Annotated in this window: 48 protein-coding genes and 3 pseudogenes; 31 read left to right on the forward strand and 20 right to left on the reverse strand. The window is 73.6% G+C overall.

All coding sequences use genetic code 11. The features are described from left to right. The first annotated feature begins 542 nt into the window (after positions 1-542). The 4 genes from ABZ117_RS25975 (at position 543) to ABZ117_RS25990 (ending at position 4465) form a co-directional block, all read left to right on the forward strand. Positions 543-1271, forward strand: a complete 729-nt coding sequence (locus tag ABZ117_RS25975) for a phosphatase PAP2 family protein (RefSeq protein ID WP_356824201.1) — start codon at positions 543-545, stop codon at positions 1269-1271. 9 nt (positions 1272-1280) lie between these two features. Continuing rightward, positions 1281-1970, forward strand: a complete 690-nt coding sequence (locus ABZ117_RS25980; protein WP_356824202.1) for an HAD-IA family hydrolase — start codon at positions 1281-1283, stop codon at positions 1968-1970. Positions 1971-2193: 223 nt separating this feature from the next. Next, positions 2194-2862, forward strand: a complete 669-nt coding sequence (locus ABZ117_RS25985; protein ID WP_356824203.1) for a helix-turn-helix domain-containing protein — start codon at positions 2194-2196, stop codon at positions 2860-2862. Positions 2863-3133: 271 nt separating this feature from the next. Next, complete coding sequence (locus ABZ117_RS25990; RefSeq protein ID WP_356824204.1) at positions 3134-4465, forward strand: FAD-dependent oxidoreductase; 1332 nt, start codon at positions 3134-3136, stop codon at positions 4463-4465. Between the two features lie 28 nt (positions 4466-4493). On the opposite strand, the gene ABZ117_RS25995 is transcribed toward ABZ117_RS25990, so the two are convergent. Beyond that, positions 4494-4850: a helix-turn-helix domain-containing protein gene (locus tag ABZ117_RS25995; RefSeq protein WP_356824205.1), complete on the reverse strand. Its 357-nt coding sequence runs from the start codon at positions 4848-4850 to the stop codon at positions 4494-4496. A gap of 131 nt (positions 4851-4981) precedes the next feature. On the opposite strand from ABZ117_RS25995, the gene ABZ117_RS26000 reads away from it, so the two are divergent. Continuing rightward, positions 4982-6061, forward strand: coding sequence for an NADH:flavin oxidoreductase/NADH oxidase (locus ABZ117_RS26000; protein ID WP_356824206.1), 1080 nt, complete (start codon positions 4982-4984; stop codon positions 6059-6061). Between the two features lie 307 nt (positions 6062-6368). Here ABZ117_RS26000 and ABZ117_RS26005 read toward each other — a convergent pair whose 3' ends face one another. The 4 genes from ABZ117_RS26005 to ABZ117_RS26020 all read right to left on the reverse strand — a co-directional run bounded on the left by ABZ117_RS26005 (position 6369) and on the right by ABZ117_RS26020 (position 12548). After that, entirely contained in the window at positions 6369-10661 is a 4293-nt protein-coding gene (locus tag ABZ117_RS26005) for a cation-translocating P-type ATPase (protein WP_356824207.1), read from the reverse strand. A gap of 8 nt (positions 10662-10669) precedes the next feature. Continuing rightward, the gene (locus ABZ117_RS26010; protein ID WP_356824208.1) at positions 10670-11215 is read right to left on the reverse strand and encodes a hypothetical protein; all 546 of its coding nucleotides are present in this window, start codon (positions 11213-11215) and stop codon (positions 10670-10672) included. Positions 11216-11833: 618 nt separating this feature from the next. After that, the gene (locus ABZ117_RS26015; RefSeq protein ID WP_356824209.1) at positions 11834-12403 is read right to left on the reverse strand and encodes a GDSL-type esterase/lipase family protein; all 570 of its coding nucleotides are present in this window, start codon (positions 12401-12403) and stop codon (positions 11834-11836) included. Continuing rightward, positions 12357-12548: a hypothetical protein gene (locus ABZ117_RS26020; protein ID WP_356824210.1), complete on the reverse strand. Its 192-nt coding sequence runs from the start codon at positions 12546-12548 to the stop codon at positions 12357-12359. The genes ABZ117_RS26015 and ABZ117_RS26020 overlap by 47 nt, the downstream gene beginning before the upstream one ends. Positions 12549-12905: 357 nt before the next feature. Here ABZ117_RS26020 and ABZ117_RS26025 point away from each other — a divergent pair, with 357 nt between their 5' ends. After that, positions 12906-13694: a pectate lyase gene (locus ABZ117_RS26025; protein ID WP_356824211.1), complete on the forward strand. Its 789-nt coding sequence runs from the start codon at positions 12906-12908 to the stop codon at positions 13692-13694. A gap of 119 nt (positions 13695-13813) precedes the next feature. On the opposite strand, the gene ABZ117_RS26030 is transcribed toward ABZ117_RS26025, so the two are convergent. Then, a complete protein-coding gene (locus ABZ117_RS26030; RefSeq protein ID WP_356824212.1) occupies positions 13814-14578 on the reverse strand; it encodes a PaaX family transcriptional regulator C-terminal domain-containing protein in 765 nt (254 codons plus the stop codon). Positions 14579-14649: 71 nt separating this feature from the next. Between ABZ117_RS26030 and ABZ117_RS26035 the strand changes: the two genes are divergently transcribed. Next, positions 14650-16347, forward strand: a complete 1698-nt coding sequence (locus ABZ117_RS26035; protein ID WP_356824213.1) for a DNA alkylation response protein — start codon at positions 14650-14652, stop codon at positions 16345-16347. Positions 16348-16615: 268 nt separating this feature from the next. Further along, positions 16616-16840, forward strand: coding sequence for a hypothetical protein (locus ABZ117_RS26040; RefSeq protein ID WP_356824214.1), 225 nt, complete (start codon positions 16616-16618; stop codon positions 16838-16840). Positions 16841-16952: 112 nt separating this feature from the next. Here ABZ117_RS26040 and ABZ117_RS26045 read toward each other — a convergent pair whose 3' ends face one another. Beyond that, the gene (locus ABZ117_RS26045) at positions 16953-17543 is read right to left on the reverse strand and encodes a hypothetical protein (protein WP_356824215.1); all 591 of its coding nucleotides are present in this window, start codon (positions 17541-17543) and stop codon (positions 16953-16955) included. Between the two features lie 205 nt (positions 17544-17748). On the opposite strand from ABZ117_RS26045, the pseudogene ABZ117_RS26050 reads away from it, so the two are divergent. The 4 genes and pseudogenes from ABZ117_RS26050 (at position 17749) to ABZ117_RS26065 (ending at position 22196) form a co-directional block, all read left to right on the forward strand. After that, positions 17749-18904 (forward strand): annotated as a pseudogene (locus ABZ117_RS26050) (exo-alpha-sialidase). A gap of 568 nt (positions 18905-19472) precedes the next feature. Next, positions 19473-20150, forward strand: coding sequence for a uracil-DNA glycosylase (locus ABZ117_RS26055; protein WP_356824216.1), 678 nt, complete (start codon positions 19473-19475; stop codon positions 20148-20150). Further along, the gene (locus tag ABZ117_RS26060) at positions 20147-21145 is read left to right on the forward strand and encodes a BadF/BadG/BcrA/BcrD ATPase family protein (RefSeq protein WP_356824217.1); all 999 of its coding nucleotides are present in this window, start codon (positions 20147-20149) and stop codon (positions 21143-21145) included. The genes ABZ117_RS26055 and ABZ117_RS26060 overlap by 4 nt, the downstream gene beginning before the upstream one ends. Before the next feature lie 124 nt (positions 21146-21269). Further along, on the forward strand, positions 21270-22196 hold the full coding sequence (locus tag ABZ117_RS26065; RefSeq protein ID WP_356824218.1) for a hypothetical protein: 927 nt from the start codon (positions 21270-21272) through the stop codon (positions 22194-22196). Between the two features lie 120 nt (positions 22197-22316). On the opposite strand, the gene ABZ117_RS26070 is transcribed toward ABZ117_RS26065, so the two are convergent. Together ABZ117_RS26070 and ABZ117_RS26075 are read right to left on the reverse strand one after the other, a co-directional pair. After that, the gene (locus tag ABZ117_RS26070; protein ID WP_356824219.1) at positions 22317-23354 is read right to left on the reverse strand and encodes a lactonase family protein; all 1038 of its coding nucleotides are present in this window, start codon (positions 23352-23354) and stop codon (positions 22317-22319) included. A 216-nt stretch (positions 23355-23570) separates the two neighbouring features. Next, on the reverse strand, positions 23571-25091 hold the full coding sequence (locus ABZ117_RS26075) for an FUSC family protein (RefSeq protein ID WP_356824220.1): 1521 nt from the start codon (positions 25089-25091) through the stop codon (positions 23571-23573). A 231-nt stretch (positions 25092-25322) separates the two neighbouring features. Here ABZ117_RS26075 and ABZ117_RS26080 point away from each other — a divergent pair, with 231 nt between their 5' ends. From ABZ117_RS26080 to ABZ117_RS26090, 3 genes and pseudogenes are all read left to right on the forward strand, one after another. Continuing rightward, the gene (locus tag ABZ117_RS26080; RefSeq protein ID WP_356824221.1) at positions 25323-25799 is read left to right on the forward strand and encodes an Lrp/AsnC family transcriptional regulator; all 477 of its coding nucleotides are present in this window, start codon (positions 25323-25325) and stop codon (positions 25797-25799) included. A gap of 38 nt (positions 25800-25837) precedes the next feature. Next, positions 25838-26511 (forward strand): annotated as a pseudogene (locus tag ABZ117_RS26085) (HAD family phosphatase). Between the two features lie 106 nt (positions 26512-26617). Next, a complete protein-coding gene (locus tag ABZ117_RS26090; RefSeq protein ID WP_356824222.1) occupies positions 26618-28120 on the forward strand; it encodes an MFS transporter in 1503 nt (500 codons plus the stop codon). A 66-nt stretch (positions 28121-28186) separates the two neighbouring features. Here the strand turns inward: ABZ117_RS26090 and ABZ117_RS26095 are convergent, their stop codons facing one another. Next, entirely contained in the window at positions 28187-28963 is a 777-nt protein-coding gene (locus tag ABZ117_RS26095) for a LysR family substrate-binding domain-containing protein (RefSeq protein ID WP_356824223.1), read from the reverse strand. Between the two features lie 132 nt (positions 28964-29095). On the opposite strand from ABZ117_RS26095, the gene ABZ117_RS26100 reads away from it, so the two are divergent. Together ABZ117_RS26100 and ABZ117_RS26105 are read left to right on the forward strand one after the other, a co-directional pair. Further along, complete coding sequence (locus tag ABZ117_RS26100; protein WP_356824224.1) at positions 29096-29494, forward strand: DUF5997 family protein; 399 nt, start codon at positions 29096-29098, stop codon at positions 29492-29494. A 243-nt stretch (positions 29495-29737) separates the two neighbouring features. Next, positions 29738-30553, forward strand: coding sequence for a LuxR C-terminal-related transcriptional regulator (locus tag ABZ117_RS26105; protein WP_356824226.1), 816 nt, complete (start codon positions 29738-29740; stop codon positions 30551-30553). A gap of 26 nt (positions 30554-30579) precedes the next feature. Here ABZ117_RS26105 and ABZ117_RS26110 read toward each other — a convergent pair whose 3' ends face one another. Continuing rightward, positions 30580-31002, reverse strand: coding sequence for a secondary thiamine-phosphate synthase enzyme YjbQ (locus ABZ117_RS26110; RefSeq protein WP_356824227.1), 423 nt, complete (start codon positions 31000-31002; stop codon positions 30580-30582). Between the two features lie 220 nt (positions 31003-31222). Between ABZ117_RS26110 and ABZ117_RS26115 the strand changes: the two genes are divergently transcribed. Continuing rightward, entirely contained in the window at positions 31223-32299 is a 1077-nt protein-coding gene (locus ABZ117_RS26115; protein ID WP_356824228.1) for an NAD(P)-binding domain-containing protein, read from the forward strand. 12 nt (positions 32300-32311) lie between these two features. On the opposite strand, the gene mltG is transcribed toward ABZ117_RS26115, so the two are convergent. Together mltG and ABZ117_RS26125 are read right to left on the reverse strand one after the other, a co-directional pair. Next, entirely contained in the window at positions 32312-33208 is an 897-nt protein-coding gene (gene mltG, locus ABZ117_RS26120) for an endolytic transglycosylase MltG (RefSeq protein WP_356824229.1), read from the reverse strand. 43 nt (positions 33209-33251) lie between these two features. After that, positions 33252-35054: an ABC transporter ATP-binding protein gene (locus ABZ117_RS26125; RefSeq protein ID WP_356824230.1), complete on the reverse strand. Its 1803-nt coding sequence runs from the start codon at positions 35052-35054 to the stop codon at positions 33252-33254. Between the two features lie 114 nt (positions 35055-35168). Between ABZ117_RS26125 and ABZ117_RS26130 the strand changes: the two genes are divergently transcribed. Continuing rightward, a complete protein-coding gene (locus tag ABZ117_RS26130) occupies positions 35169-35618 on the forward strand; it encodes a MarR family transcriptional regulator (protein ID WP_356824231.1) in 450 nt (149 codons plus the stop codon). 81 nt (positions 35619-35699) lie between these two features. Here the strand turns inward: ABZ117_RS26130 and ABZ117_RS26135 are convergent, their stop codons facing one another. Continuing rightward, entirely contained in the window at positions 35700-37352 is a 1653-nt protein-coding gene (locus ABZ117_RS26135) for a peptide-N4-asparagine amidase (RefSeq protein ID WP_356824232.1), read from the reverse strand. 232 nt (positions 37353-37584) lie between these two features. On the opposite strand from ABZ117_RS26135, the gene ABZ117_RS26140 reads away from it, so the two are divergent. Together ABZ117_RS26140 and ABZ117_RS26145 are read left to right on the forward strand one after the other, a co-directional pair. Beyond that, the gene (locus ABZ117_RS26140) at positions 37585-39174 is read left to right on the forward strand and encodes a M1 family metallopeptidase (protein WP_356824233.1); all 1590 of its coding nucleotides are present in this window, start codon (positions 37585-37587) and stop codon (positions 39172-39174) included. Between the two features lie 261 nt (positions 39175-39435). Beyond that, on the forward strand, positions 39436-41382 hold the full coding sequence (locus ABZ117_RS26145) for an N-acetylmuramoyl-L-alanine amidase (protein WP_356824234.1): 1947 nt from the start codon (positions 39436-39438) through the stop codon (positions 41380-41382). A 28-nt stretch (positions 41383-41410) separates the two neighbouring features. On the opposite strand, the gene ABZ117_RS26150 is transcribed toward ABZ117_RS26145, so the two are convergent. Beyond that, on the reverse strand, positions 41411-42148 hold the full coding sequence (locus ABZ117_RS26150; RefSeq protein ID WP_356824301.1) for a L,D-transpeptidase family protein: 738 nt from the start codon (positions 42146-42148) through the stop codon (positions 41411-41413). 265 nt (positions 42149-42413) lie between these two features. On the opposite strand from ABZ117_RS26150, the gene ABZ117_RS26155 reads away from it, so the two are divergent. The 4 genes from ABZ117_RS26155 (at position 42414) to ABZ117_RS26170 (ending at position 47483) form a co-directional block, all read left to right on the forward strand. Beyond that, a complete protein-coding gene (locus tag ABZ117_RS26155; RefSeq protein WP_356824235.1) occupies positions 42414-44324 on the forward strand; it encodes an ABC transporter ATP-binding protein in 1911 nt (636 codons plus the stop codon). After that, entirely contained in the window at positions 44321-46102 is a 1782-nt protein-coding gene (locus tag ABZ117_RS26160; protein WP_356824236.1) for an ABC transporter ATP-binding protein, read from the forward strand. Before ABZ117_RS26155 ends, ABZ117_RS26160 begins: the two co-directional genes overlap by 4 nt. A 604-nt stretch (positions 46103-46706) precedes the next feature. Continuing rightward, positions 46707-47177, forward strand: coding sequence for a DUF5709 domain-containing protein (locus ABZ117_RS26165; protein ID WP_356824237.1), 471 nt, complete (start codon positions 46707-46709; stop codon positions 47175-47177). Positions 47178-47219: 42 nt separating this feature from the next. Beyond that, entirely contained in the window at positions 47220-47483 is a 264-nt protein-coding gene (locus ABZ117_RS26170; protein ID WP_356824238.1) for a type B 50S ribosomal protein L31, read from the forward strand. Between the two features lie 14 nt (positions 47484-47497). Here ABZ117_RS26170 and ABZ117_RS26175 read toward each other — a convergent pair whose 3' ends face one another. Further along, on the reverse strand, positions 47498-48292 hold the full coding sequence (locus ABZ117_RS26175) for a metal-dependent hydrolase (RefSeq protein ID WP_356824239.1): 795 nt from the start codon (positions 48290-48292) through the stop codon (positions 47498-47500). A gap of 145 nt (positions 48293-48437) precedes the next feature. Between ABZ117_RS26175 and ABZ117_RS26180 the strand changes: the two genes are divergently transcribed. Both ABZ117_RS26180 and ABZ117_RS26185 read left to right on the forward strand, forming a co-directional pair. After that, complete coding sequence (locus tag ABZ117_RS26180; protein ID WP_356824240.1) at positions 48438-50951, forward strand: DUF3516 domain-containing protein; 2514 nt, start codon at positions 48438-48440, stop codon at positions 50949-50951. Positions 50952-50970: 19 nt separating this feature from the next. Continuing rightward, positions 50971-51837 carry an acyl-CoA thioesterase II gene (locus ABZ117_RS26185; protein ID WP_356824241.1) on the forward strand — a complete coding sequence of 289 codons (867 nt, stop codon included), beginning with the start codon at positions 50971-50973 and terminating at the stop codon, positions 51835-51837. Positions 51838-52363: 526 nt separating this feature from the next. Here the strand turns inward: ABZ117_RS26185 and ABZ117_RS26190 are convergent. Together ABZ117_RS26190 and ABZ117_RS26195 are read right to left on the reverse strand one after the other, a co-directional pair. Next, positions 52364-53152: pseudogene (locus ABZ117_RS26190) on the reverse strand (DUF6397 family protein); the annotation flags it as partial. A 125-nt stretch (positions 53153-53277) separates the two neighbouring features. Further along, positions 53278-53691 carry a roadblock/LC7 domain-containing protein gene (locus ABZ117_RS26195; RefSeq protein ID WP_356824242.1) on the reverse strand — a complete coding sequence of 138 codons (414 nt, stop codon included), beginning with the start codon at positions 53689-53691 and terminating at the stop codon, positions 53278-53280. A 90-nt stretch (positions 53692-53781) separates the two neighbouring features. Between ABZ117_RS26195 and ABZ117_RS26200 the strand changes: the two genes are divergently transcribed. Then, entirely contained in the window at positions 53782-54210 is a 429-nt protein-coding gene (locus ABZ117_RS26200; protein WP_356824243.1) for a PPOX class F420-dependent oxidoreductase, read from the forward strand. Between the two features lie 124 nt (positions 54211-54334). Beyond that, positions 54335-54934 (forward strand): class I SAM-dependent methyltransferase, encoded by a 600-nt coding sequence (locus ABZ117_RS26205; protein WP_356824244.1) that lies wholly within the window; start codon positions 54335-54337, stop codon positions 54932-54934. A gap of 18 nt (positions 54935-54952) precedes the next feature. On the opposite strand, the gene ABZ117_RS26210 is transcribed toward ABZ117_RS26205, so the two are convergent. Further along, positions 54953-55708: an alpha/beta hydrolase gene (locus tag ABZ117_RS26210; RefSeq protein ID WP_356824302.1), complete on the reverse strand. Its 756-nt coding sequence runs from the start codon at positions 55706-55708 to the stop codon at positions 54953-54955. A 110-nt stretch (positions 55709-55818) separates the two neighbouring features. Here ABZ117_RS26210 and ABZ117_RS26215 point away from each other — a divergent pair, with 110 nt between their 5' ends. Further along, complete coding sequence (locus ABZ117_RS26215; RefSeq protein WP_356824245.1) at positions 55819-56352, forward strand: PadR family transcriptional regulator; 534 nt, start codon at positions 55819-55821, stop codon at positions 56350-56352. On the opposite strand, the gene ABZ117_RS26220 is transcribed toward ABZ117_RS26215, so the two are convergent. After that, the gene (locus tag ABZ117_RS26220) at positions 56329-57234 is read right to left on the reverse strand and encodes an oxygenase MpaB family protein (RefSeq protein ID WP_356824246.1); all 906 of its coding nucleotides are present in this window, start codon (positions 57232-57234) and stop codon (positions 56329-56331) included. The two genes, ABZ117_RS26215 and ABZ117_RS26220, sit on opposite strands and share 24 nt — an antisense overlap. A 93-nt stretch (positions 57235-57327) precedes the next feature. Here ABZ117_RS26220 and ABZ117_RS26225 point away from each other — a divergent pair, with 93 nt between their 5' ends. Beyond that, complete coding sequence (locus ABZ117_RS26225; RefSeq protein WP_356824247.1) at positions 57328-57624, forward strand: hypothetical protein; 297 nt, start codon at positions 57328-57330, stop codon at positions 57622-57624. Positions 57625-57671: the final 47 nt, after the last annotated feature.

The raw sequence follows: 57671 nt of genomic DNA on the forward strand, positions 1-57671 counted from the left end.
GACGGCCAGGGAGACGGCGCCGGGGGCGGCCGGGGAGACGGCACCGGGCCGGGCCGGGGAGACACGGTTCGCGACGGCCAGGGAGACGGCGCCGGGGCGGCCGGGGAGACGGAGACCGAGCGGCCCGCCGTCAGGCGCGACGGCCGGGAAGACGGCACCGGGCCGGCCGGGGACACGCGGTTCGCCGGGAAGACGGGCGCCGAGGCCGGCCGGGCAGACGGGATTCGCGACGGCCGGGCAGGCGGGGCGGGGGCCATCTGCGAGGCGTGGCCAGGGCGGTCAGGGAGACAGGGTTCGCGACGGCCCGCTGTCGGCGCCGTGCCGGTCCGGGCCGACCTGGCCGGCACGGCCCACCTCTCGCGGCGCACCGACTCGGCGCGCCCGCCCCACCCACCAGGGCGGCTCGGCCACGCCCCCGCCCACCAGCGGTTCCACCACGCCACGGGGGGGGCTTGGCCAGGGCCCCTCGCCGACGTGCATGAGTACCGCGGGCGCGGTCGGGGGGGCTTGGCCACGGCCCGTCCGTCGCCCAGGATCGTGCTATGCACCCACGTCCCACCGCTCCCCCACCTCCCCCGCCCACCCCTTCCCCCCGCCCGCCGGCGACGCTCCGCACGGCCGTCCGCGTGGCCGCCGTCCTCGGCGCCTGCTCCCTCGCGCTGCTGGTCCTGGTCGCCGTTCACTGGCACCCCTTGCTCACCGTGGACGGCAACATCTCCCGCACCACCCATCGCTGGGCGGTCTCCGACCCCGGCGTCACGCGGGTATTCCGGGTGCTGACGGACCGGGTGTGGGATCCGCTGACCATGCGCCTGGTGTGCGCGGCGGTCGCGGTGTGGCTGGTGTGGCGGCGCGCGGCCTGGTGGACGGCCGTGTGGCTGGCGGCCACCTGCGCCGTGGCCGCGATCGTGCAGCAGGTGGTGAAGGCCGCCGTCGGCCGGCCCCGCCCGGTCTGGCCGGATCCCGTCGACTCCGCCCACTACGCGGCCTTCCCGTCCGGTCACGCCATGACCGCCACCGTGGTCTGCGGCCTGCTGCTGTGGCTGCTGCACCGCCACGCCCCGGGCCGCGCCCTGTGGCGTACGGCCGTGGCGGTGGCGCTGGTCTCGGTGGCGGGCGTGGGCGTGACCCGGATCTGGCTGGGTGTGCACTGGCCCTCGGACGTGCTGGGCGGCTGGCTGCTGGGGGCCCTGCTGGTGGCCGTGGCCGTGGCGGTGCGCGAGCGGCCGTGGACCGGCCGGGCGGGAGTGGCGGCGGACCGGCGCGGGTAGGCCGTGGGCGTGACTGCCGTGCTGTTCGACTTCTCCGGGACGCTGTTCCGCGTCGAGTCCGCCGAGTCGTGGCTGCGGGCGGTACTGGCCGAGTCCGGCCACGTTCTGCCCGGCCCGGAGCTCGCGAGGACCGCACGGGCGCTGGAGGCGGCCGGTGCGCTGCCGGGCGGTGCGGCGCCGGTGGAGATGCCGGCGGACCTCGCGGAGGTCTGGGCGGCGCGCGACAAGAGCGCGGAGCTGCACCGGGCCGCCTACACGGGCCTGTCCCGGCGGGTGCCGCTGCCCGACCCGGGACTGCACGACGCCCTGTACGAGCGGCACATGTCCCCCGCCGCCTGGTCCCCGTACCCCGATGCGGCGAGGGTGCTGCGCACCCTGCGCGAGCGCGGGACCGGGATCGGTGTCGTCAGCAACATCGGCTGGGACCCGCGGCCGGTGTTCCGCGAGCACGGACTCGACGCGTATGTCGACGCGTACGTGCTGTCGTACGAGCACGGGGTGCAGAAGCCGGACCCGGGGCTGTTCTCGGTCGCCTGCGCGGCGCTCGGCGCCGATCCGCGGCAGGTGCTGATGGTCGGCGACAACAGGATGGCGGACGGCGGCGCAACGGCGCTCGGCTGCCGCGTGCACTTCGTGGACCACCTGCCGGTGGCCCAGCGCCCCGACGCACTGCTCAGGGTGCTTGATCTGGCAGGTTGAGCACCCTGTGGGCCGGTCCGCCGCCCGGCCCGGCAGGGCCTCGTGGCGGAGCGCGGGCGCGGGCGCCGTCGGGGCTTCGGGCCGGAGCCGCGTGCCGTCCGTCTGAGGCGATCCCCCGCGTCGCCCCAGACGGACAGCCGCCCCGGGCAGGTCCCCAACTCACAGGAATGCCCGCTGCGTTGAGTATAGTTGGCTGGCAGCCAGTCAACGCAGGAGTTACAGGATGTCCCCGCGCAGCGCCTCGGTCAATGAAGAATTGCGGCGGCGTTCCCGGGAACGGCTGCTCCAGGCCGCGGTCGAACTGGTCGGCGAGCACGGCTTCGAGGCCACGACGCTGGGCGCCATCGCGGACCGGGCCGGCTCCGCGCGCGGACTGGTGTCGTACTACTTCCCCGGCAAGCGGCAGTTGGTGCAGTCCGCCGTGCACCGGCTGATGCACCGCAGCCTGGAGGAGGCGCTGGAGCGCGAGCCGCGCACCGAGGACGGCCGGGAGCGCCTGGCCCGGGCCATCGACGCGATCCTGGGCCTGGCCCGGGACCGGCCGGTGCTGATGCGCCAGCACATGGCGGGCCTGCTCCAGGACGGGGGCTTCGTGCAGTGCCCGGAGCAGCGCCGGCTGTCGGAGCTGCTCAGCGACACGGTCGCCCGGTACGGCTCGCAGGACCTCGCCGCCGGCTACCCGGTGCTGCGGTCCCTGCTGATGGGCGCGGTGTACGCGGCGCTGGTGCCGGGAGTCCCGATGCCGGTTCCGCTGTTGCGGGGCGAGCTGTTCCGGCGTTACGGGCTCGACTGGGACCTGGGGGTGCCCCCGGAGCGTGACCCGGGCACGGCGGCGCGGCAGCGGGACCTGTCCCGGTTCTTCGCCACGGAGGAACGTCCGAGCAGCCCCTGACGGGGCCCGGTGTCCCCTCTCGGCGCCCCGCGCGGGACCGGCTCCCGTCAGCGGTCGCGCTCGCGCCCCGCATCCCGCATCCCGCACCCCGCACCCCGCACCCCGCAGCCTGCCGCGCCCCGGCAGCCCTGCGCACGCACCCGGACACCGGCATCCCCGCGCACGCGAACGGGCCCGCGTCCGTGTCACCCCGCCGGCCCCTGCCGTCCCGCGCCGCGCGGTGCCATGCTGGAACTGTCCGCACACCCTCCTTCGGGCGAGGAGTACCGCCGTGCTGCGTGTCGCCGTCGTCGGTTCCGGGCCGAGCGGGTGCTACACCGCCCAGAACCTGGTCCAGCGCGACGCCGAGGTCCGGGTGGACGTCCTGGACCGGCTGCCGTGCCCCTACGGCCTGGTCCGCTACGGCGTCGCCCCCGACCACGAGAAGATCAAGTCACTTCAGAGCAGCCTGCGGACGGTTCTGGAGCACGAGCGCGTGCGGTTCCTCGGCGGGGTCCGGGTGGGCGGCCCCGGTGGCCTGCCCGTGGAGCGGCTGAGACAGCTCTACCACGCGGTGGTGTACTGCGTGGGCGCCGCGGCCGACCGCCGGCTGGGCATTCCCGGCGAGGACCTGCCGGGCAGCTGGTCGGCGACCGAGTTCGTGTCCTGGTACAGCGCCCATCCGGACGCGGCGGACGCGGGCTTCCTGCGCGGGGTGCGGTCGGCGGTGGTCATCGGGGTCGGCAACGTCGCGGTGGACGTCACCCGGATGCTGGTCCGGGGCGCCACCGAGCTGCGGCCGACCGACATCCCGCAGGCCGCCCTGGACACGCTGACGGCCAGCGGGCTCTGTGAGGTGCACATGGTGGGCCGGCGCGGGCCCGCGCAGGCCCGTTTCACCACCAAGGAGCTGCGCGAGCTGGGCGGGCTCCCGGGCACCGAGGTGACCGTGGAGAAGGACGAGCTGGCGCTCGATCCGGCCGACCCCGGCAGCTTGCCGGCGGTTCAGCGCCGCAATGTGGAGGCGCTGCGGGACTGGGCCGCACGGCCCGCCGCGACGGCCGCCCGGCGCATCCGGCTGCGGTTCTTCCTGCGCCCGGTGGAACTGCTCGCGGAGGGCGGCGGTGTGGGCGCCGTCCGCTTCGAACGCACGGCGCCGGACGGCCGGGGCGGTGTGACGGGCACGGGACGGTACGAGGAGGTGCCCGCGCAGTTGGTGCTGCGCTCGGTGGGCTATCGCGGCGTGCCCCCGGACGGGCTGCCGTTCGACCCGGCCGGCGGCACGGTCCCGCACGAAGGGGGCCGCGTCCTGCGGAACGGGACGCCCTCTCCCGGTGAGTACGTCGCCGGGTGGATCAAGCGCGGCCCGACAGGTGTCATCGGCACCAACCGGCCCTGCGCCAAGGAGACGGTGACCTCCCTGCTCGCGGACGCCCCCGCGCTCGGCCGGGGCGACAGACCGGATCCGGTCGAGGGCCTGCGGGCGGCCGGTATCGAGCCGGTGCCCTGGACGGGGTGGCTGGCGATCGAGCGGGCCGAGGCCGAGCTGGGGGCGCGGCTGGGGCGGAGCGTGGTCAAGCTGTCCGACTGGGCGGCGCTGCTCGGAGCGGCGGGGGCCGCGTGAACCCGTCGCCCGGGGAAGCGGGCCGGGTTCAGGCGCCGACGCCGAGGCGGAGGGACTGCCGGTCGGCGGCGGACAGCAGGCTGTCGAGCAGCCCCGGGAAGAGGCCGTCCAGGTCGTCCCGGCGCAGGGCGTTCATCTTGGCGGTGCCCCGGTAGACCTGCCGGACGACCCCGCTCTCCCGCAGCACCCGGAAGTGGTGCGTGGTGGTGGACTTGGTCACCGGCAGGTCGAACTGCGAGCAGGTCAACTCCGCTTCCTTGTCGGCCAGTTCCCGCACGATCTGCAGCCGCATCGGGTCCGACAGCGCGTGCAGCACGGCCTCCAGCCGGATGTCCTCCCGCTCCGGGTGCGGCAGGTCGCGGCCGGTTGCGGCGGTGTCGGTCACGGCGGCTGCCCTTCGTCGCGGAGTGCGTTGGCTGCCACAACTGTACGAGAACCGTCGTAGTTTGACATCCATCGTAGTACGAGGACTATCGTACGAGTCGACCAGCGGTCCCGTGACGAATGGAGTCCGTCGTGAGCACGCTCTTCCAGCCCCTCACCCTGCGCGAAACGACCATCCCGAACCGGGTGTGGATGACCCCCATGTGCCAGTACTCGGCCGAGTCGGAGGGCCCCCTCACCGGCGCCCCGAACGACTGGCACCTCGCGCACTACGGGGCACGGGCCACCGGCGGTACCGGCCTGATCGTGACCGAGGCCACCGCGGTCTCGCCCGAGGGCCGGATCTCCCCGTACGACCTCGGCCTGTGGAACGACACCCAGGAGGAGGCCTTCCGGCGGATCACCCGTTTCCTCGTCGCGCAGGGCACCGTGCCGGGGGTCCAGCTCGCGCACGCCGGCCGCAAGGCCTCCACGGAGCGGACGTGGAAGGGCGGCGCGCCGATCGGTCCGGAGGCACACGGCTGGCAGCCGCTGGGCCCGAGCCCGGTGGCGTTCGACGCACGCCACCCGGTGCCGACCGAGCTGACGGTCGAGCGGATCGGCGAGATCGTCGCTCAGTTCGCCGCCGCCGCGCGCCGGGCACACACCGCGGGCTTCGAGGTCGTGGAGGTCCACGGCGCCCACGGCTATCTGATCAACCAGTTCCTGTCCCCGCACTCCAACCACCGCACCGACGCCTACGGCGGCTCCTACGAGAACCGCACCCGGTTCGCCCTGGAGGTCGTGGACGCCGTACGGGAGGTCTGGCCCGACGACAAGCCGGTGTTCTTCCGGATCTCCGCGACCGACTGGCTCACGGACGGCGGCTGGACCGTCGATGACACCGTCCGCTTCGCCCACGACCTGCACGCCCACGGCATCGACCTCCTGGACGTCTCCACCGGGGGCAACGCCGCCGGCGTCACCATCCCGACCGGGCCGGGCTACCAGGTCCCGTTCGCCGCCCGGGTGAAGGCCGAGACCCCGCTGCCGGTCAGCGCCGTGGGCCTGATCACCGAGGCCGGGCAGGCCCAGAAGATCGTGGCGAACGGTGAGGCCGACGCGGTCATGCTCGGCCGGGAGCTGCTGCGCAACCCGTCCTGGGCCCGGCAGACGGCACGCGAGCTGGGCGGCGAGGTCCGGGTGCCGGACCCGTACCACCGCTCGGTCTGACCCCGGCCGCCCCGCGTACCGGCCGACAGCCGGGACGAGCACGCCCCGGCCGGACGCGGTCCCCGGGCCGGCCCCGGTTCCGCCGGTCCGGCCGGCCGGCCGAGCCAGGGTCCCCAGGGTCCGGTCGGCTCCGTGCGGCCCCGCAGGCCGTCACGGGCGGGCCGGTTGCCGGCGGGGCCGGTGCCGTCCGGTCGGGAGGTGGTCCGCGCGGTCGGGACGTACTCCACACGGTCGGGGGCGTGGTCCGTACCGGTCGGGTATGTGGTCCGCCCGTCCGGTCGGGATGGTCCGGTCGGGATGCGATCCGTCAGGTCGGGAGCAGGCGGCCGATCGTCTCCTCCAGGCGGGGAAGAGTACGTTGGCCCGCCAGCGCCAGCGCTATCGCGGCCACGACGCCGGCCCAGGCGACCGGGCCCAGCGGGGTGCAGCCGACGAGGCGGCTGACGCCCGGGGTCTGGACCACGGCGACGAGCGCCAGCGCCGAACCCAGCGAGGTGACCTGCACCAGGCGGCTGTCGCGCCGGTCGAGGAGGGTCTGCACGAGCTGGGTGCCGACGACCCCGCACAGCGCCATGGTGCTGGAGCGGCGGGCGGTGCCCGGGGTGAAGCGGCCGATCAGCCAGGCGGTGACCGCGCCGAGGCAGGTCGTCAGGGCCCGGTGCCGGATCTGCCGCAGCAGGGGCTCGCCCAGTACACCGGCCGCCTCCTCCACGTGGCCCAGGTCCGCCTCGCCCTCCTTCTCCGTCACCGCGACCGCCATCGACGGGAACAGGTCGGTGAACAGGTTCACCATGAGCATCTGCCGGGTGGACAGCGGCGCCCGCCCGGACAGCAGCGTGCCGATGATGCCGAACCCGACCTCGCCGGCGTTGCCGCCGATCAGGATGGCGATGGCGTCGGCCACGCTGTGCCACAGGGCGCGGCCCTCGCCGACCGCGTCGATCAGCACCGTCAGGTCGTCGTCGGTCAGCACGATGTCCGCGGCGTTGCGCGCGGCGGCCGAGCCCCGCGCGTTGATGCCGACGCCGATGTCGGCGGCGCGGATGGCCGCGGCGTCGTTGGCGCCGTCGCCGACCATGCCCACCACCCGGCCCGCGTCCCGCAGCGCCTCCACGACCTGGAGTTTCTGCTCGGGCGCCACCCGGGCCACCACGCCGGCGTCGCGCAGCATCCGGGCCCGGGCCGCACGGTCAGCCGCGGCCAGTTCGTCCCCGGTGACCACCACGGTGTCCTCCGGCCATCCCAGGTCGGCGGCGATGGACCGCGCGGTCTGCGGATGGTCGCCGGTGAGCATGACGGGTCGTACACCGGCCGCGTTGAGGCCGCTCACCAGCGCCGTGGAGGTCTCGCGCGGTACGTCGGAGAGCGCCAGCAGACCGGTGAACTCCAGCCCTTCCAGCTCCCGTTCGAGGGCGTCCGACTCCTGCTCGCCCGCGCCGAGCCGCCGTTCGGCCACCGCCAGGACCCGTAGGCCGCTCCCGGCCAGCGCGTGCGCGGAGTCGGCGGCGTGCTCCGGAAGCCCGGCGCAGGCGGGCAGCACGGTCTCCGGGGCGCCCTTGACCACGAGCACGGGCGGCCCGTCACCGCTGCGGCCCACGGCGGCGGCGTAACCGCGTGCGGCCTCGAACGGCAGGTCTGCGAGCTGGGTCCAGTCCGGGTCCGGGCCCGCCGCGGCGAGGACCGCCTCGTCGGTGGCGTGCACCGGCCGGTCGGAGCCGCCGTTCAGCCGGGGGCAGGCCCGCGCGGCGGCCCGTACGGTGCTCTCGGACCCGGCGTCGTCCACGCCGTGGACCGTGCCGTCGGCGTCGCAGGTCCGCACCAGACGCAGCCGGTTCTCGGTGAGCGTGCCGGTCTTGTCGAAGCAGATGGTGTCCATGCGGCCCAGCGCCTCCAGCGTGCGCGGGGTGCGGACCAGTACACCGCCGCGGCTGAGCCGCCGGGCGGCCGCGAGCTGGGCGACGGTCGCCACCAGGGGCAGTCCTTCGGGTACGGCCGCCACGGCCACCGCGACCCCGCCGCTGACCGCCTCCCGGATCGGGGTGCCGCGCAGCAGTGCCAGGCCGGTCACCGCGGCGCCGCCCGCCAGGGTCAGCGGCAGCGCCTTGCGGGTCAGTTCCTGGAGCCTGGCCTGGACGCCCGCGGCCGGGGGCGTACGGGACGCGAGGTGGACGGCGCGGGCGGCCTCGGTGCGTTCACCGGTGTCGACGACGACGGCCCGGGCCTGTCCCGCGGCCACGGTCGTCCCCTCGAAGACCATGCAGCTGCGGTCGGCGACGGGGGCGTGCGGGGTGGGGTCCGTCTGCTTCTCCACCGGCAGCGACTCGCCGGTCAGGGCCGACTCGTCCACCTCCAGGCCGTCCTGCCACAGCAGCCGGGCGTCGGCGGGTACCACGTCGTCCGCCTTGAGCTGGATCACGTCGCCGGGCCGGAGCCGGCCCGCCTCCACGGTGCGGGTGCCGCCCGCCGGGGCCTCGCTCTCCGGCGGCACCAGCCGTGCCTTCTGTTTCTGGTCCGCGACCAGTCCGGAGAGCGCCCGCTCGGCGCGCAGCCGCTGGATGCCGCCGACCAGGGCGTTCAGATCGAGGGCGCCGAGGACGAGCAGCGCGTCCGCGACGGACCCGAGGATCGCCGACGCCGCCGAGCCGACCGCCAGTACCGGGGTGAGCGGGTCCTGGAGCTCGCCGCGGACGGCCCGGCCGAGCTGGTAGGACCAGCGGGCGGGGGCGGCGGCCGGGTGCCGGGTGACGCGTCGGGTCGCCTTGCGCACCCGGCCGGTCAGCTCCTCGAAGGCGCCCGGCTCGGCTTCCGGTTCGTGCGCCAGCCGTTCCCGGGCCTGGTCGGGGTCCAGCTCGTGCCAGTGCACGCGGGGGCGCGGGTGCGGGGCGCCGGCCGCCGCCACGGCGAGCGCGGCGCGTGCCCCGGAGAGCAGGGCCGACGCGGCGCCGGCGTCGACGGGTGCGTGCCGGAGTCCCGGCAGGAGGGAACGGCGTCCGCGTCCGCTGCCGGACTCGCCGACGGCCACGAGCAGCCCGGACAGCGCGGCACCGGAACGGGCCAGCGTCTGGGCGCGATGACCGACCGCGCGGGCGGCCGGGATCGCGGTCAGCACCCGCCATACGTCCGGCAGGCCGTGCAGGGCCAGGATGTCCGCGCCCCACACCACGGCTCCGTCCCGGTCCGTCATGGCGACCGCGATGTCGGCGGCGCGCAGCGCGGCCAGGACGTCCTGCCGGCCCGCCTCGCGGACCCGGGCGACCACCAGCACGGCACCCCCGTCGCCGCGCGCCTCGTACACGACGTCGTCCAGTGGGCGGCGGGCGTCGACGACCTGGTCAGCGAGTCCGGTGAAGTCCTCCAGCGCGGGGTCGTCCACGATGACCACGCGCAGACCGGCCCGGCGGGCCGCGTCGAGCACCGGCTCGGTCCACGGGTCGGCCTCGCCCGCCTCGGTGCACAGCGCACCGGGGTGCAGGACGACCGTGCCGGCCATCTCCAGCTGGCGCAGCCGGGCCGGGTCGCGGACCAGGACGCCGGTACGGGCCAGCGCGGCGCTGAGCACCGCGTGGAAGGCGGCGGGACCGTAGCGGGCGGCCTTCGGGGAGCCGGAGAGCACCGCCTCCGCCGCCTCCGAGCCGTCGTGCTTGACGAGCAGGGTCGCCGCCGCGCCCAGCAGACTGCCCGCGGAGGCGTGGGAGGCGTACTCCTGGGCCGGGGACTCGCGCAGCGGCGGGCGTGGCGGGCCCTCCGGGGCGAGGCTGATCCGTTCGGGTCCGCACAGTTCGTCGTGCACCGCGTCGAAGGCGGCCGAACGGGCCACCGTCTCGGCCAGCTGGCAGGCCCGCAGGGCACCGTCGAGCACCAGGGAGGTGGGGGTCTGCCCGACACCGTGCACGGCGGCGTTCGCACAGGCCAGCACGAGGTCCATCCGGGAGTCGCCGAGCCGGGCGCGCAGCCAGGCGCGGAAGCGCGGGTTCTCCCGCAGCAGCGTCACCAGCGCCGTCACCATCCGGGGGGAGGGCGGCAGCCGCAGCGCGTACGCGGCGAGGGCGACGCCGATGCCCGCGCCGTCGGCCGCGAGTGTGGCCGCCGCGGCGCGCACACCGGCCGGGTCGGCCGGATGCGTGGTCTCCTCCACGTCCTCGCCCGCCAGGACGAGGCCGTGCTGCGCGGCCAGCTCCGCCGCGTGCGCCATGACGCGGTCGGTGGCCTCCTCCTCGGTGGCGGTCACGACCAGACGGGCCAGCCCCTGGTCCCAGTAGGCGACGAGTACGTCGGGGTGCTCCGCCAGCGCCGCGGCCATCCGGCGCGCGAGATGTCCCGTGCCGCCGGCGCGGCGCGCCTCCTCGTGTTCGAGGGGGCGCAGCGCCAGGTGGGCGCGGGCGCCGGACCGCCAGTGATCGCCGGTGCCGGGCAGCGCGTTGCGGGCCACCCGCACGACCCGCGCGGCGGCGTCCGCGCCGCGCACGCCCGCGCGTGCCGTTCCGGCGGCGGCACCGGCGGCCATCCCGGCCGCCGGTGCCGCCGCGCGTGCCAGCAGGCGTGGTGCCGCCGGGATCAGGCGGGCGGCGGCCGAGGGTGCCGTCAGCAGGCCGAGGACCATGACCCTCCTCAGAGCGTGGTGCGGTCGGGCCGCGCGGTCGGACCGAGGGGCCCGGGGGACGTCGTGGGTGCCGGCGCCGCGCCGCCCGGGGCCGCCTCGGGTGCAGCGGACGCCTCGCTGTCCTTGGCGTCCTCGGCGCCGGCGGGCGTTCCGCGGTGCTCGGACGCCTTTTCCTCCACAGGTACCGGTCCGGGGCCTTCCCCGCCGGAGCGGAGGGCCGCGGTGCCGAGATCGTGCGCCGGTTCGGGGTGGGGCGTGTCCGCGTCCACGGAGCCCTGCCCGCCATCCGTCCGCGGGGCGGGCCGGGGCTGGGTGAGCCAGGCGACCGCCGCTCCGGTGAGGGCCACGGGCCACTCCACCACGCCCGCGGCACCCAGCAGCCCGGCCCCGGCGTACACCGCGATGCGCCGTCCACGGGGCGAGACCGCGCCGACCTTGTCCAGGGTTTCCTCCGCCGCCCTGCCCACCGTCCCGGCGCCGGGCACCTTGCGCAGTACCGAGGCCGCGCCGCGCAGGGGCGCCGTGAGGACCGACGACGACTTCGTCTCAGTCATGACTCTCCTCGGGTGAGTTGTCCTGTTATACCCGCCGAGTGCTGTCCTGCTATACCCGCCGAGTGCCCGCGAGGGCACCGGTCATCCCCTCTCCCCCGGGGGAACGCATCGCACTTGCCGGAAGACCTCGCCCCACTCCCGGGACGGCCCTTCTCCGGGACGCTCCTCCTCCTCGGGCGGGCCTCCGGGGAACGCCCTTCTCCCAGGTAACGCCACGGATCCCGCCCGCGCCACCCGTCCCGCCAGGGACCGGCGGGAGGGGGGCCCGGCGGTATGGGCGAGACAGGCGGGACCGCCAGGACCGCGGGACTGACGGGACAGGTGGGACCGGCGGACCCCGAGACAGGTGGGACCGGCGGGACCTCCGGGACAGGTGGCACGCCCGGGACAGGTGGGACGCCGGGGACAGATTGGAGCGGGCGCCCGGAGCCGCACCGCCCGTGGTCCGGGTCACCCGGGGCCGGGGCGTCTCACCGGGCGGGGCGGAGGAGCCCTTCGGGTACGGCGGCGGCGAGGACGCGGCAGCCCTGCGGGTCGAGGTGCAACCGGTCACCGGCGTGCGGGCGGGCAGCAGCCGGTCCGGGGCGGCAGGATCGCGTACCGCCCGGTCGAAGTCGATCACCGCGTCGAAGCGGCCGGGGGTGCGGGTCCATGCGTTGACCCGCTGCCGGGAAACCTGCCGTTCCCCCGCCGGGTCGTACAGGGCGTTGCCGCCGAACGGCGTGTGCGTGCGCCGTACCCGGACGCCCTGCCGTGGGCGCGGACCACGATCTGCCGGTACCCGGCGGTCGGGCCGGCGGTCACCGTGCGCCGGGCCTCGGGGGTCGCGTCGGCGGTGCCGATGTCGTCGGCGCCCTCGAAGACGATCAGCCGGCCCATCCCGCTGCGCGAGAGGACGTCGCGGTCGAGGTGGGCGAGCACATCGGGGCCGAGTCCGGCGGCGAGGACGCGGTTGCCGCCGGCCCCCTGGTTGAGGACCGCGATGTCCGGGCGGTACCGGAGGCGGTCGAAGAGCCGGTCGGGCCGGCGGTCGTCGCCGGTCGTAGCGCCGCGCCCGTCGGTGAGCGAGTCGCCGACGACGGCCACCGCCCCGGTACGGCCGGGCGCCGTCACCTCGACGTCATTGAGCAGGTACCCGTGGTCAAGGGCGGTCGCGCCCGGAAGGTTCCTCCTCGCGCGTGCGGTCACCGTGCACGAGGTACGACGTGGTGCGCGAGCCGGGGTGGGAGGTGAGCGCGAGCGCGGCCTGCCCGGGCGAAGTGGACGCCGTCACCGTCAGCTCGGTGCCGGCTTGCCGGGCGAAGTCCAGCGGGCCGGAGACCGGCATGTGCACCGACCGGGACGGTGGCGAAGTCCCGGCCCGCCCAAGCCACCCCGTGCAGACTCCCCGCTCGACGGCACCGACGCCGGCCCTGCCGCGCCGCAGGGTGGTGTCCACGAGGGCGGACTTCCCACCCGTGTACAGCGCGGGCGGCAGTTCGCAAGCGCTCCCCGTCCCGTTGCAGTGGCTGGAAACCGGTCGCGCGAGGCGTTGACCAGAAAGCGCTTACCGTCTACGGTCCGTTCATCAGCCTGACCGCCGAGCCGCAACGGCGGCCCTGGCTGCAACGCAAGTGACGCTCCACGTTCCGCGGAGCGGCAACGGTTCACAGACATGTCCGATCCCCACTCGGAAGAAGGCATCCGGGACATGACCTCACACACATCCCCACGCGCCCTGCTGGGCGGACTGGCCACACTCGGCCTCACACTTGGCATGATCATGACATCTGGGGCACCGGCCGGCGCGGCCACCTGGCCCTCGGCCAATGGCAGCCAGGCCGTCTCCTCCACCATCTCGGTGTCCGGCACCAAGGACTACGGGATGAAGCGGCTGTACGGCAGCGGCGACCTCGGCTCCGACAGCCAGGACGAGGACCAGGGCCCCATCCTCGAACTGGCCCCCGGCGCCGTCGTCAAGAACGTCATCATCGGCGCCCCCGCCGCGGACGGCATCCACTGCCTGGGCAGCTGCACGCTCCAGAACGTGTGGTGGGAGGACGTCGGCGAGGACGCGGCCACCTTCCTCGGCTCCTCGTCGTCCAACGTCTACACCGTGAGCGGCGGCGGGGCGAAGGAGGCCAGCGACAAGGTGTTCCAGTTCAACGGCGCCGGCACGCTGAACGTCTCCGGCTTCGCCGTGAAGAACTTCGGCACCTTCGCCCGGTCCTGCGGCAACTGCAAGACGCAGTACAAGCGGACCATCAACCTCAGCGGCATCGAGGCCACCTACAAGGGCAACAAGCTCGTCGGCATCAACACCAACTACGGCGACAGCGCGACGCTGAAGAACATCACCATCGTCGGGGACACCGGCAAGAAGATCGTTCCGTGCCAGAAGTACACCGGCAACAACACCGGCAAGGAGCCCACCACGAACGGCTCCGGGCCCGACGGCACGTATTGCAAGTACTCCAGCTCGGACATCACCTACAAGTGAGCGCCGGCTGAGCTTCCGGGGGCGTCACGGCGCCCCCGGAACGCGCGGCGTCATCGACGGCCGCCCCCCTGCCCGGCCCCCGACGGCCGCCTTCCGCCCAGCCCCCGATTGCCGCCCGGTCAGCCCTCTTCCCCTTCCGCCCGCCCGCTGAGCGCTCCGGCCAGCTCCCGGCGATAGGCGGCGTAGGCCGTACGCAGGGCCTCCCCCGGCCAGTCGGCGGGCAGCAGCGCCGGTGGCAGTACGGGGTCGGTGAGCAGGTGGCGTACGGCTGCCGCGTAGGCGGTGAGGCGTACGGCCGGGTGGCCGGCGCCGGTGGCGCGGGCCAGCAGGGAACGCGCCGTGTCCGCCCAGTCCGCCAGCGGCCAGAGCCGCGCGGCGAGGTCACCCGGGGGCTCCTCGGGCCGCGCGCGGTACGGCAGGGCCACCTCGCGCAGGCCGTCCGGCAGTGGGCGGCCGAGATTGGCCGGACGGAGCCAGACGCCTTCACGGAGTTCGGCCAGGCGCAGGGCGGTCAGCCGGGCGCGCAGATCGGCACGTTCGGCGGGGCCGCGGCCCGTCGCCGTGATCACCACCATCTCCCAGTCGCCGTCCCACACGCGCGTGCGGGGGTGCACCGCGTCGTCCTGGCGGCGCTGCCGGGCCAGCAGCCGGTCACTGAGCCGGTAGACGGCGTCCGCGCGCCGGAGATCGCCGGCGGTGACCATCCGGCTCAGCGCGGCTCGCAGTGTGGAGCCTCCGACCCCGAACGGCTCCACGAGCCGCACCAGGTCCTTCACCGGCAGCTCCGGCGGATGCGCTCCGAGCAGCAGGCTGAGGACGACCGACCGGGCGGACAGCGGCCGCAGGCCGGCCGGATCCGGCTCGGCCGAGAGGTTCATGCGCATGGCCCCGTACTGTACGTCCGCCCCCTTGTTGCAGTATTGCTACGGCCGCAGAGAAGGTGCAACATGCTCCTATGGCCTCGATTCCCACGCAGCCGCAGTCGCAGTCAGAGCCACACCCCTCGTCGCAGCTCCAGCAGCCGTACGCCACGCACGACGTCACCAACCAGGCCCCGCCACTCGCCCCGTACGACGCCGCCGAGGACGCGGCCCTGCTCGAAGGGCTGCGCCGGGAGGGCGCCGGCTGGGCCGAGGAGGACATCCGGCGGCTGGGGACGCGGGCCGGCAGCGTGGAGGCGCAGGAGTGGGGCGAGCAGGCGAACCGGCACGAGCCGGTGCTGCGCACCCACGACCGCTTCGGCCACCGCGTCGACGAGGTCGAGTTCCATCCCAGCTGGCACCACCTGATGCGCACCGCGGTCGCCGAGGGCCTGGCCGGCGCCCCGTGGGGCGACGACCGGCCGGGGGCGCACGTGGCCCGGACCGCGGGCGGGCTGGTGTGGGGACACACGGAGGCCGGACACGGCTGCCCGACGTCGATGACGTACGCCGCCGTCCCCGCCCTGCGCGCGCAGCCGGATCTCGCCAAGGTGTACGAGCCCCTGCTCACCAGCCTGGAGTACGACCCCGGGCTGCGCGTCCCCACCGACAAACCCGGACTGCTCGCCGGCATGGGCATGACGGAGAAGCAGGGCGGTTCCGACGTCCGGACGAACACCACCGCGGCCACACCCACCGGCGAACCGGGCGTGTACACGCTGCGCGGGCACAAGTGGTTCACCTCGGCGCCGATGTGCGACGTCTTCCTGGTGCTCGCGCAGGCCCCGGGCGGACTCTCCTGCTTCCTGGTGCCGCGCGTCCTGCCGGACGGCACCCGCAACACGTTCCGCATCCAGCGCCTGAAGGACAAGCTGGGCAACCGGTCCAACGCCTCCTCGGAACCGGAGTTCGACCGGACCGTGGCCTGGCTGGTGGGGCCGGAGGGGCGGGGTGTGAAGACCATCATCGAGATGGTCAACTGCACCCGGCTCGACTGTGTGATGTCCTCGGCGACCCTGATGCGCAGGACGCTGGTCGAGGCCGGGCATCACACCCGGTACCGCAGCGCGTTCGGCGCCCGGCTGCTCGACCAGCCGCTGATGCGCAACGTCCTGGCCGATCTCGCGCTGGAGTCGGAGGCGGCTACGACGCTCACGCTGCGGCTGGCCGGCGCGGCGGACCGCGCGGTGCGCGGGGACGCCGGAGAGCGGGCGTTCCGGCGCATCGCCACCGCCGTCGGCAAGTACTGGGTCACCAAGCGGGGCCCGGCCTTCACCGCGGAAGCCCTGGAATGCCTGGGCGGCAACGGGTACGTCGAGGAGTCGGGCATGCCCCGGCACTACCGGGAGGCACCACTGCTGTCGATCTGGGAGGGCTCCGGGAACGTCAACGCGCTCGACGTGCTGCGCGCCCTCGGCCGCGAACCGGGCGCCGCCGAGGCGCTGTTCGCCGAACTCGACCTCGCGCGCGGGGCGGATCCCCGCCTCGACGCGGCCGTGACCGCGCTCAAGGACCAATCGGCCGGAACCGATCAGACGGGCGCCCGCCGGCTGGTCGAGCGGATGGCGCTCGCGCTCCAGGCCTCACTGCTCGTCCGGCACGCTCCGCACCCGGTCGCGGACGCCTTCTGCGCGACCCGGCTGGGCGGCGACTGGGGACACTCCTTCGGCACGCTTCCCGCGGGCACCGACCTCGACAGCATCCTGGAACGCGCCCTTCCCGGCCGGAACTGATCCCTACACGCGCGCGTGCGGGCCGGCTCGTCGTGTGGCCGGTGAGCGCCGACGGATGGCACACAGCCAGCATCCGCTTCCGGGGCGCTGTCGGTGCCATGGCGCACACTCCCGATCAGAACGCGCTCGCCCGGGGAGGACCACGTGTGCACGCCGCGCCGCCCTGCCCGGGCTGCGCCGGCTCGCCCGGTCGGGGCCGGCGCACGAACGGATACCGGCCGCGTGCGCGCTGTGGCGCGTCACCGCCGGGCCGGGTCCCGTTCGGCCCGTGTTCCGGGCGGCCCGGGCGGAGGCCCCCCACACCCGGGTCCCCGTCGCCCGCTGCCTCACCATGATGGGCCCGGCCGCCACGCCGCTCCGCGACCTGCTCACCTCGGAACTGACCGCTCCGCACCGCCAGATGACCGGCGGCGAGGGTGCGTACGGGGGTCATGACGTTCCGGCGGACGAGGAGTGGGTACGGCTGTGCCGCGAGGTGCCGGCGGCCCTGTAGGGGCGCGCCGGGGACCACTGCGGCCGGGGACCACTGCGGCCGCTTGGGGGCAATCGCCCCGAACCTACTGCCCCACCACGGAACCGGAAGATCCCCCGACGCACCGGCCGTCTCAGACCATGCGGCCCCACTGTGGACCGAGGCGGGCCCACTCCGTGTCCCAGGCGTCCAGGCGGCGGCGCTCCAGGCGCGCTCGTGCGGCGAGGCCGCCGACGAAAGGTACGGCGGCGGTGCTCACGCCGACCAGGAGCCCTATCAGGGTGGCCCGGAAGGCGGCCTCGGACGCGGTCGTGGGACGGCTGACGAGGTGGCCCCGCGGATCGGTCCAGACGGTGACCGGCGTGCCGGGTCCGACGCCGGGCTCCACCCGGACCCGGCCGGTGTGGGCGGAGCCGTCGGCCGTGGTCCAGCGGACCTTGGCCCAGAACCGCTCACCGGCGGAGGCGTGGCCGGCGGGGCGGGACGCCCCCGGGATCCGCGCGGCGACCCGGGCGACAGCGGGGCGCCAGGTGGCACGCTCGCGGGCGAGTCCGTGCTCCACCGAGCGGGCCGCCGCCAGGCCGGCCGGCACTCCGGCCAGGACGGTCAGCAGCAAGGTGCCGAGCACCACCCAGGCCTCCAGCACGTCGGCCCGGCGTTTGAGCGGGTTGCGCCGCCAGCGCCACAGCCACACCTTCGGACCACGGAACGCCTTCAAGGGCATCCTCCTCACGAGCGCACCGACCGGCCGGACCGCCCTCCCATACGGGAGAGATCGCTCCGTTGCTCACGACGAGCCGTCTCCCCGACGGTCGCACGAGACACCCCTCTCGCGCAGGCGCATGCCGCAACGGGCCCGGCCGATCTTCGCCCCGGGCCGGCGACACGACTGTGACCTGCGGTGACACCTTCGCCGGGGGAGAGTGTCAGTGGTGGGGTGCACACTGGCCGATATCTGACGGCTACCTGGACGAAGACGTCCCGGAGGTGATCGGCATGGCCGAGGTACTGCTCGCGGTGGGCACCCGAAAAGGCCTGTTCATCGGGCGGAAGCGGGGCGGTGGCCCCTGGGAGTTCGACGAGAGTCCGTATTTCAACGCGCAGGCGGTGTACTCGGTCGCGATCGACACCCGGGGCCCACGGCCCCGGCTGCTGGCGGGCGGTGACAGCGCGCACTGGGGCCCGTCGGTGTTCCACTCCGACGACCTGGGCCGCACGTGGACCGAACCGGCGCAGCCGGCCGTCCGGTTCCCCCGGGACACCGGCGCCTCCCTGGAGCGCGTCTGGCAGTTGCACCCGGCCGCCGCCGAGCCCGACGTGGTGTACGCGGGCACGGAACCGGCGGCGCTCTACCGCTCGGTGGACCGAGGTGAGAGCTTCGAGCTGATCCGGCCGCTGTGGGAGCACCCGACCCGCTCGCGGTGGGTGCCGGGCGGGGGCGGTGAGGGCCTGCACACAGTGCTCACCGACGCGCGCGACCCCCGGGCGGTGACCGTGGCCGTGTCGACGGCGGGGGTGTTCCGCACGGCGGACGGCGGGGCGAGCTGGGCCCCGTCCAACTCCGGTGTGTCCGCCGTCTTCCTGCCCGATCCGAACCCGGAGTTCGGCCAGTGCGTCCACAAGGTCGCCAGAGACGCGGGTCACCCGGACCGGCTGTATCTCCAGAACCACTGGGGGGTGTACCGCAGCGACGACGCGGCCGGGCACTGGACCGACATCGGCGAGGGCCTGCCGTCCACGTTCGGCTTCGCGGTGGCCGCGCATCCGAACCGGGCCGGCACGGCGTACGTCTTCCCGATCAACGCCGACGCCGACCGGGTGCCAGCCGGGCACCGCTGCCGCGTCTTCCGTACCGCGGACGCGGGCGGCACGTGGGAGCCGCTGACCGAGGGGCTGCCGGAGGAGGACCACTACGGCACGGTGCTGCGGGACGCCCTGTGCACGGACGACGCCGACCCGGCGGGGGTGTACTTCGGCAACCGCAACGGCGAGGTGTTCGCATCGGCCGACGACGGCGACAGCTGGCGGCTGCTGGCCGCCCATCTCCCGGACGTGCTGTGCGTGCGGGCGGCGGTGGTCGGCTGAACGGGCGCGCGGGCGACGGTGGCCGGTTGAACAAGACTCGCGGGCGACTGGGAGCGGCTGAGCGGGGTCCGGGGTGACTGTGGCCGACTGAACGGGGCTTCGGACGCCGACGGCCGGCTGAACGGGGCTTCGGACGCCGACGGCCGGCTGTGCGGGCGGGCAGATGCCGGTGTTCGGCTGAACGGGCTCGGGGGCCGCAGTCGCCGGTAGAGCGCGGCCCGCGGGTGACTGCGGACGGCTGAACGGGGCTTCGGACGGCGACGGCCGGCTGAGCGGGCGGGCGGGCAGATGGCGGGTGACCGGCTGAGCGGGCGGGCACATGCCGGTGGTCGGCTGAACGGGCTCGGGGACCGCGGTCGCCGGTAGCGCAAGGCTCGCGGATGATCGTGGCCGACTGAACGGGGCCCGGGACGGCGACGGCCGGCTGAGCGGGCGGGCGACGGTGGCCGGCGGGCGGGCGCGCGGGGTGGTCGGTGGTCGAACGGGCGCGCGGGATCATGGGCGCCCGCCGGTCGTCCTCCGGCCATCGGTTGATCGCCGGCGGGTGCGCGGCAGTAGGGTGACGCCCGTGGCACCACGACCCTTGCATGAGATCGTCGAAGCGGGCTGGGCGAAGGCCCTGGAACCCGTCGCCGGACGGATCGCCGAGATGGGCGACTTCCTGCGCGCGGAGATCGCCGCGGGACGCACCTACCTCCCGGCCGGACCGAACGTCCTGCGGGCCTTCCAGCAACCCTTCGACGAGGTGAGGGTGCTGATCATCGGTCAGGACCCTTATCCCACCCCCGGGCACGCGGTGGGCCTGTCCTTCTCCGTCGCGCCCGAGGTGCGTCCACTGCCGCCGAGTCTGATTAACATCTTCCGCGAGCTGAACAGCGACCTGGGGCTGCCCCAGCCGTCCACCGGCGACCTCACGCCGTGGACGCAGCAGGGCGTGCTGTTGCTCAACAGGGCGCTGACCACCGCGCCGCGCCGGCCCGGGGCGCACCGTGACAAGGGCTGGGAGGCGGTGACCGAGCAGGCGATCCGGGCCCTGGCGGCGCGTGGCAAACCGCTGGTGTCCATCCTGTGGGGCCGCGACGCCCGTAACGCGCGTCCGCTGCTGGGCAGTCTGCCGGCAGTGGAGTCCGCGCATCCCTCGCCCAGGTCGGCGGACGGCGGGTTCTTCGGCTCGCGCCCGTTCAGCCGGGCCAACGACCTGCTGATCCGGCAGGGCGGCCAGCCGGTGGACTGGCGCCTGCCGTGACCTCACCGGGTTTCCTGGCCGTGGACTCCGGCGGTTCGGGCCTCCGGGTCGCCGTCGGTGTCCCCGAGCGGGAGACCCTGGTCCGGCGGGAGATCCGGGAACCGGTGCGCACCGGTGCGCGCGGCATCGATCCGGAGCATCTCCTGGCGCAACTCCTCCCGGTGGCCCCTGCCATGGCCGCCGAGGCGGGGGTGGGTCTGCTGGACACGGCTGTCGTCGGCGCCGCCGGGTTCGCCACCCTGGGCGACGCCCTGCGGGCCGAACTGCCCGGCGCCCTGGCGCGGGAGCTGGGTGTGCGGACCGTGGCGCTCGCCGCGGACGCCGTCACCGCGTACGTCGGTGCCCTCGGACCTCGTCCGGGCGCGGTGCTGGCCGCGGGCACCGGGCTGATCGCCGTCGGCACGGATCTGCGGGACTGGCGGCGGGCCGACGGCTGGGGGCACCTGCTGGGCGACTGCGGCGGCGGAGCCTGGATCGGCCGGGCGGGCCTGGAGGCGGCGCTGCGCGCCCACGACGGCCGGGACGGCGGCTCCGCGCCGCTGCTGGCCGGTGCCGAACGGCAGTTCGGCCCGGTGCGCGGGCTGCCCGGCCTGCTCTACCCGCGCACCGACCGGCCCGCCTTGCTCGCCTCCTTCGCGCCCCGCGTGGCCGCGTGCGCCGGGCACGATCCGGTCGCCGCGGGCATCCTGCGCGCGGCTGCCCGGCACATGGCCGAGTCCGCCGTCGCCGTGTGCCCGGCCGCCGGGACGCCCGACGTGGCCCTCACCGGCGGTCTGTTCGCGATGGGCGACCCGCTCCTCGTACCACTGCGCGAGGAGTTGGCGCGCAGGCTGCCGCACGCGCGGCAGGTACCGGCCGAAGGGGACCCGCTGGACGGCTCGGTGCGGATCGCCCGGGCGCTGTCGGCCGGCCGGCTCCCGCTGCCGGCCGAAACGGCCATGCTGTGCGTGATCCGCGACCTTCACCAGCGGTTTGTTCCCGGTCGCGGCCCGTGATCGGTGAAGTCGGCCCTGAACAGGCGTCAGTCATACGTAACTCATCAGACAAAACCGGACGGATACCGCTCACCTGCACCCTCCCCAAACGGCGTAGCCCGATGAGCCAGTAACATTCGGCGCCATGAGCTCCCCCACTGGACCCGCGTCCGGCCTGCCCGTACGAATGCCGCGACCCCGCCAGCCCGGACGCCACCGCCGCCCGGAACCGCTGGTGGCTCCCGAGGGCGCGCCGGCGCTCGTCCTCGCGGTGCCTGGCGTGCCCAGCGCCGCCACGCGCAGCCTCGCCGAGGAGGTCGTGAGCATCGCCCGCTCCGAGCTGCCCGGCCTGGATGCCCGGATCGGGTACCTGGACGGGGACGACTCGGAGTTCGCCACGCTCCGCTCCGTGCTGGCGGGCGCCGCCGAGGAGCGCACCGCCCGCTACGAGCGGGCCGTCGCCGCCGGGGCCGAGGGGGTCAGGGAGCCCGACGGCCCGGTCGGTGTCGTCGTCCCGCTGCTGGCCGGTCCGGACGGCGCGCTGCTGCGTCACATCCGTCAGGCCGTGATGGACAGCCGGGTCGCCGCGGAACTGACCGATGTCCTCGGCCCGCACCCGTTGCTCGCCGAGGCGTTGCACGTGCGGCTGTCCGAGGCGGGTCTGGCCCGTGCCGACCGTGCCCGGCTGTTCACGGTGGCCACCGCCGCCGACGGCATCATCCTGGCCTCCGTGGGCGGCGAGGAGGCGGTGCAGGCGGCCGGCATCACCGGCATGCTGCTCGCCGCGCGCCTGGCCGTGCCGGTGATGGCGGCGGCGCTGGACCAGGAGGGCTCCATCTCCTCGGTGGCCGAGCAACTGCGTTCCTCGGGTTCGCAGCAGCTGGCCCTGGCGCCGTATCTGATCGGCCCGGAGATCGACCCGGCGCTGACGGCCGAGGCGGCAGCGGAGGCGGACTGCGCCACGGCCGAGGCGCTCGGCGCGTACCCGGCGATCGGCAAGCTGGCCCTCGCCAAGTACACGACGGCGCTGGGCATCGCCCCGCAGCAGGCACAGGGCGCGCCGGTCCGCTGACCCGCCGGCGTCCGTACGAAGCAGGGCCTGCTCCGGTTGCGGAGCGGGCTCTCGCCGTGCCGGAGCGGAACCTTCGGCGCTTTCCGAGCGGGCCCTTCGCCGTGCCGGGGCCCGGCGTGCTCAGCCGAAGACGACGCAGGAGGCCGCGGTGACCCGCACCGAGCCGTCGTAGCGGGGCAGGCCCGTCGCCTGGTCCACGGTGAACCAGGTCACGTCCCCGGAGCGTTCGTTGGCGGCGTACAGATGACCGTCGTGCTCGGCCAGGGCGCGCGGCCAGTGCCCGCCGCAGGGCACCGTGCCGGTCAGCCGGAGGCTGTCGGTCCCAACGGCGAGTACCGACAGGACGTCCTCGCCGCGGGTCGCGGTCCACACGAAGCGGCCGTCGGGCGAGACGACGATCCCGGAGGGGTAGGCGTCCCCGGCGGGGGCGCCGGGCAGCAGGGGCACCTCGGTGAGCGGCTTCAGGGAGCCGGTGACGGAGTCCCAGCGGCAGACGGTCACGGTGGGGGTCAGCTCGTTGACCACGTAGGCGTGCTCGCCGTCCGGGTGGAAGGCCAGGTGGCGTGGGCCGGAGCCCGGGCGCAGGGCGGTCTCGCGGTGCACGGCGGGAGTTCCGTCCACGAGGGTGCACACGCGGACCGAGTCCGTCCCGAGATCGACGCTGACGGCCCACCGGCCGCTGGGGTCGGCCTGCACCTGGTGGGCGTGCGGGCCGCGCTGGCGCCGGTCGTGCGGTCCCGAGCCGCTGTGCCGGAGCCGGCCGGAGGCCCTGGCGGCGAGGGTGCCGTCGGGGCGCAGCGGTACGGCGGTGACGCTGCCGCAGCCGTAGTTGGCGGTCAGCACGTGCCCGGCGTACAGGCCGAGGTGGGTGGGGCCGCTGCCGTCCACCGGCACGGGCGCGCCGGCGGGTTCCGGCCGGTCGCCGGTGACGCGGTAGGCGGCGACGGAGCCCTCGGCCGTCTCGCTGACCGCGTAGAGTGTGGCGCCGTCCGGTGACAGGGTCAGGTAGGACGGGTCGGGCAGGTCGTCCGCGGCGGCGACGACGGTGAGGGCGCCGCCGTGCGGTGCCACCTCGGCGGTCACCAGTCCGGGGCCGCCCGCCGCCGTGAACGAGCCGATGAACGCCCGGCGTCTGCCCGGCCTGCCGCCCTGTGCCACCGCTGTCCCCTCTCGGTCGAGCCAGTCCGGGGCCGACGGTAGCAGCCCCTCACCTGCGGTCTAGACCAAGAGGGGGCGGCAGACCGGTTCTTCACGCGGACGTGACACGCCCGTGCGCCCGGCAGGGCGTCGGCACGGGCCCCGCAGGAGCCGGCGCGCGGGCACCCCGCCATGCGGCACCGTTCAGCGGCGCACGGCAGGTCGCGGTAGCGGGTGTCAGAAGCCGTCCGGCCGTCCGGCCAGGGCCTCCGCTCCCGCCGGCCTCGGCCCGGACGGCGTCCGCAGCGGTTCGGCGAGGGCGGCGAGGGCGCGTTCCAGGCCGTGCAGGTGGGCCAGGACGGGCTCGGCGGGCGATTCGGCGGGGCGGTGGAGCGGTTCTCCGCGTCCGGCGGTGAGGGCCTCGACGGCGGTCTCGACACGCCAGCAGGCGGCGGCGAGGCGCGCGTCGTGGGAGGCCTCCGGGTCGGCGGCCACCGCCACCAGGCCCCTGACCTCGCGTGCGCAGTCGTCGAGCAGCGCCAGGACCCGGCGGGCGCGCGCCTTGCGGGCCGGCATCGGGTTCAGCGGATGGACCAGCGGCGCCACCGAGAGCCGGACGCGGCCGAGCAGCTGCTCCAGTTCGGCGACGCGCGGCGCGGGGTCGGCCGTGGTGGAACCGGCGAGGCGTGCCGCGGCCTCCGCCGTGCAGGCGTGGACGCAGCGCAGGGCCCGCTGGATCCAGGCGTCGGTGGTGGCGTGCGTGGTGACCGGCAGCACGAGCAGGACCGCGAGCGCGGCACCGAGTGCGCCGACGCCGGTCTCGGCGAGCCGCAGCCCCAGCAGTCCGGGGCTGAGGACGCCGAGCAGGCCGTAGAGCAGTTCGGCGAGCAGCGTCACCCAGAGCATCATCCAGGTGTAGGAGACGGCGGCCGTGTAGAAGATGCCGAAGACGCAGACCGCGACCAGGGCGGCCGTCGGGACGGGCGCGCCGTGCAGGGGGACGGCGACGAGGAGGCCGAGGCCGATGCCGATCACCGTGCCGAGGACCCGGCGGAAGCCGCGTACCAGCGTCTCGCCGCGCGAGGCGGTGTTGACGAAGATCCACCAGGTGGCGCCGACGGCCCAGTACCAGCGCTGCCCCGACAGCAACTGCCCGGCGACCAGCGCGAACCCGGCACCCGCGGTCGCCTGGACCGCCTGCCGTGTGGTCACCCGGGCCAGCCCGGTCGCGCCGGGCGGGGCGGGTACGACGGCCGGGGGCAGCCGGCGCTCGTAGCACCACGCGCCGAAGCGGACCGCCGCCGCGCTCAGCACGGACAGCAGGACGGCGGCGTACAGCTCGGGCAGCTGGGCCGGCGTGGCGTGCAGGAACTGGGCCACGAAGAAGGTCATGAAGGCGAACACGCCCAGGCTGTGCCCCCGCGGCCCCCAGCGGCGCGCGTACACGCCGGCGCCTACGACGGCGAGGAAGGCCAGGTCACGGGCGACGGGGATGTCGTGCAGCGCGGCCGCCACGGCGAGCACCGGCAGGCCCACGGCGGGCAGCAGGGCGGTGGTGACCGCCTGGCCGCGCACGGTCGGGTCGGCGACGGTGAACAGGGCGAGGAGGGCGGCGAGGCCACCGGCGACCGCGCCGGTGAGGGAATGTCCGGCGCCGAGACAGACCACGACCGCCAGTCCGATGCCGAGGACCGCCCGTGCGGCGAAGCGCAACCGCCCCCGCCCCGGGTCCGGAGCCACGAACATCCTCTTCAGCACTGCTGCCCTCCCCTGGGAAACACCGGTACGGAAAAGGCGCCGCGGGGATCCGCAGCGCCATCGACACCCCCATGAGAGCATCACGGAGTTCGCTGGCTCAAGTCTTGCTCGAATCACTGGTCCATTGGCCCTGTGACGGAAGGACAGAGACGGCTGACGGAATGCCAACGGACCAGGTGGGAAGGTCCACGCCCCCTCCCGTGACCTGGGCCATTGGTACAGTCGTACGTCATGGCCGTGGACGAACTCGACACCCGCATCCTGCGACTGCTTCTCGAGCAGCCGCGCACCAGCGTGCGCGAGTACGCCCGCCTCCTCGGTGTCGCCCGCGGCACGCTCCAGGCCCGGCTGGACCGGATGGAACGCGATGGCGTGATCACCGGTACGGGTCCTTCCCTCTCCCCTGCCGCCCTGGGGCATCCAGTGCTGGCGTTCGTGCACATCGAGGTCACCCAGGGCCATCTGAACGACGTGGGCGACGCGCTGGCCGCCGTACCGGAGATCGTGGAGGCGTTCTCGATCACGGGTGGCGGAGACCTGCTCGCGCGCGTGGTGGGCCGGGACAACGCCCATCTGGAGGACGTGATCCAGAAGCTGATCAGCCTCCCCGGCGTCGTGCGCACCCGCACGGAGGTGGCCCTGCGCGAGCGCGTTCCCTACCGGCTGCTGCCCCTGGTGGAGTCGGTCGGCCGGGCGGCGCGCGCCTGACGGTCGGCGTCATGGACGCCATGAGCGATGCGGACGCCATGAGCGGTCTCGGCATCCTGTCGGTCATCTTCGATCTCGACGGGCCGCTGGTGGACAGCGAGCCGAACTACTACGCGGCGAGCCGGCAGACCCTGGCCGAGCACGGTGTCCCGGTCCACACCTGGGCGGATCACGAGGACCACGTCGGCGTCAGCACCCGGGAGTCGGCGGCGATCCGGCGGGAACGCCACGGTCTGCGCGCCCCGGTGGACGACCTGCCGGCCCGCGCGAACCAGCGCTGTCCGGTACCTGGCCCGCGCCGGCCACGCGCGTGTACCCGGAGATGCGCGCACTCGTCGAATCCTGGCCGCCGAGACCGCGCCGATGGCGGTGGCCTCGGGATGCTTCCCCGAGGCCACCGAGGCCGTCCTCGCGGGCACTGGCCCGGACGCCTTCCTGCGTGCGCACGGCGGTCCCGGCCGACGAGGTCCCGCGCGGCAAGCCCGGCCCCGACGTCGTCCTGGAGGCGGCTCGCCGGCTCGGCGCGGGGCCGGCCGACGGCGTGGTGCTGGAGGACACGGCCCCCGGTGCGGCCACCGCCCACGCGGCCGGGATGCGCTGCGTCCCATTTCCGCACGTCCGTGACCGGGCGGACGCCCCCGAGTTCGCCACGGCGGCCCTGCTCGTACGGGGCGGCCGGCAGGAGTTCACGGCACGTTCGCTGTACGCGTGACTGAGGGACGCGGCGCGCTGAACGGTGCTCCGGACGGGCGCCGGTGCGGGGCCGGCTCGCCGAGCCTCACCGTGCGGGGTGGGCCGTGGCTGCATAGCGTGACCCCATGAGCACAGTTCAGGCCCGGCCCGCCCCCGACGAGCGGCGGTGGAAGGCGCTCGGGGTCTGTCTCGCAGCGGGTTTCATCTCGCTTCTCGACACCTCGATCGTGAACGTGGCACTGCCCTCCATGGAACACGGGATGGGAGCCTCCCAGGCCGCCCAGTCGTGGGTCGTCTCCGGGTACGCCCTCACCTTCGGGCTCGCCCTGGTCCCGGCGGGCCGGCTGGGTGACATGCGCGGACGGCGTCAGGCCTTCCTGGTCGGGCTCGCCCTGTTCACGGTGGCCTCGGCGGCGTGCGGGCTCGCCCCCGGCCCCTCCTGGCTGGTGCTGTTCCGGCTGATCCAGGGCACGGCCGCGGGCATGGTCGCACCGCAGACCTCGGGGCTGATCCAGCAGATGTTCCAGGGCGCCGAACGAGCCAAGGCCTTCGGGCTGCTGGGCAGCGTCATCGGCGTCTCGACGGCGGTGGGCCCCCTGGCGGGCGGCCTGCTGATCGACGCCGTCGGCACCGACGACGGCTGGCGCTGGGTGTTCTTCGTCAATCTGCCGATCGGGGTGGCCGCCTTCGTCGCGGGACTCCGGCTGCTGCCCCGCTTCGCGGTACCGGCGGGAAAGCGCGAGGAGTTCGACCCGATCGGCGTACTGCTGCTCGGCGCGGGTGTCGTCGCGCTCATGCTGCCCCTGGTGCAGGAGCAGCAGTGGACCGGGCGGGAGAAGTGGGCGCTGATGCCGGTGGCCGTGGTGCTGCTGGGCGCGTTCTGGGTGTGGGAGAAACGGCAGGGCCTGCGCGGGCACGCCCCGCTGGTGGACCTCGCGCTGTTCTCCCTGCGGTCCTTCACCCTCGGCTCCCTGGTCAGCCTCTCGTACTTCGCGGGCTTCACCACGGTCTTCTTCGTCTACACGCTGTATCTCCAGAACAACGTGGGGTACAGCGCGCTCGACGCGGGTCTCAGCGTGCTGCCCTTCGCGGCGGCCTCGGCGGTCGGAGCGGCGGTCGGCGGCCGGCTGGTGCTGCGCTACGGCCGCACCCTGGTCGTGATCGGTCTGAGCGGGGTGGCACTGGGACTGCTAGGCGTGGTCGCGGCGGTCGAGCTGGTGCCCGGGCGGGGCGTGGGGTGGGCGTCGGCGCTGCCGATGCTCATCGGAGGCATCGGCTCCGGTCTGACCGTCTCCCCGAACACGACCCTCACCCTCACCCGCGTCCCGGTCCACCGTGCGGGCGCGGCGGGCGGCGTCCTCCAGACGGGCCAGCGCGTGGGCTCGGCGGCCGGGATCGCCGTGGTGGGCGCGGTGTACTTCGCTCACCTCGCCAACCACGGAAGTGCCGGTACGGCAGTCCAGCTCGGGCTGCTCACCGCCGTGGGGATCATCCTGGCCGCACTCGTGCTGGCAGTCGCCGACCTGCGGGAACGCCATGTGCATCCGGAGCCGGGCAGGGCCGGGGAGACGCTCCGGCGGGGTTCGCAGGAGGGCGGCACCGAGGAGCGGGTCCGGGGCGCCTCCTGACGCCCGGGCCGGGGGGGCGGGGCGCGGGCCGGAGACTCCGCGCCGAGGCGGCGGCGGGCGCCGGCCTCACGACCTGCGGCGCGGCTTTCCCCGCTTGGCCGGCTTCGCGCCGCCGGTGCGGGCGCGTGCCGTACCGCCCGCCGACTTGGCCCGCGCCTTCGCCGCGGGGGTCTGCCGGCCGCCGCCCTGTCCGGAACGCTTGGGCGTCCGGTCGGCCGGCGGGTTCGCCGTCGTACGGCCCCGGGTGCTGTTGACGGTGCGCCCGCGGACGATGCCGATGAAGTCCTCCACCAGGTCGGTGGTGGCGTCCTCCGGCCAGGACAGGGCGACGCTGGAGTGCGGTGCGTCGGCGACCGGCCGGTAGGTCACGTCCCTGCGGTGGTGGAGACGGGCCAGGGACTGCGGGACGATCAGGAGGCCGACGCCGGCCGCGACGAGCTCGATCGCGTCCGCGGTCGTGGCGGGCCGTTCGAAGGCCGGTTCGCCCGGCGGGGCGTCCCAGTCGAAGAGGTCGTCCAAGGGGTGGAAGAGCACCTCGTCGGCGAGGTCGGCGAGGGTCACCTCCTCCACCGCCGTGATCACGTGATCCTTGGGGACGACGACGACCGATGTCTCCGTGTACAGCGGGATCGCGCTGAGGTACGTACGGTCGACGGGCAGCCGGACCAGCCCCGCGTCGACCTCACCCGCGCGCAGCGCCCCGGGCGCCTCGGCGGCCTCGACCTGGACGAGGGTGAGCGGGACGCCGGGCCGGCGCTCGTTCCAGACCTTCACCCATTTGGCGGGCGTCACTCCGGGAACGTACGCGAGCCGGAACGACGGTGATTCCTCCGAGCCTGTCACCAGCCCAGGCTACCGTCCGCCACCGGCCTCCCTCACCGCCCTCCGCCGCGCCGCCCCCGGCACCGCCCGCTCCCGGCCCTCGCCCCGCAGGCGTGGTCAGGCCTTGCGCACGCGGCCGATACCCTTGACCTCATGAAGTCGCAGCAGAGCACCCAGACGATGAAGCCCGCGACCGCGGCGAAGAAGCTGGGTGTGTACCTCCCCGCCACCCCCGCCTCCTTCCAGGAGGGCGTGGTTTCGCGTGCCGAGCTGAACGAGCTCCAGGCCGACCCGCCGGAGTGGCTGCGCGAGCTGCGGAACAACGGCCCCCACCCGCGTCCGGTGGTCGCCGCCAAGCTGGGCGTGTCCATCGCGGGCCTGTCCCGCGGCGGGGTCACCGAGCCGCTCACCACCGAGCAGATCGAGGCGCTCAAGCAGGAGCGTCCCGAGTGGCTGGAGAAGGAGCGCGCCACCCAGGCCGAGGTCCGCAAGGAGGCCGCGCGGATCAAGAACCTGAAGCAGGAGAAGGAGAGCGGCGCCGAGCGCGGCTGACCCGTCCGCCCGTCCGCGACGCCCTTCGGCTCTGCCGGGGGGCGTCGTCCGTTGCCGGGCGCGTCGCCGACGGCACCGGACGGGCCGCCGTTCCCCCGTGCCGGCGGCCCGTCGGACGCAGTGCGTCCGCGCAGGCCGGTGTCGCCGGGTCGAAGTCTGTACCAGCCGGGGACCGCCGGGGTATGCGTACAAGTACGTACGCCCGCGGAAGGACGGGCGGGCAGGGCGACCGGAGAGGACCACGTGGGGCTGGACAGGGCCTACGAGCGCATGGCGGCCGTCGCGGTGACGGCGCTGCACGAACGGGAACCCGAGCGGCTGTGGCCCCTGCTGGCCGGGACGCTGGCGGACCTGTGCGGCGGTGAGGCGGCCATCCACAAGCTGGACGACTGGAGCGAACGCGAGGGCACGCTCGGTACGGTGCCCGACGCCGCCGCCGCGGAACTGGCCCGGCTCGGCGACGCCGACCTCGCTCTGCTGCGCGCCGGCTACCCCTTCGCCCGCCACTACGCGGCCCGGACCGACCGCTCGCCGGTCACCGCGCACCGGGCGGTCGGCGGCACCTGGCCGGACAGTCCCACGGCACGCCTGCTCGCCGGAGTCCTCGACGTCGACCACGTGCTGGGCGTCCCGCTGCCGGGCAGCACCGCCCCGATCACCGGCTGCCTCGTCTACCGCGCCGGGACCGACTTCACCGACGACCACCTGGTGATGGCCGAGCGGGCGCAGCCGCTGCTGGCCGCCGTCGAGCGGCAACGGCAGTTGCTCCAGGAGTGGCGGCGGGCGCTCGGTGCGGCCGGGTCGCCGGACCAGCGCGCGGCGGACTGCGCGCTGACCCCGCGCGAGACCTCCGTCCTGCTGCTGCTCACCGACGCGCTCACGGCCGACGCCATCGGCCGACGCCTCGGCATCTCGGTCCGCACCGTGCACAAACACGTCGAGAACATCTACCGCAAACTGGGCACCCGCGACCGCGTCGGCACCGTGCTGCGTGCCCAGCGGCTCGGCCTGGTGCCGGCGCCGCGGCCACCCGGGGTGGCCCGGACCCGCTCCACGTGACACGTGGAGGGGCTGGTCCGGTCGGGTCAGCCGAGGAAGCTCAGCCGCACCCGGCGATCGGGGTTGTCCTTGTTGGTGTCCACCAGACACACCGACTGCCAGGTGCCCAGTTCCAGACGGCCGCCGATCACCGGGAGGGTCGCGTGCGGCGGGACGATGGCCGGCATGACGTGGTCGCGGCCGTGGCCGGGGCTGCCGTGCCGGTGCTGCCAGCGGTCGTCGGCGGGGAGCAGGGTGTGCAGGGCCGCGAGGAGGTCGTCGTCGCTTCCGGAACCCGTCTCGATGACGGCGATTCCGGCGGTGGCGTGCGGGACGAAGATGTTGAGCAGGCCGTCCCGGCCGGCGGCGGCCTCCCGCAGGAACTCCTCGCAGTCGGCGGTGAGGTCGACGACGCGTTCCCGGGAGCCGGTGGAGACGTTCAGCATGCGCGTGGTGAAGGCATCGGACATGCCCCCATCCTGACCCATACGCCGTTTCTCACACGCCGTGACAGCGTCGAGTTCCGCTTGCGACGATCCATGGCCTGCGCGCGCCGGCGGACGTCGGATCTGATCGCCCTCGGCCACCGGACCGACGCCGTTCGCCCGGCCGGGCACACCTGTCCGGTGGTGGGCCCCGGCGCGCCATCCGGTCGGGAAGATCCGTGCGGGCCGGTCCGTTGAGGGAGGCGTGAACGCAACGCGCGAGGTCGAGGTCGTCGTCGCAGGTGCCGGTCAGGCGGGTCTGGCCGGCGCCTATCATCTGCGTCACAGCGGCTTCGAGCCCGACCGCGACTTCGTCGTCCTGGACCACTCCCCCGGGCCGGGCGGCGCCTGGCAGTACCGGTGGGCGTCGCTGACGTACGGCAAGGTCCACGGGATGCACGCGCTGCCCGGCATGGAGCTGACGGACGCCGACCCGTCGCGGCCCTCGGCGGACGTGATCGGAGAGTACTTCGACCGGTACGAGCGTGCCTTCGACCTCCGGGTACGGCGCCCCGTCGGCATACGCGCCGTACGGGAGGGCGACGGAGGACGGCTGCTCGTGGAGACCTCGGACGGAACCTGGTCGACGCGGGCGCTGCTCAACGCGACCGGCACCTGGGACCGCCCGTTCTGGCCGCGCTACCCGGGCCAGGAGGATTTCCGCGGGCGGCAGCTGCACACGGCGCAGTACGCCGGACCCGAGGAGTTCGCCGGGCAGCGGGTCGTGGTCGTGGGCGGCGGGGCCTCGGGCACGCAGCATCTGCTGGAGATCGCCCCGTACGCCGCCGCGACCACCTGGGTCACCCGGCGACCCCCGGTCTTCCGGGACGGGCCGTTCGACCAGGAGGCGGGCCGTGCTGCGGTCGCGCTGGTCGAGGAGCGGGTACGCCGGGGGCTGCCCCCACGCAGCGTGGTCTCGGTCACCGGGCTGCCCCTGAACGACGCCGTCCGGCAGGGTCTGGCCGACGGTGTGCTGGAACGTCAGCCGATGTTCGACCGGATCACCCCCGACGGCGTGGAGTGGCGGGACGGCCGGCACGTGGCCGCCGACGTGATCCTGTGGGCGACCGGTTTCCGGGCCGCGCTCGACCATCTGACTCCGCTGCGACTGCGCGAGCCGGGCGGCGGCATCCGCGTCGAGGGCACCCGTGTGGTCGCCGATCCGCGGATCCATCTCCTCGGCTACGGCCCCTCCGCCAGCACCGTCGGCGCCAACCGCGCCGGGCGCACGGCCGTCCGGGACATCAGGCGGCTGCTGGCCGGGGAGCCGATCGCCGCGTGACCTCGCGCCGCGTCAGCGGACCGGGGGCTGCGCTGAGGCCGGGGACTGCGCCGGGCTGCCGCTCGGCGGCTGTGCCGTGCCCGCGGGCCGGTGCAGGGCGTTGAACTCCGCCACGTTGCTCAGGTGCGCGGCGTAGTCCGCGGTGAAGCGGGTGTCCCCGGGTTTGACGGTGACGAAGTACAGCCAGTCGCCCGGCGTCGGGTTGAGGACGGCGCGCATCGCGTCGTCGCCGGGGTTGCCGATCGGTGTCGGCGGCAGACCCATGCGCTGGTAGGAGTTGTAGGGGCTCTCGATCCGGGTGTCGTCCTGGCTGGTGCGCAGGGTGCTGCGGTTCAGCGCGTAGTTGAGGGTCGAGTCCATCTGGAGCGGCATCCCGCGCTCCAGCCGGTTGAGGACGACCCGCGCCACCTTGCCCATGTCCTCCTTCGTCGCGGCCTCGGCCTGGACGATGCTGGCGATGGTGACGGCCTGATAGACGCTCATCGCGGTGTGCTGGGCCCCGGCCGCGACGGGTGCGCCGTCGTACTTCCTGTTGGCGGTGTCGACCATGAGCTGCACCAGGGACTCGGGCGTCGCCCCTTTCCGGATGGGATACGTCGCGGGGAAGAGATAGCCCTCGGGGTTCCCCTCGGCCTCGCCCGGCAGTTTCAGGGCGGCCTTGCCGAGGGACTTGCGGGTGCTCCCCGGCGGCAGCTCGAGCGCCTTGTCGACGGCGTCGTAGACCTGGCCGGCGCGCCAGCCCTCCGGGATGACCAGCGCGGCGGGCTTGGTCTCCTCGTGGAAGTCCACCAGCGTCAGCAGCGGCACCGCCACGGCGGTGCCGGCGACGACGGCGCCGGCCACGACGAGGGCGAGTCTGCCCCGGCGTGTCAGTCGGATCCTGCTCCGTGGCGGAATCTTCGTCTGCATGCGGGCACGGTAATACGCATATCGTCACAAACCTGGCATCTGTTCAGCTTGTCGGTTGCAGTTGCGCGTCCCGGCGCACCAGGGCCGCGTACCGGCCGTCCAGCTCCAGCAGTTCCTCGTGCGTGCCGCGTTCGGCGACCCGTCCGGAGTCCAGCACCACGATCTGGTCGGCATCGCGGACCGTCGACAGGCGGTGGGCGATGGTGATCGTCGTCCGGTCGGCCGAGAGCGCGTCGATGGCCTGCTGTACGGCGGCCTCCGTGCGGGTGTCCAGCGCGCTGGTCGCCTCGTCGAGGATGAGGACCGGCGGGTCGCGCAGGATGGTGCGGGCTATCGCCAGACGCTGCTTCTCCCCGCCGGAGAAGCGGTGGCCGCGTTCGCCGACGACCGTGTCGTAGCCGTCGGGCAGCGCGGCTATGTGGTCGTGGATCTGTGCCGCCCTGGCCGCCGCGTACAGCTCCTCGTCGTCGGCGTCCGGCTTGGCGAAGCGGAGGTTGTCGGCGACGGAGGCGTGGAAGAGGTACGTCTCCTGCGAGACGACGCCGACCGCGCGGGCGAGGGTGTCGAAGTCGAGGTCGCGGACGTCGACGCCGTCCACGGTGACGCGGCCGCCGGTGACGTCGTACAAGCGGGGCACCAGACAGCCGAGCGTGGACTTGCCGGCGCCGGTCGGGCCGACGACGGCGAGGCTGCCACCGGCGGGGACGGTGACGTCGATGCCGTCGAGGACGGGGCCGCCCTTGCCGTCGTAGCGGAACTCGACGCCCTCGAAGCGGACTTCGCCCTTGATCCGGTCCAGCCGGACGGGCCGCTCGCTCTCGGTGATGTCGACGGGCAGGTCCAGGTACTCGAAGATGCGCTGGAAGAGCGCGAGCGACGTCTGGATCTGGACGCCGGTCGCGAGCAGGCTCACGGCGGGGCGGAACAGGCCCTGCTGGAGCGAGACGAAGGCGACGATGGTGCCGAGGGAGACCTCGGGACCGCCGAACCGGAGGGCGAGGCCCGCGGTCCAGTAGATGACGGCGGGCATCGCGGCCATGACGACGGTGATCACGGCCATGCGCCAGCGGCCGGCCATGTTCGATCTGATTTCCAGGTCGACGAGGCGGTCGGACTCCTCCGCGAAGGACGCGGTGAGCGAGTCGGAGCGGCCCATCGTGCGGCCGAGCAGGATGCCGCTGACCGAGAGCGACTCGGTGACCGTGGCCGCCATCGCGGCCATCTGTTTCTGCCGCTGGGTGGTGATCTTCTTGCGTTCGTTGCCGACCCGGCGGCTGATCCACACGAACGCCGGCAGCAGGAGGAGGGAGACGATCGTCAGCCGCCAGTCCAGGGCCGCCATCGCGACGATCGTGGCGACCACGCTGGTGACGTTGGAGACCAGTGAGGTGGCGGTGGAGGTGACGGTGGCCTGCATGCCGCCGATGTCGTTGGCGATGCGGGACTGCACCTCGCCGGTGCGGGTGCGGGTGAAGAAGGCCAGCGACATGCTTTGCAGCCGGCCGTAGACGGCGGTGCGCAGGTCGTGCATGACCCGCTGGCCCACCGTGGTGGAGATGAGCGTCTGGAGCACGCCGAAGACGCTGGACAGGACGGCACTGACGATCATGCCGAGCGCGAGCAGGCTCAGCAGCCCGGTGCGGCCTTCGGGGATCGCGACGTCGAGGGTCTCCCTGAGCAGGAAGGGCGTGGCCACCGACGCCAGCGAGGAGGCGCCGACGAGCAGGCCGACGATCAGGAGACGCCCGCGGTAGGGACGGAAGAGCTTCAGGATGCGGCGCACCTGCCGCGGCTGCTCGCCGGCGTCGGCAGGTGGGGTCCAGGCGGGTTCACGGTCGGGGTGCATGGGCTCCTACGGAGGTGAGCGGACGCCGGTCAGGGGTCGGCCGGCGATGTCTGATGGATCGTAGCTCATTGTTACCTATACTCACAATGAACGGCGTCCTGATATTGTTCCCGCATGACCACCCCCGATCCCGACGGCCTGCTCGCCGAGCAGTTGCTACGGCTCACCCGCCGGGTGCACCGCATCCAGAAACGCCATCTGGAACAGCATGACCTGGGCATCACCCCGGCGCAGTCCCGGTTGCTGCGCACCCTCGCGCACTACACCTCCCCGCCGCGCATGGCCGATCTCGCCGAGCGCCTGGAGGTCGTGCCCCGCGCGGTGACGACGCTGGTGGACGGGCTGGAGGCGAGCGGCCGGGTGCGGCGGGTGGCGGATCCGGCGAACCGGCGCGTGACCCGGATAGAGGTGACGGACGAGGGCCGCACCACTCTGCGTGAGCTGCGTGCCGCGCGCCGCTCGGCGGCCGAGGAGATGCTCGCTCCCCTGACGGAGAAGGAGCGCCAGGTGCTCGGGGTGCTGCTCGACGCACTGATCGACGGGGACGCCCCGCAGTCCTGCTGACCACCGCGGCCCCGCCCCCGGACACGGGACGGGGCCGCCGGCGGCCGCCACGGGGAGGCCGGGCGCCCTGGGGCGCGCGTCTCAGCAGCGGCCGCGGTCCTGCGTCAGCACGCCCTGGACCGTGGTCAGCGAACGGTCGTGGCAGCCGTCCGGACCGAGGAGGCGGTAGTGCTCCGTCGAGGTGCCGACCGCGTGCCGCTGGTCGCGCGGGACATCGGTCGTGTACGCCGCGTCGCCGCTGTAGGTGTCGTCGAGCCGCGACCACGCGGTGCGCCGGCCGCCTTCGCTGACCACCGCCGAGGCCCGGTCACCGAGGGCCAGCACGGTACGCAGCCGGCTGTCCGCGCCGAGGGTCGTGGCGCCGTTCATGGTGTACGTCCGGTGCGTGTGCGTCGTCCGCACGGAAACGCTCCCGGGTCCGCGTCCGGCACCGCGCCCCTGGCCGGGGCCGGGGCCACCGACGGTGACGGTCTCGTCGTCGGCCCAGCTCGCGTCGAGTCCGTCCGTGGTCTCGTCGTCGGTCCAGCGGTGGACGGAGCTGTTGGCGAGCGTCCGGCTGACGGTGGTGGTCACGCGGCCGTGCGAGGTGTCGAGGTAGCCGGAGACGGTGAGCCGGTGCCCGGCCTCGGTGCGCACCCGGTTCTGCGGGCCGGGCGTGTACACGGAGGAGTTGGCGAGGCCGGTCGCGGTGCGCGTGGTGAGCGCGCCGGTGAGCCGGGCGCGGTGCGCGTCCTGCCAGACCAGGACGTTCACGGGGGTGCTCCAGCCCTGTTGGCCCGCGGACACACCCACGACGGAGACCTCCACGCGGTGCGGGCGGCCGTCGTCGAGCAGGCCGGCGAAGGGCGTGAGGTCGTACTCGACCGGCCGCACGTCGAAGGCGCGCGGCGCCGGGAGCACGTACCAGAGGAAGGGGTTGGACCAGCCGCCGGTCCACACGTGCGGGTAGGGCGCGGCGATGCCGGCGAGCCGGCCGTCGACCTTGATCTGCACCTCGCGGTACGGGCCGTGGCCGGCCTTGCAGGAGTACGACGCCGGGTCGGCCACGGTCAGGTACCAGAACTCCTCGCAGCCGCCGCCCGATCCGGTCGCGTAGACCTCGGCGACGATCCGTTCGCTGTTGCGCGGCGTGGTGAGGGTCGTGCCGTCGGAGGTGTCGGCGAGGGTGAGGACGCGGTCGGGGGCCGGGGCGGCCGGACGGCCCGCGTAGAAGGTCAGGGTGACGTGTACGTCGATGACACCGGTGTACGTGTCGTCCACGACATTGCCGATCAGCATCTCGACATCGCGGGCACGGCGGAAGGTGTCGCTGTAACGGGTGACGTCCTTCTCCACCTGCCACTCGATGCCGTCGGGCGAGGGCTCCGGGGTGGAGGTGCGCAGCACCTCGACGCCGCCGACCCGCAGATAGCCGAGACGGTCGTACTGGCGGCCCTTCACCTTGCCGTCGAGGCGCAGGACGACCTTGCTCCAGCGGTCGCCGCAGCCCTCGGGGGGTGTGTAGGCGCCCCGGTAGGGGGTGAAGTCGCGGAACCGCACGTCGGCGAGGGTCACCTGGCAGGACCGGGTGTGCGGCCGGCCGACGGGCGGGGCCGCGGTCATCGGGTCGTGCCAGTCGGCGCCGAACTCGGCGGGTACGCCGGCGGCCCGGGCGGCCGGGGTCCCCGTACCGAAGAGCGCGCTCGCCAGCAGGGTCGCCCCGGCGAGCATGGACATGACTATCCGTCTTCTCATGGCCGGTGTTCTACGGGCTGGGGGCGGCACCCGCAATGACGCCTCGGGCAGACCGGCGCGATGAGGACGGTCTACCTGCCTCCGTACGAGCACCCACTTGACGGACATTCAGTGATACGAGCGTATCTTCCTGTCATAGTGCCGCCATGGAGATCATGACCGCCGCCAGTCCCTTGAGGCACACGGCCGCGAGCCGGTCCTCCCGGCGCCGCGACACCCACGAACTCCGCCGGTGAAGGCGCGGCCCAGGCATCCGGACCCCCGCCGTCCGCGTCGCCGCCAGGCCCTCCGCGCACGGCACACGGCGCTGGCCCTCGCCGTCACCGGAGCCGTCGCAGTCACCGGGACGCTCGCACTCACCGGTTCCCTCGCATTCCCCGGTGGGCTCCTCTTCGCCGGCGAAGACAGGCACGGGGGCCGCGGCACTCCCGCCCCCGGCGCCTCGGCCGGCCCGGCCCCGTCTCCCGGCGCGCCGGGCATCGGCGACCCGCTGATGCCGCTGGCCGGCAACGGCGGCTACACCGTCCGCCGATACGCGCTCGACTTCGACTGGCGGGCACCCCGGACGCCGTTCGAGGCCGGCGCCACCATCAGCGCCACCGCCACCCAGGCCCTGTCCCGCTTCGACCTGGACTTCGCGGGCAACACGCTGCACCAGGTCACCGTCGACGGCACGCGGGCCACCGCCTCGCGCAGAGCCGACGAACTCGTCGTCACACCCGCGAAGCCGATTCCCCGCGGCACCACATTCACCGTCCGCGTCACCTACACCGCCGACCCGGCCCGCAGCCGGCACCGCGACGACGCCATCCAGGACTACGGCTGGGTCCCCACGCCCGACGGCACCCTGCTCTGCGCGCAGCCCGACGGCGCCAAGATGATCTTCCCGGCGAACGACCACCCGAGCCTGCGGGCACCGGTCACCTTCCGGATCACCACCCCCGCGGGGCTCACCGCGGTGGCCAACGGCCGGCTCGTCGGCACCGTCCGGCGGCCGGACGGCCGCGTCCGATGGACCTACGACTCCGAACAGCCGATCGCGGCACAACTGGTCCAGATGGCGATCGGGAGGTTCACGTTCGTCGACAGCATCGGCCCGCACGGGCTGCCCGTCCGCGACGTGGTCCCCGACGCCCTGGTCACGGACACCGAGGCCCACCGCTCGCTCACTGCGGAGCACCTGGCCTGGCTGGAACGGCGGCTCGGCCCGTACCCGTTCCGCCGCTACGGCGTGCTGGTCGGGGACACCGACCTGCCCGTGGCGCTGGAGACACAGTCGCTGTCCGTCGTACCGAAGGACGACCTGCTGGGTGACCGGGTCGACGCCGAACGCAATCTCGTCCACGAACTGACGCACCACTGGACGGGTGACAGCGTCGCCATCCGGCGCTGGTCCGACCTGTGGCTCAGCGAGGGACACGCCCGCTTCTACGAACGTCTGTACTCCGAAGAGCACGGCGGCGTGAGCCTGGAGTCCGCGATGCGGGCGGCCTACGAACAGCACGACCAGTGGCGGCACGACGACGGGGCGCCGGCCGAACCCGGCGAGGCGACCCTCTTCAAGGTCATGCGGTACGACGGCTCGGCGCTGGTGTTGTTCGCGCTGCGGGAGAAGGTCGGTACGGAGACCTTCGACAGGATCGAGCGGGCCTGGGTGACCGAGTACCGGGGCCGCGCGGCCGGCACCCGCGACTTCACCGCGCTCGCGTCCCGGATCGCGGGCGAGGACCTGCGCCCCTTCCTGACCCCGTGGCTGTACGGGGCGCACACTCCGCCCATGCCCGGCCACCCCGACTGGCAGGTGGATCCGGTCGAGGACTGAAGCCCGCCCGCGGTCGCACGTCGTGCCCCAGGAGGCGGAGTCACTGCCGCCGACCGGGTGGCCTATGCCGGGCCGCTGGTCCACCCCGGTGACGCTCGCCACGACGCGGCGCGCCGGGCACGGAAACCTACGAGGGGTGGTGTGACGGCAGGGCAACACCTTTGTCCTGGTCGTGCCGAGCCTGGTTGGGAGCCCGCAATGAGAAGAAGAGTCGCCGCACAAGTGCCCGGAGTCGTCCGGAGGTGCCGCAGGACGGCATGCGTGATCGCGTCGGCGGCTGTGCTGTCGCCCCTGCTGATCCTCCCGATGTACGGCACCGACGATGCGGCGGACCGGCGCCTCGAGGACGCCTTCACGGACGCCGCGCGCGAGTTCCACGTACCGCGCAGCGTGCTCATGAGCGTGTCCTACATGCAGTCCCGGTGGGACTCCCATCCGGGCGCGCCCAGCGTCGCGGGCGGCTTCGGGCCGATGCACCTGGTGGACGCCCGGCGCGGCCAGGCCCCGGCCCGGGAACCCAGCCCGCGGCCACCGGAGGGGGGCCTCACCCCGCCTCTCGTGGGGGCGGCGGGGCCGCCCGTCGAGGGCACCACGGACGCCGCGTCCAGCCGCGCCGTACAGCCCGCGGACCTGCGGCAGGCGGCCCGGCTGATCCAGTCCCCCGCCGGACGCCTGCGGACGGACGCCGCCGCGAACGTGCGCGGCGGCGCGGCGCTCCTGGCGGCCACGCAGCGGCAGCTCGGCAACAAGCTCAGCGCCGACCCGGCCGACTGGTGGGAGGCGGTGGCGCGCTTCCCGGGCACCCGGGACGTCACGTCGGCCGCGACCTACGCCGACGACGTCTTCGCCCTCATCCGGCGGGGAACGCACCGCACGACGGCCGAAGGACAGGACGTCACCCTTCCCGCCACCCCCGGCGTGCGGCCGCACACCCGCCCCCACCCCTCCCGGCAGCCGAAGAACGTCGAGTGCCCGGCCGAGCTGTCCTGCGACTGGCTCGGCGCGCCGTACGAGGAGATCGACGACAACGAGTACGGCAACCACGACCTCGCCGACCGGCCCCGCGACCAGTCGATCGAGTACATCGTCATCCACGACACCGAGGCCGTGCTGCCGAACATGCTCAAAACCGTCCAGGACCCGACGGAGTCGTCCTGGCACTACTCGATCCGCTCCAGCGACGGCCACGTCATCCAGCACGTCAGGACGAAGGACGAGGCCTGGCACTCCGGCAGCCAGTTCGTGAACGCCCGCTCCATCGGCATCGAACACGAGGGTTTCCTCAGGCAGCCCGGCACCTGGTACTCGGAACCGATGTACCGGGCCTCGGCCCGCCTGGTGCGGTACCTGGCGAAGAAGTACGGCATCCCGCTCGACCGGCAGCACATCTTCGGCCACGACAACGTGCCGTCCCCGACCGCCGACGCGATCCCCGACATGCACGACGACCCCGGCCCCTTCTGGGACTGGCGGCACTACTTCGACCTCCTGGGCGCGCCGCTGCGGGCGACGGGGGGACCCGACAGCGACATGGTGACCATCCTGCCGGACTTCGCCAAGAACAAGCCGCGGTACACGGGGTGCGCCGAGAGCGGTTCACCGTGTCCGCCGCACGGCTCCAGCGCCGTACGTCTGCACACCGAACCGGACGAGGCCGCACCGCTGATCCAGGACCCGGGCCGCAAGCCCGACGGCGACGACTCCACGGAGGACGTCAACGACCTGGGATCCCGGGTCTCCACCGGCCAGACCTTCGCGGTCGCCGGCCGCGACGGTGACTGGACCGCCATCTGGTACCAGGGCCACAAAGCGTGGTTCAAGAACCCCAAGAAGCAGCCCACCGCCGTCGGTGCGGCCGGGCGCATGGTCACACCGAAGCAGGGCCGGGACGAGATCCCGGTGTACGGACGGGCCCTCCCGGAGGAGGACGCCTACCCGGACGACGTGCCGGAGCAGCCCGAATCACCGCTCCCGTACAGCCTCCTCGCGGGCCAGCGGTACGTCACGCAGTCCCGCGTCGGCAGCTCCTACACCGCCAGGTCGTCCTTCACCGACACGCCCAACCCGGTCGTCTGGGGCCGGGAACGCTACTACGAGATCCAGCTCGGCCACCGGCTCGCGTACGTCCGCGCGAGCGACGTGGACGTGGTGGACACACCCCCTGCGGCAGGTTCACCGACACGGAAGGACGGCCCGGCGCATCGATGACGCGGCAGCCGCCGGCCCGGCGCCGCCGCTAGGCCGTCAGGGTGGCGCGGTCGCCCATCACGACGACAGGATCGCGCGCGGGGTCGAGCGTGCGCAGCAGGTGCTCCATGGCCTCCTTGGAGACGCTGACGCAGGCCGAGGTGCCGCTGCCGTGGTCCATGTGCAGCCAGATGCCGCCGCCCTTGCCGGGGCCCCCGGGGCGGGTGGCGTCGCGCGGCGGGGTGCCCCGGAGGCGGTTGTAGTCGATGGCGATGACGTAGTCGAAGTCGTGCTGGTGTGCCTCGTCCCACTCCGCCGGGGGCGCGTAGGCGTCCTCGTCCTGGTCGTAGGGCAGCCGGGTTCCCGGGTCGGGGAGTACACCGCCCGCGTCGGTGAGGGTGAACACGCCGATCGGGCTGCGCTGGTCACCCTCGTGGTGATCGGTGGTCCAGCCGCCGCGCCCGTTGTGAGCGGGCCAACTGCCCACCGGGCGCCACGCGGCGCCCCGCCGCGTGTACAGCACCAGCCTGGACTCGGACGACTCGTCGTCCTCGCCGTACACGGCCACGACCTGGCGGGAACCGGCGGGAATCCGCCGGTACAGGCGGTCGCCGACGCCCGGGATGCGCGTCGGATCGGTCGCGGGGTCGGACGACACGGTGGGAGTCGGCCCCAGCGGGGCATGAGCACCGTGCGGGCCGCGGTCGGAGGCGGGTCGGGGGGCGGCCGTGCCGCAGGCGGAGAGCGTCGCGAGAAGGGTTCCGAAGGCCGCCGCCGCGAGCGTCATGCGCCGCGCACTGTCGATCTGCACCCGCTCATGGTGGCATCACGCTCCGGTCGATCGTGCGATGTCTCGGGCGTTCACCGTGTCGGGTGACGACGCTTCGAACAATGTGCCGCCCTGTGCTTCCGGTGTCTGGCCGGAACCCGCGGACTCCGCGGGGCCCGGCAGGAAAACCGTTTGAAATTCACCTCCGTGCGACGCGAACCTTTCACGGCTTGCTGCCGCTCATCGCCCTCTTCTCCTCCCTGACACGAGCCACTGGGACGTCATGCAGATCCAAGACCTTCCTTATTCCGATCCGGGCGTCCCCGACGCGCGTTCGGGTCCCCGATTCCTGTGGTGGCTCTGGCGCAACCAGCTGGGCGGACAACTGAAGGCGCTCGCCTGGGGCCTGCTGCACTTCGTCGGCGTCTCCGCGCTGCCCTTCTGTGTCGGTCTGGCCGTGCAGGCGGTCATCGACCGCTCCGGTACCCGGCTGGCCCTGACGGGTGGTCTGATGCTGGTCTGCGGCACGGCCATCGCGATCGGCGACACCTTCCTGCACCGGTCCGCCGTCACCAACTGGATCACCGCCGCCGCCCGCCTCCAGCAACTGCTGGCCCGCAGGGCCGCCCTGCTGGGCTCCGCCCTGACCCGGCGGGTCGCGGCCGGCGAGGTCGTGGCCGTCTCCACCGGTGACGTGGAGAAGATCGGCTGGTTCGTCGAAGCCGTCTCCCGTTTCACCGCCGCCGCACTGACCGTCGTGATCGTCTGCGTCGGCCTGCTCGTCTACCAGCCGGCGCTCGGCGTGGTCGTCGCCGTCGGGCTGCCCGTCGTGGCACTCGCGGTGCTGCCCCTGCTGCCCCGGGCGACGCGCCGCGCCGACGAACAGCGCGCGAAGGCCGGCCGGGCCACCGAGCTGGCCTCGGACACCGTCGCCGGACTGCGGGTGCTGCGCGGCATCGGCGGCGAGGAGCTGTTCCTCGACCGCTACCGCCACGCCTCCCAGGAGGTACGGCACGCCGCCGTGCGCAGCGCCCGGATGTGGTCGCTGATCTCCGCCGTCCAGGTACTGCTGCCCGGACTGCTGCTCATCGCCGTCGTCTGGCACGGCGTCCACCTGGCCCGCCAGGGCCGGATCACGGTCGGCGAACTCGTCACCGTCTACAGCGCCGTCATGATCCTCAACTACCCGCTGCGGCACTTCGAGGAGATCGCCATGGCGTACTCCTTCTCCCGCCCCTCGGCCACGCGGGCGGCCCGGGTGCTGTCGCTGGAGCGGTCCACGGCTCCCCTCCGCACGGACGAGGACGCGGACGGGGACAGGGACGGAGACAGGCACGGGAAGCACCAGTACTGGGCCGAGGCCGAAGGGGGAGCTGCGGCCGGGGTGCCGGCCGGTGACCTGTACGACCCGGTGACCGGTCTGCTCGCCCCCTCCGGCCGGTTCACGGCCGTGGTGTGCGGCGACCCGGACGCGGCGGGCACGCTCGCCGAGCGGCTGGGCGGCCACCCGGCGGAACCGGACCGCTCTGTGCTCCTCGGTGGGGTACCCCTGGACGAGTTGGCCCTCAGCACCGCCCGGACCGCCGTCCTCGTCCAGGACAAGGACCCGGTGCTGCTGTCCGGCACCCTGCGCGAGCTGCTCGACGTACCCGCCTCGGGAGCCGTCCGGGCCGCGGACGCGCTGGCCGCGGCCCAGTGCGAGGACGTACTGGACGCGCTCGTGCAGGGTTCCCTGGACGCCGCCGACCCGATGGACGCCCGCATCACCGAGCGCGGACGCTCCCTGTCGGGCGGCCAGCGGCAGCGACTCGCGCTCGCCAGGTCGCTGATCACCGATCCGGAGGTGCTGGTACTGGACGAGCCGACCTCCGCGGTCGACTCGCACACCGAGGCACGTATCGCGGACGGACTGCGCAGGCTGCGGTCGGGGCGGACGACGGTCGCGTTCACCTCCTCCCCGCTGCTGCTCGACCGCGCGGACCGGGTCGTCCTGGTCCACGAGAGGGAGGTCGTCGCGGTCGGCACCCACCGGGAACTGGTCGACAGCGAGCCGCGGTACCGGGCCGTGGTGACCCGGGAGACCGACGAGGAACTGGCCGGAACGCGTGAGGGACGGGCCGGAACCGACGGGAGGCCCGCCGGTTCCGACGTGGGCGTGCTGATGGAACTGGATGAGATGGAGGAAAGCGCATGATCGGCGTCGCGCCCCCGGCATACGACCCGGCGGCCCCGACCACCGCCACCACCCTGCCCGTCGGCACCGCCGCCACCGTGCGCGCGTACGTCACCGAGCTGTTCCGCCGGCACCGCCGGGCCTTCCTGCTGCTCGTCACCGTCAACACGGTGGCCGTGATCGCCTCCATGGCGGGTCCCTACCTGCTCGGCGACCTGGTCCAGCGGGTGACGGACGACTCCCGGGAACTGCACCTGGGCCTGACCGTCACGCTCTTCGTACTGGCACTGGCCGTGCAGGCCGTCTTCGTCCGGCAGGTACGGCTGCGGGGCGCGATGCTCGGCGAGCGGATGCTGGCCGACCTGCGCGAGGACTTCCTCGTCCGGTCCGTAGGGCTGCCGCCGGGCGTGCTGGAGCGGGCCGGCACCGGGGACCTGCTGTCCCGGATCACCACCGACATCGACCGGCTGGCCAACGCGATGCGCGAGGCCGTGCCGCAACTGGCCATCGGTTTCGTGTGGGCCCTGCTGCTGCTCGGCGGGCTCGTGGTGACGGCCCCGCCACTGGCCGCCGCCGTTCTGCTCGCCGTACCGGTACTGGTGGCCGGCTGCCGCTGGTACTTCAAGCGGGCACCCTCCGGCTACCGCTCCGAGGCCGCCGGGTACGCCGCCGTCGCCGCCGCGCTCGCCGAGACCGTGGACGCGGGCCACACCATCGAGGCGCACCGCCTCGGCGCCCGCCGCATCGCCCTCTCCGAACGGCGGATCAAGGAGTGGACCGCCTGGGAGCGCTACACCCTCTGGCTCCGCTCGGTGCTCTTCCCGGTCATCAGCGCCGTGCACGTCATCGTGCTCGGCTCGGTCCTGATGGTCGGCGGGGTGCTCGTCCTGCACGGCTGGCTGGACGTGGGCCGGCTGACCACCGGGGCGCTCATCGCGCAGATGCTCGTCGACCCGGTGAACCTGATCCTGCGTTGGTACGACGAGGTGCAGGTCGCCCAGGTCTCGCTGGCCCGCCTGGTCGGGGTGCGGGAGGTCGAGCCGGAGGCGGGAGACGCCTCGCTGGCTCCCGACGGACGGGACGTGCGCGCCGACCGGGTGCGCTTCGGCTACCGCGAGGGCGTCGACGTGCTCCGCACGGTCTCCCTGGAGGTCCCGCCGGGCACCCGGCTGGCCCTGGTCGGTCCGTCCGGCGCGGGCAAGTCGACCCTGGGCCGACTGCTCGCCGGGATCTACGCACCTCGGGAGGGCCGGGTCACCCTGGGCGGGGCGGAGCTGTCCCGCATGCCCGCGGAACGCGTACGCTCGCACGTCGCCCTGGTCAACCAGGAACACCATGTCTTCGTGGGCTCCCTGCGCGACAACCTCCTGCTGGCCCGCACCGGCGCCACGGACGCCGAGCTGTGGGCGGCGCTGGGCGCGGTCGACGCCGACGGCTGGGCGCGGGCGCTCGACGACGGCCTGGACACCGAGGTCGGCTCCGGCGGACTCGGCCTGACGCCCGCGCAGGCCCAGCAGATCGCGCTGGCCCGGCTGGTGCTGGCCGATCCGCACACCCTCGTCCTGGACGAGGCGACCTCGCTGCTCGACCCGCGCGCGGCCCGCCATCTCGAACGCTCGCTGGCGCGGGTCCTCGACGGCCGCACCGTCGTCGCCATCGCCCACCGCCTGCACACCGCCCACGACGCCGACGTGATCGCCGTCGTGGAGAACGGCCGGATCAGCGAGCTGGGCAGCCACGACGAGCTGGTCACCGCGGACGGCGCGTACGCGGCCCTGTGGCGCTCCTGGCACGGGTGACGGCGGGACTGGGGTACCGGTGCATGGGCCGGGGCCGGGGCGGGAGCCGGGGCCTGAGCGTGAGCCGGGGCCTGAGCCAGTGCCGATGCCGGGGCCTGAGCCGGGGCCGGTGCCGGGGCCTGAGCCGGGGCCGGGGCCGGGGCCTGCGGGGCCGGGGCCGGGGCCTGAGCCGGGGCCTGGGCCGGGGCCTGAGCCGGGGCCTGGGCCGGGGCCTGAGCCGGGGCTTGCGGGGCCTGGGCCGGGGCCGGTGTCTGGGACGACGGTGATAGGCCGGTCCGTGGCCGTGGTGTCCTTACCGAGGGCAGGGCGCCCGCCCGCCGCACCGGTGCCGGCACGGCCGAGGCGGGACAGGCCGGCCAGGCCGGTGCGGCCCCCGTACCGGTGCCCCGCAGGCCGCGCCCGGCATCGGTACGGAGGTCCGGCTCCTCGCCGGGGTCCGTGCCGTTGCGCGGTGCCGAGCAGGGGTGGAAGGCTGGAAAGCGGCACCGGTCGGAGGAACACGCGGGAACCACCCGGTTCACGGCGCGTAACCCCCGTGCCGGGCGCCGACGGCCCGCCGTCCGCTGGGGCGGCACCCGGCCGTCCTCACCACCTGGAGGTACTCGTGGACAGCGCCGAAGGCTGGGGGGACGACGTCTACCAACCCGATGCCTCGGAGATACCGGAGGATTCGGGGGTGCTCGACGTCGAGGACACACTGGACTTCGACGGCATCGTCGAACCGCTCGACCGCGGCTGGTCTCCTCCCGAGCGACCGTGGGCGGTGGAACACATCGGTGTGACGGCTGCCGAACGCAAGGCGGGCGAGAGCCTCGACCAGCGGCTCGCCGAGGAGCTGCCCGACCTGGCCACCCTCCGCGGCGACGGCATCGGTGACTGTGACGGCACGGACGGGGAACTCCTCGACAACGAGGTCGGCAACCTCCGCTCCGGCCGGCTGGTGGCCCCCGACGAGGGCGCGCACGAGGACGAGGAACCCGCTCTCGTCGCCACCGACGTCGGCATCGACGGTGCCGCCGCCTCCGCCGAGGAGGCCGCGGTCCACATCGTCGACGAGGACTCGCTCCCCGGCTGACCCGGACGCCACCGGCCCGACCGCCCCGCAGAAGGAGCCGCCATGCAGCAGGACAAGCAGCCCGACTACCACCCCGTCGTCTTCCGCGACCGGGTCGCCGGATACGCGTTCCTGACCCGGTCGACCGCACGGAGCGAGCAGACCATCGACTGGGACGACGGCCGGACCTACCCGGTGATCGACGTGGAGATCTCCTCGGAGAGCCACCCCTTCTACACGGGCAAGGCCCGCACGGTGGACACCGAGGGCCGCATCGCCCGGTTCGAGCGCCGGTACGGCGGGGCGGACGCGGGTGAGGCGAGCTGATCGGGCAGGATTCCTCAGATCACGTTGAGGGCCGCTGCGCAGCCCACTCCCCCGAGCAGCATGAACACCGGCATCAGTACGCGCAGCTCGACCCAGCTGCCGGCCCGGAACCGCATCGGCTTCGGCGGCCCGATCGGGTACCAGCGCTTGCGGCCCACCGGGATCGGCCACAGGATCGGGCAGCCGGACACGGTCAGCGCGTCCCCGATGTCGTGCACCAGCGCCCCCAGCACGACCGGCAGCCCCAGCCACACGTACTCCTGCCCGGGCGCGGTGAAGAGCCAGTCGGAGCCGTTGCCCGGCTTGTCCAACACTCCGGCGATGATCCACGCGCTCGCGGCCGCCAGCAGCCAGACCAGGACGTCGCTGCTTGAACCGCGCGCCGCCCGCCACAGCAGGCCCTCGATCGCCAGCACCATGTGCACGAACAGGATCGTCAGCACCGCCCAGCGGCCGCCCGTGATCGCCGCCGCTGAGCAGCCGGCGCCTATGAGCACCGCCCAGAGCCAGGTGTGGGTCAGCGTGCGGTGACCACCGGAGCGGCGTGGGTCGCCCTGCTTCCTGGTCGACTTGTAGACGGCGTACGACAGCTTGTCCACGATCTCGCAGATCCAGCGCGAGATCGGCCCGAAGGCCCGGGAGATGGTGGCCGCCTTGTGGTCGAGGTCCGGGGCGAGCGCGGCACCGGCGCAGATCAGCGCGCCGGTGAGGAGGACCGGCCAGGGCATCGCATGACCGGCTGCGGCGGCGGCCGCACCGACGCCGAGCCAGGCCGCGGCCCCCGACAGTGAGTGTGCTGGTCCCATCATGGCCGCTTCCCGCCCCATTCCTCGTGTGCCACTGTCCAGTTGACCTGGTGCAGCGACGCTGCGCCGGCGACACAGCGTAGCGGCCGTGATCTTCGGCCCCGCAGCCGATTCCCCGGTCAGGCGGGAGGCCAGGCAAGATGGGGGCGTGACCCTCATCGATCAGCTGCCGCCGACCGCCGACCCCGACGCCCTGTACGAAGCCTTCGAGTCGTGGGCGCAGGAGCGCGGCCTCACCCTGTACACGCACCAGGAGGAGGCGCTGATCGAGGTGGTTTCCGGGGCGAACGTGATCGTGTCGACACCCACCGGTTCCGGTAAGAGCATGATCGCCGCGGGCGCGCACTTCGCGGCGCTGGCCCGCGACGAGGTCACCTTCTACACGGCCCCCATCAAGGCACTGGTGTCCGAGAAGTTCTTCGAGCTGTGCAAGATCTTCGGCACCGAGAACGTCGGCATGCTCACCGGTGACGCGTCCGTGAACGCCGACGCACCCGTGATCTGCTGCACCGCCGAGGTACTGGCGTCGATCGCGCTGCGCGACGGCAGGAACGCGGACGTCGGCCAGGTCGTCATGGACGAGTTCCACTTCTACGCCGAGGGTGACCGCGGCTGGGCGTGGCAGATCCCTCTGCTGGAGCTGCCGCAAGCGCAGTTCATTCTGATGTCGGCCACTCTGGGCGACATGTCCTTCTTCGAGAAGGACCTCACCCGCCGTACCGGCCGCCCCACGGCGGTGGTCCGCTCGGCCACGCGCCCGGTGCCCCTCTCCTACGAGTACCAGCTCACCCCGCTCACCGAGACACTCACCGAGTTGCTGGAGACCAGGCAGGCGCCGGTGTACATCGTGCACTTCACGCAGGCGCAGGCCGTGGAGCGGGCGCAGGCGCTGATGAGCATCAACATGTGTTCGCGCGAGGAGAAGGACCGGATCGCCGAACTGATCGGCAACTTCCGCTTCACCACCAAGTTCGGCCGCAACCTCTCCCGTTACGTCCGGCACGGCATCGGCGTACACCACGCCGGCATGCTGCCCAAGTACCGGCGCCTGGTGGAGAAGCTCGCGCAGGCCGGACTGCTGAAGGTCATCTGCGGCACGGACACGCTCGGCGTGGGTGTCAACGTGCCCATCCGCACGGTGCTGTTCACGGCGCTGACCAAGTACGACGGCAACCGTGTGCGGACGCTGCGGGCCCGGGAGTTCCACCAGATCGCGGGCCGGGCCGGCCGGGCCGGCTTCGACACGGCCGGCCTCGTCGTCGCGCAGGCGCCGGAGCATGTCGTCGAGAACGAGAAGGCGCTGGCGAAGGCGGGCGACGACCCGAAGAAGCGGCGCAAGGTTGTGCGCAAGAAGGCGCCGGAGGGCTTCGTCGGCTGGACGGAGAACACCTTCCAGAAGCTGATCGAGTCGGATCCGGAGCCGCTGACCTCGCGGTTCCGGGTGACGCACACGATGCTGCTCTCGGTGATCGCCCGCCCGGGCAACGCGTTCGAGGCGATGCGCCACCTGCTGGAGGACAACCACGAGCCGCGCAGGCAGCAGCTCCGGCACATCCGCCGGGCGATCGCGATCTACCGCTCGCTGCTCGACGGCGGCATCATCGAGAAGCTCGACAAGCCTGACGCCGAGGGCCGCATCGTCCGGCTCACGGTCGACCTCCAGCAGGACTTCGCGCTGAACCAGCCGCTGTCCACGTTCGCCCTCGCCTCGTTCGAACTCCTCGATCCCGAGTCGCCGTCCTACGCCCTCGACATGGTCTCCGTCGTCGAATCCACCCTGGACGACCCGCGGCAGATCCTGGCCGCCCAGCAGAACAAGGCGCGCGGTGAGGCCGTGGCCGCGATGAAGGCGGACGGTGTCGAGTACGAGGAGCGGATGGAGCGCCTCCAGGACATCACGTACCCGAAACCGCTGGAGGAGCTGCTCTTCCACGCGTACGACACCTACCGCAAGAGCCACCCGTGGGTGGGCGACCACCCGCTGTCCCCGAAGTCGGTCGTCCGGGACATGTACGAGCGGGCGATGTCCTTCACGGAGCTGGTGTCCCACTACGAGCTGGCCCGCACCGAGGGCATCGTGCTGCGCTACCTCGCCAGTGCCTACAAGACCCTCGACCACACCATCCCGGACGACCTCAAGTCCGAGGATCTCCAGGACCTGATCGAGTGGCTGGGCGAGATGGTGCGCCAGGTGGACTCCAGCCTGCTGGACGAATGGGAGCAGCTGGCCAACCCGGCGGAGATGACCGCCGAGGAGGCCCAGGAGAAGGCCGACGAGGTCAAGCCGGTCACCGCCAACGCCCGCGCCTTCCGCGTCCTCGTCCGCAACGCCATGTTCCGCCGCGTGGAGCTGGCCGCCCTCGACCACGTCGAGGAACTGGGCGAGATGGACGCCGAGTCCGGCTGGGACGCCGACGCGTGGGGCGAGGCGATGGACAAGTACTGGGACGAGTACGACGACCTCGGCACCGGCCCCGACGCCCGCGGCCCCAAGTTGCTCGTCATCCACGAGGAGCCGGAGAACGCTCTGTGGCGCGTCCGCCAGATCTTCGACGACCCGAACGACGACCACGACTGGGGCATCAGCGCAGAGGTCGACCTCACGGCCTCGGACGCCGAGGGCCGCGCGGTCGTCCGCGTCACCGATGTCGGCCAGCTGTGAGCACAGGAGAAACCCACCGATGACGAATCCGGCCGAGAGACTGGTCGACCTGCTGGACCTGGAGCAGATCGAGGTCAACATCTTCCGTGGCCGCAGTCCGCAGGAATCCCTCCAGCGGGTTTTCGGCGGCCAGGTGGCAGGACAGGCCCTGGTCGCCGCCGGCCGCACCACGGACGGCGAGCGCCCGGTGCACTCGCTGCACGCGTACTTCCTGCGCCCGGGCCGTCCCGGCGTGCCGATCGTGTACCAGGTGGAGCGGGTCCGCGACGGGCGCTCGTTCACCACGCGCCGGGTCACGGCCGTGCAGCAGGGCCGCACGATCTTCAATCTGACCGCCTCCTTTCACAAGCCTGAGGAAGGATCGTTCGAGCACCAGCTCCCGCCGGCCCGTGAGGTGCCGGACCCCGAGTCGCTGCCTACGGTCACCGAGGAGATACGCAAGCATCTCGGCGCGCTGCCCGAGCAGTTGGAACGGATGGCACGCCGCCAGCCGTTCGACATCCGGTACGTCGACCGCCTGCGCTGGAACGCCGACGAGATCCAGGGCGCCGAGCCGCGCAGCGCCGTGTGGATGCGCGCGGTCGGCCCGCTCGGCGATGACCCGCTGGTGCACACCTGCGCGCTGACCTACGCCAGTGACATGACCCTCCTGGACGCGGTGCGTATCCCGGTCGAGCCGCTGTGGGGACCGCGGAACTTCGATATGGCCTCTCTGGACCACGCCATGTGGTTCCACCGGCCGTTCCGGGCGGACGAGTGGTTCCTGTACGACCAGGAGTCGCCGATCGCCACCGGCGGGCGCGGCCTGGCCCGCGGTCGCATCTACGACGTACGGGGACGGCTGCTCGTCTCGGTCGTCCAGGAAGGCCTGTTCAGGGCCCTGTGACACCCGACGGCAGCTGCCGGCGATGTGGTCGGACCCGTGCGGCTCGTGGGCCTCTCCACCGCAGCCAGGCTCGCAGACCACGGGAGGGCCGCGCGGCTTCCGGCGGTGACTGCGGCACCGACCGCGGCGTTCGCCGCGCGCCGGGGGTCGCCGCCTGGCCGGTCCCTTCGGTCTCGTGTCCCAGTGAGAGGAGTACGGCTGCCGGTCGCACCACCCGCGGCCGGGGCCGTGCCGCCGTCTGTGTCGGCCGGGTCGCCGATCCCGGCGGTCGTGTCGCCCGCCCGAGCGGCCGGGTCACCGGCTCGGGCGCTCGCGCCGCCGGCCCGCATCGGTGCGCCGGCGTCCCAAAAAGTCCCGTCGCCGGTTCAGACGGTCGCATCGTCGGTTCAGACGGTCGCGGCGCGCGATACCCGGACCGCGTCGCCGGACCAGGGAACCGCGCCGTGTCCTCCGCGGGCCGGGTGACCGTGCGCGCCATCGGCGGGATGGGCCGCGCCGCCGCCCGGATCGCCGGCGGAACGCGGCGGGCGGCGGGGCGCGTGGCGGGCGAGAGGGTGCGGGCCTCTTCCATCGCGCGAGCCAGGTCGCTGCGCAGCCAGCCGATTTCATCCGCGTCCTGCGCGGTCATGATCCGCTCGGCAAGTTCCCCGGAGGGCGTTCCGGGAGCGCTTTGACCGGGTGGGACCGGGCGGAATCGGTTCAGGTAGGCGCGCTCCTGCGGGTCCCTGACGATGTCGGCGACCTCGGTGGCGGTGAGGAAGGCGGCCACGGCCCCGGCGCGGGCCCAGGGATGCTCCGCCTGCCGCAGCAGGATTCCCAGGCGGCGCCCCCGCCAGTTGCGGGCCCGCAGGTCCACTCCGGCCGCCAGCTGGCCGCGCAGGCTCTCGGGTGTGATGCCCTTGAGCAGGCCCGTGTTCTTCGCGTCCGCGGCGAACTCCCTCAGTTCTTCCGCCAGATAGAGCCAGACCACGGCCCGGTAGCGGTTGAGGTAGAACTTCATGGGCACGAGCAGGCCGAGTCGGGCGAGCCGGGTGAAGCGGCCGGCCGAGATGTCCATGAGGGCGGCGCCCTCCGCGGTGCCCATGACCCGCACGCGCTCGCGCAGGGTGTCGGGGAAGCCGTCCTGCGACCGGAGGCGGTCGATCTCCGCCCGTTCCACCCGGCGGTCTGCGCCCCCGCCCTCGTCTGGCACGGTCCGGATGCGGCCGAGGTGCACGGCGAGGTCGAACTCGCCTCGCTTGAGCTCCAGTTCCCGAGCGGCACGACTGGGTGTGCAGCGGCTGGAACGGGTCGGGCCGACGGTGTTTGCCGACATGGTCGTACTCCCCCGTGGAGTGAGTGGCTCACGCCCTGCGCGTTCGCCGTGCACACACCGTAGCCGCTTCGTCGCAACCCGTGGCGAGCCTGTGGATAACTCGACGCACTGGAAGAAGACGCTGGTCAGGCGTCCGCGATACGCGTCTTCTCGGGTTGTCTGGCGCCGACGCCGAGGTGTTCGCCGACCCGGTTGACGAGCAGGGTCATCTCATAGGCGATCTGACCGATGTCGGCCTCCGCCCCGCTCAGCACGCACAGACAGCTGCCGGCGCCGGCCGCGGTCACGAACAGCACGGCATCGTCGTACTCGATCATCGTCTGACGCACCCTGCCCGCACCGAAGTGGCGTCCCGATCCCTTGGCGAGGCTGTGCAGGCCGGACGCGACGGCTGCCAGATGCTCGGCGTCCTCGCGGCGCAGGCCTGTACTCGCTCCCGTGACCAGTCCGTCGTTCGACAGGACCAGCGCGTGGCGCACGTGGTCCACCCGCTGGGTCAGATCGTCCAGGAGCCAGCCGAGTCCCTGGTTCTGCACCATGTCCCTCCCCGTGTGATGTCTCCCCCTGGCTGGAGGAACCTCTCCGCCAGCCTTCCCCACGACCGGCGTGCGGGCAAGCAGGATGGGGCCATGGCAGAGAAGATGACCGATGAGGAGTGGCGGGCGTTCGTCTCGGACGGCACTCGCACCGGCAAGCTGTCCACCGTTCGCGCGGACGGGAGCCCGCATGTGGCTCCGATCTGGTTCGTGCTCGACGGGGACGAACTGGTCTTCAACACCGGCAAGGACACGGTGAAGGGACGCAATCTGGCCCGTGACGGCCGGGTTGCCCTCTGCATGGACGACGACCGTCCGCCCTTCCACTTCGTGGTGTTGAGCGGCCGGGCCCGGTTGTCGGAGGACCTGGCCGAGGTGCGTCTTTGGGCCACCCGGATCGCTGCCCGGTACATGGGTCAGGCGCGCGCCGAGGAGTACGGCGCGCGCAATGGCGTGCCGGGCGAACTGCTCGTCCGCGTCACCATCGACAACGTGGTGGCCGTGCGGGACCTGACGGCCTGAGCGGCGAGTTCAGCCACGCGACTCCCGGAGCCGGGCGGTGTGCCCCGCCCGGCTCACTCGACGAGCCGGATCAGCACCTCCTTCCCGGAGTCTCTCCGCATGGCGGTGGGAGATCATGCGGAACATGAGTGACGACCACACACACGTCCAGGAGTTCTTCACCGCGCGGGCGGCCGACTGGGACAGCCGGTTCCCGGACGACGGGCCCGCCTATGCCGCCGCCGTCTCCCGTCTCGGGCTGCGGGAGGGTGACCGCGTGCTGGACGCCGGGTGCGGCACGGGGCGCGCCCTGCCTCCTCTGCGGGCCTCCGTGGGCCGCTCCGGGGCGGTACTGGGCGCCGATCTGACCCCGGCGATGCTCCGGGCCGCCGTACGGGCGGGCAGGGACCGCGACGGCCGGCTGCTGCTCGCGGACGTCGCCGCGCTGCCGCTGCGCCCAGGGGGCCTGGACGCCGTGTTCGCCGCCGGCCTGATCGCCCACCTGCCACATCCGGCGGACAACCTGCGGGAACTGGCCCGCGTGGTCAGGCCGGGCGGCACCCTCGCCCTCTTCCATCCCATCGGGCGCGCGGCCCTGGCAGCACGTCATGGCCGCCGGATCACCCCTGACGACCTGCGCGCCGAGGGCAATCTCGGTCCGCTCCTGGGCCGTTCGGGATGGCGTATGACCTCGTACGCCGACGAGGAGGCGCGGTTCCTCGTGCTCGCGGTCCGCGAGGACTGACGCCCCGGAGGGTGGGGGTCAGCCGGTTCCGGCGACCGCTGCCGCGAAGGCACCGGGATTGTCGAACATGACGTTGTGCCCGGCTCCGGGCACCGTCACCACCCGTACCCCGGCCGATTCCAGACCGTCCCGCCCCGCGAGTTCCCCGCTGTGTGCGCCCTGGAGGAAGACACGGTCGACGGGCGCGTCCTCCAGGAGTGTGCGCATCACAGGATCCGTACCCCGGCGCAGACCGACGGCGCTGCGGTGCAGGGCACGGGGGTCCGCCAGCCGCATGGTGGCCGCCCACAACGGGCCGACGGCGTCGAGCACGCGCGCGTACCCCCTCTCGACGAACTCGTTCTCTTCGTAGGAGGCGATTTTGCTGCTGGCCGCGGTCACCGGCGGGAAGGCGTCCAGGTTGGCCTCCGTGAGGACCAGCCGGGAGACGAGGCCGGGCCACCGGTGGGCGAGCACGACGGCTACGGCGCCGCCCATGCTGTGCCCGATCAGTTCGGCACCGGCGGCCCCCGCCGCGTCCAGGGCAGCCGCAACCGCGTCGGCGTGTTCCTCCAGCGTGTAGCCGAAGTCCTGGGGGCGGTCGCTCGTGCCGTGTCCGGGAAGGTCCACGAAGAGAGTGCGCCGGCCCGCGAGGGCGGGCCTGGCCGCGATGTGTGCGTGATACGCGGTGGACATCGATCCGAGCCCGTGCAGATACACCCGGGCGGGCTCCGCTCCCGGCGCCTCGGTCCACCGGATGTGGCTTCCCCTGCTGTCGAACGTGGCCTGCTGCACCGCGCCCCTCCCCTCCCTGACGTCTTCGATGACCCAAGATACATCGGCAACGATGTATATCGTCACCGTTCTAATGCTGCGGCGATGTATGCGTGAGGAAGAATGCGGTCATGCTCGAACTCGCCATCCTGGGTTTCCTGTACGACGCCCCGCTGCACGGGTACGTCCTGCGCCGTCACATCGCCGCGCTCACCGGCCACGTGCGCCCTGTCGCCGAGAGCACTCTGTACCCGGCGATCAAGCGGCTGGAGAAGGCTGGTCTGCTGGTGCGGGCCACCGAGCCCGGTGCGGTGGCCGCCCCCCGCCATGTGCTGAGGCTGACGGAGGAGGGCAGGGGCGAGCTGAAGCGCCGGCTCGCCGAGCCCGCACAGCGCGAGATCACCGACGAGAACCACTGGTTCACGCTGCTGGCGTTCCTCCGGCACCTGGCGGATCCCGCCGCGCAGGCGGCCGTACTGCGGCGCCGGCTGGCCTTCCTCGAGGAGCCGGCGAGTTTCTTCTACGAGGGCGACCGGCCGCTGCGCGCCGAGGAGCTGGACGACCCGTTCCGGCAGGGTGTGCTCACCATCGCCCGGGCCACGAGCCGGACCGAACTGGCCTGGCTGCGCGACACCCTGACGTCACTCGACGGGATCGGCCGCTGAGCCGTCCCGGGGCCGCACCGGGCAGCCGCGCAGCCCGGGGACCGGGCGGGTGCCGAGGTCGGCCACGCGGTAGCCGTTCGGGTATCCCCTGATCTCCCGGTTCTGGCGTGCGAAGTGCGGGGTGCGGCGCGGCGGCAGCAGCCGGACCAGCCGGCCCCGCGTCCGTACGGCGCGACGCACCAGCGCGGAGGTGGCCGCGGCGGGTCGCGGGTAGCGGAAGGCGCGCAGCAGCGGCTCGTCCAGCAGGGCGAGCGTCGCCGTACGCAGCAAGGGTGCCAAGGGCCGCGGGTACCAGGACGCCATCAGGCCGAGGGTGGCGTCGGAGACACGGCGGGCCCCCTCGTCCCAGCCGAAGTGGGCCTCCTCGTAGGCGTCGAGAAGGGCTTCGAATCCCTCGTAGGTCTTCGGAACGCCGGGGATGCCCATGTGCCGGCCGAGGGTGCGGTAGTACTCCGCGGTGGCGACGACCTCGTGCCGGGACAGCCGCCGCCAGCCGTAGGCGTCGATCCAGCGCCGGGGCACCACGACGAAGGTGCTCAGCACGTACCGCATGTCGTCGTCGCTGATGTCGTAGCTGCGGTGCATCTGGTTGATGCGACGGATCGCCGTACGCCCCTGCGCCGCGGTGAAGCCGTGTTCCACAATGGTGTCGAGGAGCAGCGAGGTGTCGTCGTACCGCTTCTGCGTGCGCTCGGTCAGCTCCGCCGTCCGCGCCAGCAGCCGCCCGATGCTCGGCACGGCGTAGGTGCGGTAGAGAGCCAGCTCGAGGGCACGCGTGTAGTCCCAGGGGAACTCGAGGGTCACACTGATCCGGTAGATCTCCGGCGCGTCCCTCACCGGGTCCAGCAGGCGGATCTGACCGAGCCGCTCGAACCGCTCCACCGTGTCGTCCCCTTATGTCGTCGAAACGGCAACTCTACGTTAGAGAGGAGCAGTTGAACGATCGAACTGATCCTGTACGAGAGGGTGATCCACGTGTTCGACATGGTCCGCAGATACGCCGCCAGGCTCCGCATCTCCACGCACGCGCAGCCGGCGGATGCCCGTGAGCGGCGCACGCACAACTTGTTCGAAGCGGCGGCCGTCTATGTGGTCGCCCGTGCGCAGGACGACCAGGACGGGGTGGAGGAGGCGGCGGCCTGGGTGTCCCCGGAGGCGCTGTCGTTCGGGGTGAGCGAGCTGGCCTGCCGGGCGGTCGTCGCCCTGGCCCGGGAGCGCGCCCAGCCGCCCGGTGCGGTGGCCCGCGACCTTCTCGGGCTGCCCGCGGCCTGAGGAGGTCGCCACGTCCCGCAGGTGGGCGTTTCGCCCCTGTCCAGGCG

The organism is Streptomyces sp. NPDC006309 (genome assembly GCF_040613095.1).
Taxonomy (GTDB): Bacteria; Actinomycetota; Actinomycetes; order Streptomycetales; family Streptomycetaceae; genus Streptomyces.

Excerpts from the sequence above, each read along its gene's own strand:
- ABZ117_RS25975 (WP_356824201.1), top strand. The coding sequence starts at position 543 with ATGCACCCACGTCCCACCGCTCCCCCACCTCCCCCGCCCACCCCTTCC.
- ABZ117_RS25985 (WP_356824203.1), top strand. The coding sequence starts at position 2,194 with ATGTCCCCGCGCAGCGCCTCGGTCAATGAAGAATTGCGGCGGCGTTCC.
- ABZ117_RS26005 (WP_356824207.1), bottom strand. The coding sequence starts at position 10,661 with ATGGTCCTCGGCCTGCTGACGGCACCCTCGGCCGCCGCCCGCCTGATC.
- ABZ117_RS26010 (WP_356824208.1), bottom strand. The coding sequence starts at position 11,215 with ATGACTGAGACGAAGTCGTCGTCGGTCCTCACGGCGCCCCTGCGCGGC.
- ABZ117_RS26025 (WP_356824211.1), top strand. The coding sequence starts at position 12,906 with ATGACCTCACACACATCCCCACGCGCCCTGCTGGGCGGACTGGCCACA.
- ABZ117_RS26030 (WP_356824212.1), bottom strand. The coding sequence starts at position 14,578 with ATGCGCATGAACCTCTCGGCCGAGCCGGATCCGGCCGGCCTGCGGCCG.
- ABZ117_RS26035 (WP_356824213.1), top strand. The coding sequence starts at position 14,650 with ATGGCCTCGATTCCCACGCAGCCGCAGTCGCAGTCAGAGCCACACCCC.
- ABZ117_RS26045 (WP_356824215.1), bottom strand. The coding sequence starts at position 17,543 with ATGCCCTTGAAGGCGTTCCGTGGTCCGAAGGTGTGGCTGTGGCGCTGG.
- ABZ117_RS26065 (WP_356824218.1), top strand. The coding sequence starts at position 21,270 with ATGAGCTCCCCCACTGGACCCGCGTCCGGCCTGCCCGTACGAATGCCG.
- ABZ117_RS26080 (WP_356824221.1), top strand. The coding sequence starts at position 25,323 with ATGGCCGTGGACGAACTCGACACCCGCATCCTGCGACTGCTTCTCGAG.
- ABZ117_RS26090 (WP_356824222.1), top strand. The coding sequence starts at position 26,618 with ATGAGCACAGTTCAGGCCCGGCCCGCCCCCGACGAGCGGCGGTGGAAG.
- ABZ117_RS26100 (WP_356824224.1), top strand. The coding sequence starts at position 29,096 with ATGAAGTCGCAGCAGAGCACCCAGACGATGAAGCCCGCGACCGCGGCG.
- ABZ117_RS26110 (WP_356824227.1), bottom strand. The coding sequence starts at position 31,002 with ATGTCCGATGCCTTCACCACGCGCATGCTGAACGTCTCCACCGGCTCC.
- mltG (WP_356824229.1), bottom strand. The coding sequence starts at position 33,208 with ATGCAGACGAAGATTCCGCCACGGAGCAGGATCCGACTGACACGCCGG.
- ABZ117_RS26125 (WP_356824230.1), bottom strand. The coding sequence starts at position 35,054 with ATGCACCCCGACCGTGAACCCGCCTGGACCCCACCTGCCGACGCCGGC.
- ABZ117_RS26130 (WP_356824231.1), top strand. The coding sequence starts at position 35,169 with ATGACCACCCCCGATCCCGACGGCCTGCTCGCCGAGCAGTTGCTACGG.
- ABZ117_RS26135 (WP_356824232.1), bottom strand. The coding sequence starts at position 37,352 with ATGAGAAGACGGATAGTCATGTCCATGCTCGCCGGGGCGACCCTGCTG.
- ABZ117_RS26150 (WP_356824301.1), bottom strand. The coding sequence starts at position 42,148 with ATGACGCTCGCGGCGGCGGCCTTCGGAACCCTTCTCGCGACGCTCTCC.
- ABZ117_RS26155 (WP_356824235.1), top strand. The coding sequence starts at position 42,414 with ATGCAGATCCAAGACCTTCCTTATTCCGATCCGGGCGTCCCCGACGCG.
- ABZ117_RS26160 (WP_356824236.1), top strand. The coding sequence starts at position 44,321 with ATGATCGGCGTCGCGCCCCCGGCATACGACCCGGCGGCCCCGACCACC.
- ABZ117_RS26170 (WP_356824238.1), top strand. The coding sequence starts at position 47,220 with ATGCAGCAGGACAAGCAGCCCGACTACCACCCCGTCGTCTTCCGCGAC.
- ABZ117_RS26175 (WP_356824239.1), bottom strand. The coding sequence starts at position 48,292 with ATGATGGGACCAGCACACTCACTGTCGGGGGCCGCGGCCTGGCTCGGC.
- ABZ117_RS26185 (WP_356824241.1), top strand. The coding sequence starts at position 50,971 with ATGACGAATCCGGCCGAGAGACTGGTCGACCTGCTGGACCTGGAGCAG.
- ABZ117_RS26195 (WP_356824242.1), bottom strand. The coding sequence starts at position 53,691 with ATGGTGCAGAACCAGGGACTCGGCTGGCTCCTGGACGATCTGACCCAG.
- ABZ117_RS26200 (WP_356824243.1), top strand. The coding sequence starts at position 53,782 with ATGGCAGAGAAGATGACCGATGAGGAGTGGCGGGCGTTCGTCTCGGAC.
- ABZ117_RS26205 (WP_356824244.1), top strand. The coding sequence starts at position 54,335 with ATGAGTGACGACCACACACACGTCCAGGAGTTCTTCACCGCGCGGGCG.
- ABZ117_RS26215 (WP_356824245.1), top strand. The coding sequence starts at position 55,819 with ATGCTCGAACTCGCCATCCTGGGTTTCCTGTACGACGCCCCGCTGCAC.